Source organism: Roseomonas sp. GC11 (assembly GCF_024437745.1).
Lineage (GTDB): Bacteria > Pseudomonadota > Alphaproteobacteria > Acetobacterales > Acetobacteraceae > Pseudoroseomonas.
This window is the reverse complement of record NZ_JANFNY010000011.1, coordinates 1-55,326: the sequence shown is the minus strand read 5'-3', so window position 1 is coordinate 55,326 and position 55,326 is coordinate 1. Positions and strand designations below refer to the sequence as shown.

Sequence of the window (55,326 nt, the reverse complement as noted above, 5' to 3'; positions counted from 1 at the left end):
CCATCAGCCCGAGCCCCACCGGCTGCGCCGCCGCCCGCCAGGAATTGGCGATGCCGAGGGCGGGGGTGGTGATGAAGGCTTCCTCCTCCGCGTATTCGATGGCGGTGGGCAGCATGGTGAGCAGGAAGGCCAGCGGCAGGGTGATGGCCAGCACCTCCAGCAGCCCGCGCAGCCCCGGTGAGGCGCGCGAGAGCAGCGCCGTCATCCGCATATGCGCCCCGTGGCGGAAGGCCACCACCGCCCCCAGCATGGCCAGCCACATGAAGAGGATGGTGGCCAGTTCATCGGCCCAGATGATCGGGCTGTGCAGCCCGTAGCGCGCGATGATGCCGCAGAGCAGCAGGCCGATCTCCACCGCCACCAGCGCGGCGGCGGCACCGGCGATGGCGGCGCCGAGCCAGGCCTCCAGCCGCAGCAGCACGGCGCGCGGCAGGGAGGGCGCGCCCTCCCCCGCCGCCACAGCGCTGGATGGAACGGGGCCGGATGGAACGGGGCCGGAGAGAACCTCCGTCATGCCAGACCGCCCACCGCCGCCTCCAGCAGGCCCCAGGCCTGCGGGCCGAACTTGCCCTTCCACTCGCCATAGAAGCCGGCCTGGGCCAGCTTGGCGCGGAAGGGCGCGGGGTCGGGCGTGTTGAAGACGAGGCCGCGCTCGCTGAGTTGGCTGGCGAGGTTCTGGTTCAGCTTCGCCACATCCTCGCGCTGGCGCAGCGCCGCGGCGTTGAGGATGCGCTCCACCGTCTCGCGCAGCGGGCCGGGCAGGCTGGTGAAGGCGCGGCGGTTGGCCAGCAGCCAGAAGCCATCCCACATGTGGTTGGTCATGGCGCAGTATTTCTGCACCTCGTAGAGCTTCGCGGTCTCGATCACCGCCAGCGGGTTCTCCTGGCCATCGACGATGCGCGTCTGCAGCGCCGAATAGACCTCGGCGAAGTTGATCGAGGTGGGGGCGGAGCCGAAGGCCGTGAACATCGAGGTCCAGAGCGGGCTGACCGGCACGCGGATCTTGAAATTGGCGAGGTCCGCCGGCGTCGTCACCGGCCTGCTGGCCGAGGTGATCTGGCGGAAGCCATTGTCCCAGATTTTGTCGAAGGCGATCAGCCCGGCCTTGGCGATCTCGCCGCGCACATGGGCGCCAAGCTCGCCATCCATCGCCTTCCACACCGTCGGGTAGTCGGGGAAGGCGAAGCCCACGCCGTTGATCGCCGCCACCGGCACCAGGGTGGAGAGGATGAGGCCGGAGAGCGTCATCATCTGCACCGCGCCGGAGCGCACCTGGCTCAGCACATCCGTGTCCGCGCCCAGCTGGTTGGAGGGGAAGACGCGCAGCTCGACCTTGCCCTGGGTCTCGGCGGTGATGGCCTCCGCCGCCTCGCGCAGGCGGATGTTGAGCGGGTGCGTCGCCGGCACGTTGTTGGAGAAGCGCAGCACATGGTCCGCCGCCTCGGCCCGGCGGATGGCGAAGAGCGGCAGGCCGCCCAGCCCGGCGGCGAGGGTCGTACCCAGGGTCGTACCCAGCAGGGCGCGGCGGCGGAAGCCGGTGGTGGTGGTCATTGGATTCGTTCCCTCCCATTGCCCCGGCCCCGGCCGGCGCAACAAGTCCATATCGTGGACGCTTTATTGGACATAAACCTAAAGCCAATTGCGGCCCCGCGTAAACTATCTATCATCGCCCGCGAGGAAACGAAGCAAGAGGTCCATATCGTGGACAGTGCCGCGGCAAAGGCCGCCGGCGCGCAGAGCCTGGAGCGCGGCATCGCGCTGCTGAAGCTCGTCGCCGGCGGGGCGGAAGGCATGGGGCTGGCCGGGCTGGTGCAGGCCAGCGGCCTCAACCGCCCGACCGCGCGCCGCCTGCTGCTCGCCCTCATCCGCGGCGGGCTGGTGGAGCAGGACCCGCAGAGCCGCCGCTACCATCTGGGGCCGGAAAGCTACGTCCTCGGCACCCTGGCGGCGGACCGCTTCGGCATCCACCGCCTGGCGCGCGATGGCCTCGCCCGCCTCGCCCAGGCCAGCGGCGACACCGCCTTCCTCAGCGTCCGCCGCGATCTCTTCAGCGTCTGCCTGCACCGGGAGGAAGGGCCCTTCCCCGTCCGCACCCATGTGCTGGCGGCGGGCATGCGCCACCCGCTCGGCGTCGGCGGCGCCGGGCTCGCCCTGCTCGCCGCCCTGCCGGAGGCCGAGGCGGAGGAGGTGATGGCGCGCAACGCCCCCCTCCTCGCGGAAGCCTATCCCCAGCACAGGCCGGAGCGGCTGCGCGCCCTGCTGGCCGGGGCGCGGGCCGCCGGATACGCCATCAACCCCGGGCTGGTGGTCGCGCATTCCTGGGGCATCGGCGTCGCCGTGCGCGACGCGGCGGGGGAGCCGGTGGCCGCCCTCTCCCTCGCCGCCATCGAAAGCCGGCTGGGGCCGGAGCGGCAGCCGGAGCTCGCCGCCCTGCTGCGCGAGGAAGCCACGCGGCTGGAGGCGCGCCTGCGCGACTTCGGCAAACCCCGCGCCGACCGCCCCGCGGCGCGCAAGGATCAGGAGAGGAAACCCCCATGAGACAGAGCGCCGCGATCATCGGCTGGGCCCATACGCCCTTCGGCCGGCTGGAAGACCCCGATGTGGAAAGCCTGATGGCCCGCGTCACCGGCGCGGCGCTGCGCCATGCCGGGGTGGAGGCGCGCGATGTCGATGCCATCACCGTGGGCGTCTACAACAACGGCTTCTCCCGCCAGGGCTTCGAGGCCGCGCTGGTGGCGCTGGGCGAGCCCGCCCTGGCGCATACCCCCGCCACCCGCTTCGAGAATGCCTGCGCCACCGGCTCCGCCGCGCTCTATGGCGCGCTGGACTTCATCGAGAGCGGGCGCGGCCGCATCGCCCTGGTGGTGGGGGCGGAGAAAATGACCGCCACCCCCACACCGGAGGTCGGCGAGATTCTTCTGAGTGCCTGCTACCGCAGGGAGGAAGCGGAGGTCTCCGGCGGCTTCGCCGGCATCTTCGGCCGCATCGCCGAAGCCTATTTCCAGCGCCATGGCGACCGCAGCGCCGCCCTCGCCCGCATCGCCGCCAAGAACCACCGCAACGGCGTGGACAACCCCTTCGCCCAGATGCGCCGGGATCTCGGCTTCGATTTCTGCAACACGGTCTCCGAGAAAAATCCCTATGTGGCCGGGCCGCTGCGGCGGACGGACTGCTCCCTCGTCTCCGATGGCGCGGCGGCGCTGGTGCTGGCGGATGCGGAGACGGCGGCCAGCCTCTCCCGCGCCATCCGCTTCCGCGCCCGCGCCCAGGCCAATGACCTCCTCCCCCTCGCCCGCCGCGATCCGCTGGGCTTCGAGGGCGCCCGCCGCGCCTGGCTGCGCGCCTATGAGGAGGCAGGGGTGCGGGTGGGCGATCTCAGCTTCGTCGAGACGCATGACTGCTTCACCATCGCCGAGCTGATCGAATACGAGGCGATGGGCCTCGCCGCCCCCGGCCAGGGCCACCGCGTGCTGGAGGAGGGCATTCCCTTCGCCGGGGGCGCCCTGCCGGTGAACCGCTCCGGCGGGCTGAAGGCGAAGGGCCACCCGATCGGCGCCACCGGCGTCTCCATGCACGCCATCGCCGCCATGCAGCTCTGCGGCGAGGCGGGGGCGATGCAGCTGCCCGCGCCGAAGCTTGGCGCCGTCTTCAACATGGGCGGCGCGGCGGTGGCCAATTACGTCTCGATCCTGGAGCGGACCCGATGATGCAGCCGGCGACGCAGCGCGTGCCCAACCTCGCCTATTTCCTCACCCGCGCGGCCCGGCGCTTCCCGCGCGCCCCGGCGGTGATCCGCGGCCGCCGCGCCTGGAGCTGGGTGGAGATGGACGGGCGCGTCTCCGCCCTCGCCCGCGCCCTGGCCCGGCGCGGCATCGTGAAGGGGGACCGCATCCTCGTCCACGCGAAGAACGGGCCTGAGATCCTGGAGATCATGTTCGCCGCCTTCCGCCTCGGCGCCGTCTTCGTGCCCACCAATGTCCGCCTGATGCCGGGGGACATCACCTACATGGCGGAGCAGTCCGGCGCCCGCGCCTTCCTCTGCCAGGCGGATTGCCCGGAGCACGCGGCGGCGGTGCGCGCGGCGCGGCCCGATCTGGCCGCCTTCGCCTGGATCGCGGGGCCAGAGCCGGCAGAGAACGGGGACGGGCTGGAAGCCTGGATCGCCGCCGAGGCGCGCGCGCCCCTCGCCGATGCCGATGTGGAATACAATGACCCCTGCTGGTTCTTCTACACCTCCGGCACCACCGGGCGGCCCAAGGCGGCGGTGCTGACGCATGGGCAGATGGCCTTCGTCATCACCAACCATCTCTGCGACCTGCTGCCGGGCACGACGGAGGCCGATGTCTCCCTGGTGGTGGCGCCGCTCTCGCACGGCGCCGGGGTGCATGCGCTGACCCAGGTGGCGCGCGGCGCCGCCACCATCCTGCCGGAGGGCGAGCGGCTGGACCCGGCCGAGGCCTGGGCGCTGGTCGAGCGCCACCGCGTCACCAACATGTTCACCGTGCCGACCATCCTGAAGCTGCTGGTCGAGCACCCGGCCCGCGCGGCGCATGACCACCGCTCCCTGCGCCATGTCATCTATGCCGGCGCGCCGATGTACCGGGAGGACCAGAAGCGTGCCCTGGCCGCACTCGGCCCCGTGCTGGTGCAGTATTTCGGCCTGGGCGAGGTGACGGGCGCCATCACCGTCCTCCCCCCCGCCCTGCACCACGCGGAGGATGGGCCGGAGGCGCGCATCGGCACCTGCGGCTTCGAGCGCACGGGGATGATGGTGCAGATCCAGGACCCCGAGGGCCGCCCCGTGGCGGCGGGGGAGAGCGGCGAGATCTGCGTCTGCGGCCCCGCCGTCTTCGCCGGCTACTGGCAGAACCCCAAGGCCAATGCGGAAAGCTTCCGCGATGGCTGGTTCCGCACCGGCGATCTCGGCCACATGGATGCGGAGGGCTTCCTCTCCATCACCGGCCGCGCCTCGGACATGTATATCTCCGGCGGCTCCAACATCTATCCGCGTGAGATCGAGGAGAAGATCCTGGCCTTCCCCGGCCTCGTGGAATGCGCGGTGCTGGGCGTGCCGGACCCGCTCTGGGGCGAGGTCGGCGTGGCCGTCTGCGTCCCCGCGCCGGGGCAGGCGCTGGATGTGCCGGCGCTGCTCGCCTTCCTGGGCGAGCGGCTGGCCCGCTACAAGCTGCCGCGCCATGTCTTCGTGCAGGAGAGCCTGCCGAAATCCGGCTATGGCAAGATCACCAAGGCCCTGGTGCGGCAGGAGCTGGAACGCCAGGGCCTGCTGCCCCTGGCGCGGGAGCACGCGGCGTGAGGCGCCTGCGCCAGCCCGGCCCGGCGGCGGCGGAGCGCCTCACCCTGCTGCCGGGGCGGGGCCTGGGCCTCACCCTGGCGCTGCCGGCCGGGCTGACGCTCAACGCCGCCCTCACCGGCGCCCTGCGCGCCCGGGGGCATCGCGGCGGCGTGGCGGTGCTGCGCGGGGTGCGGCTCGGGCCGCTGCGCTACGTCATCCCCGCCCTCGCCACCGATGCGCGCCACGCCGCCTATTACTCCGCCACCCATGCGCCGGAGGGCGAGGTGGTGGCGGAGCAGATCAACGCCACCCTGGGCGAACGCGAGGGCGAGCCCTTCACCCATCTGCACGCCGTCTGGACCGATGCCGGCGGCCGCCGCCATGCTGGCCATCTCCTGCCGCACGACACCCTGCTGGCCGCCCCGGCCGAGGCCAGCGCCTGGGTGGTCGAGGGCGCGTCCTTCACCGTGCGCGCCGATGCGGAGACGAATTTTTCCCTGTTCCAGCCTGAAGGAAACCCGGACGCCAGCGGGAATGCCGCCCTTGTCAAAATCCAGCCCAACGAGGATTTCAGCACCGCCCTGCGCGCCGCCTGCGCGCGGCTGGGCTGGGCGGGGGCGCGGCTGCGCGGCGGCGTGGGCAGCCTGGTGGGGGCGCGCTTCCGGGGCGGCCCCGGCCTCGACGCCCCCGCCACCGAAGTGCTGGTGCGGGACAGCGAAGTGGCGGAACTCCGCCTCCTCGCCGTCGATCATCAAGGGCGCATCGCCGAAGGGCTGCCGGAGCCGGGCGAGAATGCGGTGTGCATGACGTTTGAAGGCTATCTGGAAAGAATCTAAGCGTTCTTTTTTGAAAAAAAGAACCAAAAAACTTTTTCCAGATGGCGTCCCGCTTCTGGCCTGAGGCGGGACGCCAAACTGAAAGAAAGTCTTTTTGCTTCTTTTTCTTCAGAAAAAGAAGTTTTTCTCAGCAAACAAAATCATTCTCGGCCACGCCCTCGCCCTTGGCGAAACGCTCGATATTCCCGAACAGCTGAAGGATGGTCTTGTCGAAATTATCCGCCGCCATCGCGGCGATATGCGGCGTGGCCACCACATTGTCGAAGCGCAGCAGGGGGTTCTCGGCCGGCGTCGGCTCCATCTCATAGACGTCCATGGCGGCGCCCATGATCTCCTTGGCTTCCAGCGCGGCGACCAGATCGGCCTCCACCACCACGCCGCCGCGCGCCACGTTGATGAGCACGGCGCTGCGCTTCATGGATTGCAGCGCGGCGCGGTTGATCAGCCCCGCCGTCTGCGGCGTCATCGGGCAATGCAGCGAGACGATATCGCTCTGCGCCAGAATCTCCGCCACGCTGGCGAAGCGGACACCCTGTTCCGCCTCCTGCTCCGCGCTCAGGGGGCGGGTCTTGTTGTAGAGAATCCTGCACTGGAAGGGCGCCAGCAGGCGCGCGACATTCTGCCCGATCGCGCCATAGCCGATGATGCCCACCGTCTTGCCCGTCAGCATGAAGCTCGGCTTCGGCAGGGTGGTGGTGCGCCATTCGCCGCCGCGCAGCGTGTGGTGGCCGAAGGCCAGGTTGCGCAGCAGGCCGATCATCAGCCCCAGCGTGAACTCGGCCACCGGCAGGGCATTGCTGCCCGTGGTGCGCGCCACCGTCACGCCCTGCGCGCGCGCGGCCTCCAGGTCGAAATTGTCGACGCCCACGCCCCATTTGTGCAGCAGCTTCGCCCGGCCCGCCGCCGCCAGCAGCGCCGCATCCACCGCGATCTGCCCGGAGACCAGGAAATCCGCATCTGCCACGATCTCCCGCAGATGCGCGGCGTCGCGGTTGAGCGCGTGATCCAGCACCATGCCCGGCGGCAGCAGCGCGCGCATGCGCCGCGCGGTCTCCGCGGTGATGGGGTCGAGCACGACGATCTTCTGGGTCATGGGCAGGTCCGGTTCCGGTTGCAGTTTCCGGCACGGCATGGGGCCGCGTCCACCGCAGCCTGTGCAGAAATCGCTGATCCCGCAAGGCACCTCGCGAAACACGCGGCGGGGCGGGTTGCCCGCCGCGCGCGGCCTGTCCATGCTGGCGCCCTTCTTTCCACCCCCGCCATGAGGCGCGTTTGATGCCGAAATACGTGATTGAGCCGATGCCCGCGCAGATCAGCGGCGAGGTGATCGAGCTGCTGGAAAAGACCGAGACCGCGACGGTCGGCCACTGGCGCCACTGGGGCTTTTGCGACAGCGGCATCCAGGGCCTGCTGCGCCGCCGCGTCGCCGGCACGGCGGTGACGGTGCAGATCCCGGGGCCGGATTCGACGCTGCTGCACCACGCGCTGGGCCTGCTGCGGCCGGGTGATATCCTGGTGGTGGACCGCCTGGGCGACACGCGCCACGCCTGCTGGGGCGGCGGCGTGACCGTGGCCGCCAAGGCCGCCGGCGCCAAGGCGGGCGTGGTGGACGGCGTCTGCACCGATATCGAGGAGGTCGAGGCCAGCGAATTCCCGCTCTGGTGCCGGGGGCTGGCGCCCATCACCACGCGGATTTACGACCTCGGCGGGCGGCTGAACGTGCCGGTCTCCATCGGCGGCACGGTGGTGATGCCGGGCGATGCCGTGCTCTGCGACGAAAGCGGCGTGCTCATCCTGCCGCCTGCCGAGGCGGAGGCCGAGGCCCGCACCGCCATCGCCCGGCAGGAGCGCGGTCTGGTCACCCAGGCGCGCGTCGCCGGGGGCGCGAGGCTCGGCGATCTCTCGGGGGCCACGGCGAAGGTGCTGGCCGGGCTGGAGTAAGAAGGAAAGAAAAGAAAGGGTTCTTTTTTGGAAAAAAGAACCAAAAAACTTTTTTCTGGGAAAACCCCGCCCGGGGAAGGGCGGGGCTGGCGGGTCAGGCGGCGCGCACCTGATTGACGAAATGGCCCACCGTGCCGGTCAGGTCGCCGGACTGGCGGGAGAGCTGCGTCGCTGAGGACAGCACCGCATTGGCCTCGCCATCCGTCCGGTTGGCATTCTCGCTGACGGACAAGATGGTGCGTGTCACCTGACCCGTGACCTCGGCGGTGCGCTGCACGGTGCGGGCGATCTCGCCCGTCGCCGCCGTCTGCTCCTCCACCGCCGCGGCGATCGTCACGGTGATGGCGCTCATGTCGTTGATGGCGCCGGCGATGCCCTGGATGGCCGCCACCGCCTCCTGCGTCGCCGCCTGGATCTGGGTGATCTGCTGGCCGATTTCCTCCGTCGCCCGGCTGGTCTGGCTGGCGAGGTTCTTCACCTCGCTGGCCACCACGGCGAAGCCCTTGCCGGCCTCGCCGGCGCGGGCGGCCTCGATCGTGGCGTTGAGGGCGAGCAGGTTGGTCTGGCCGGCGATGGAGGTGATGAGGCCCACCACATCGCCGATCCGGCTGGCGCCATCGGCCAGGGTGCGCACGGTGGCATCGGTCTGCCGGGCGCGCGCCACCGCCTGCTCGGCCACGGAAGACGCCTGCCCGACCTGACGGCTGATCTCGCTGATCGAGGCAGAAAGCTCCTCCGTCGCGGCGGCCACGGTCTGCACGCCCTGGCTGGCCTCGGTGGCGGCGCTGGCCACGTCGGTCGCCTGCCGCCCCGTCTGCTGCGCCATGCCCGACATGCTGCGGGCGGAGGTTTCCATCTGCCCGGAGGTGGAGACAAGGCTGCCCGCCAGGGCGCTCACCTTCTGCTCGAAATCGCGGACCAGGGTTTCCACCCGCGCGGTGCGCTGCTCACGCTGGGCGCGGATGGCCTCCTGCTCGGCGGAGAGGCGGTCGGCGGTTTCCATATTGTCCCTGAAGACCTGCACCGCATGGGCCATGCCGCCGATCTCGTCCCGCCGCTCCCGCCCGGGGATGGCCACGGCGAAGTCGCGGTCCGCCAGGCGGCGCATGGCGGCCGTCATGGCCAGCACGGGCCCCGCCACATTGCGCACCAGCGAGAAGCCGATGACCACGCCCGCCAGGGCCGTGACGAGCAGCCCCGCCGCCAGGCTCCACTGCGCGACGCGCGATGTCTTCTGGCTGTCCATCACGCTGGCGCGGCTGCCTTCCTCATGGAAGACGGCGGCCTTGCGGATGATCTCGCGCGCCTCCAGGAAGATCGGCAGGCTTTCCCGCACCATGATGGCCTGGGCGCGCTCGCGGTTGCCCTGGCGCAGCGCCTCCACGCTGGCGGCGACCTGACGCATATAGGCATTCACGCCATCGCGCACCGTGCCGACCAGCCGCCGCCCCGCATCGGTGGTGGCCATGCCGACATAGCGCGCCAGCGCCGCCTCGACATCGCGCTGGCTCGCCTGGACGGCGGCGGGGCCGCTCGGGTCATCGGGGGGCAGCAGCAGCAGCATGATCTGGCGCGAGCGGATGCGCTCGAACTCGATGCTGACCATGCTCAGGGCATTGTTCGCCGGCAGCCAGTCGGACGCCACTTCCTCGGCGGCCTCGCTCATCCTGTTGAACTGCGAGATGGCGAAAGCCCCAAGGCCAAAGAAGCACAGCAGGAGGACCAGAAAAGCTGTGAGGATCTTGCCGCGTATGCTCAGGCTATCCAGGAAAGGCATGACCCTCATCCATTTTTTGGAGGGTCCACCATAAGCGCGCCGGATGAAGAGACATTTATGCAAACGGCCGAGACAGAGCCGCATCTGTGGTGCGGCCGGGGCAAGGCTCCGGCAAAGAGCCGGCGGAAGCGCCGGGCCAGCGGCGGGCCACAAAAAAAGCCCGCGGTCTTCACGACCACAGGCCCATCGATCTCAACTGAAAAAGATGGTCGGAGCGGCGGGATTCGAACCCACGACCCCCAGTCCCCCAGACTGATGCGCTACCAGGCTGCGCTACGCTCCGATGGGGCGGGCAATAGCACCCGCGCCGCGCCCCCTCAACCCCCCTCGGTGAAGAAGTTGACGTTTATTCCTTTGGATGACCGCGCCGCCCGGCCAGGGCGCGCAATTCGGCGGCCAGCCCCTCCAGCTCGGCCAGGGCATGGCGCAGCGCCGCCCGCCCGACCTCGCGCGGCGCCAGCTCGGGCTCCTCCGGCTCCGGCGCGCTGTCCACCGGCTCGGCCGCCTCGGCGGCATTGTCGCGCAGCAGGCGCTGCACGCCCTTGATGGTGTAGCCCTGGGTATAGAGAAGGTCGCCGATACGGCGCAGCAGCGCGATATCCTCGGGCCGGTAATAGCGCCGGCCGCCGCCGCGCTTCAGCGGCTTCAACTGCGGGAACTTGGTTTCCCAGAAGCGCAGCACGTGCTGGGGAATCTGGAGGTCCTCGGCCACCTCGCTGATGGTGCGGAACGCCGTCGGCGCCTTGCGCAGGCGACCGGACACCTCCGGATCCTCGGACATCGGCGGCACCCCGTCATTCATCGCTCAAATCCCCCGCACCCCATCCTGGAGGCACCTTATTCGTCGCCGGGGCGCACCGGCTCGCCGTTCAGCCGGGCCTTTAAAACCTGACTCGGGCGGAAAGAGAGGACGCGGCGCGGCATGATCGGCACCTCCACCCCGGTCTTGGGGTTGCGGCCGACCCGCATCCCCTTCTGCCGGACCGAGAATGTGCCGAAGGCCGAGATCTTGACCGGACGCCCGGCCTCGAGGGCCGCCGAGACGCGCTCCAGCACGTCCTCCAGCAGCGCGGCGCTTTCGTTGCGCGACAGGCCGACCTGGGCATAGATGGCCTCGGCCAGTTGCGCGCGCGTGATGGTATTCATGACCGAGCGCGGCCCATGGCAGTGAGACTCCCTGCAACCCCTTCTATCTGCAACAAAACCGGGATGCCTCCCCGGCGTCAACCACGAGCCGGGGTGTGGCGCAAAAGCTTCAGACAGCTGCGTCTTTTGTGCAACAGGGAGCGGGATCAGGCGCCATCCGCCGCCGCCGTGGCGGAGAGCAGAAGGCCGATCGGGTCCCACACCATCGCCGTCCGCCGGAAGCCCTGGCCGGCCACAGAGGTGGTGTCCCAGGCAGCCGCGCGGCCGCCCAGATGCTGGTAGAACCAGCGGGAGGGGTTGTCGCTCAACACCCAGAGCATGGCCGAGCCACAGCCGACCGCCGCCAGATGCGTCCCCGCCGCGCGCAGCAGGCGGCGGCCCAGCCCGCGCTCCCGCCAGTCATCCAGGACATAGAGGGTATCGATCTCGCCCTCCGCGAGGCGGGGGTGGCGGGCATGGCCACAGCCGGAAAAGCCCACCACCGGGCCGGTGGCCGCGGCCGAGTCGCCCCGCGCCACGGCGACGAACATGGCCATGCCGCCGCCGCGCTCGGCCAGCAGGCGGCGGTAATAGGCGGCCAGACGGGCCTCGGAGAGATGCGCCAGATAGGCGGCGGGCAGGAGGCCCGGATAGGCGCTGCGCCAGGTGGCGGCGTGGACGGCGGCGATGGCGGCGGCATCGGCGGGGCGGGCGCGGCGGATGCTGGCACTGTCCGGCATCTCCCCCGCCCCTCCCCCGCCGCCCCGGCTCAGCCCTTGCGGCGCAGCACGGCGGCGAAGAAGCCATCCGTGCCATGGCTGTGCGGCGCCAGTTCCAGCCAGGGGCCGGGGCATGGCGCGGGGATGCCGGGCATCACCGCCGCCCAGGCCTCGGCCAGCGGCACCGCCTCATAGCCGGCATGGCGCGACAGGAAGGCCTCGACCTGCATCCCATTCTCCTCCGGCAGCACGGAGCAGGTAGCGTAGACCAGCCGCCCGCCCGGGCGCACCAGTTCCGCGACATGGTCGAGGATCTCTCGCTGCTTGGTGACCAGCTCATCCCGGTCGCGCGCGGTGGTGCGGGTGCGGGCATCGGGGTTGCGGCGCCAGGTGCCGGCGCCGGTGCAGGGCGCATCCACCAGCACGCAGTCGAACTGCCCGGCGCGGCGCTTCACCCAGCGGTCGCCGGCGGTGAGCAGGTGGCGCTCCGCATTGTCCACCCCGGCGCGGCGCAGGCGCTTCACCGCGCCCTCCAGCCGGGTGGCGGAGACGTCACAGGCGATGATGCGGCCCCGATTGGCCATCATGGCGGCGACGGCCAGCGTCTTGCCGGCGGCGCCGGCGCAGTAATCCACCACCCGCATGCCGGGCTTCGCCCCGGTCAGCAGGGCGATGAGCTGGCTGCCCTCGTCCTGGATCTCCACCAGGCCATCGGTGAAGGCCTTGCTGGCCAGGATGGGGCGGCGGTCGGGAATGCGCAGGCCCCAGGGGGAATAGCCCATCGGCTCGGTGGGGATGCCCTCGGCGGCCAGGGCCGCGGCGGCCTGCTCCCGCGTGCCGCGCAGCAGGTTGGCGCGCAGGTCGAGCGGCGCGGCCTGGTCCATGGCGGCGGCGGCGGCGGGCAGCTCGGCGCCGAAGCGGGCGCGGTAGCCCCCCAGCGCCCAGTCCGGCAGGTTCAGGGCGATGCCCTCCGGCATCTCCGGCGGTGCCAGCGGGGTGCCGGCCAGAGCGTTGATCACCGCCATCTCGCCCGGGTCGGGCGGGCCGGCGTTGAAGCGGCCACCGGGGAAGCCCTGCAACACGCCCTCCTTCGTCCAGCCTTCCGCCAGCAGGAGATGCGCCATCACCAGCAGGCGTGGCGTGGGCGGCAGGTTGAAGCGGGCGATGTGCCAGTCCAGCCGCAGCTTCTGGCGCAGGATGCCCCAGGCCCGCTCCGCCACCGCGCGGCGGTCGCCACTGCCGATATAGCGGCGCTCGCGGAAGAAGGCGTTGGCGGTGGCGTCGGCAGGGCGGCGCGGCGCGGCGGCCACGTCAGCCACCAGCGCCACCGTGGCGGCGATGCGGGCGGAAGGCGTCATGCGATGGGAACTTTCTGAAGGAGCAGCCAGGGGCTCCGCCCCTGGAACCCCGCCGGGGTGGCACGGCCACCCCGAACCCCGCGTTCAGTTGGCATAAAACTGATGGCGGGGTCCGGGGGGACCCTGTCCCCCCGGCGGAGGGGTTTGGGGAGGCAGCGCCTCCCCAACAGAAAAACTCAGCCGTCCTGCCGGTAGTTCGGCGCCTCGCGGGTGATGGCCACGTCATGGACGTGGCTCTCACGCAGGCCGGCGCCGGTGATGCGGCGGAAGGTGCAGTTCTTCTGCATGTCGGCGATGGTGGCGTTGCCGGTATAGCCCATGGCCGACTTCAGCCCGCCGACGAGCTGGTGGATGACATTGCCCACCGGCCCCTTGTAGCCAACGCGGCCCTCGATGCCCTCCGGCACCAGCTTGAGCTGATCCTGCACCTCGGCCTGGAAGTAGCGGTCCGCCGAGCCGCGCGCCATGGCGCCGAGGCTGCCCATGCCGCGATACGACTTGTAGGAACGGCCCTGGTAGAGGAACACCTCGCCCGGCGCCTCGTCCGTGCCGGCGAAGAGGCTGCCCATCATCACGCAGTCCGCGCCGCCGGCGATGGCCTTGGCGAGGTCGCCCGAGGAGCGCACGCCGCCATCGGCGATGGCCGGCACGCCCTTCTCATGCGCCGCCGCGGCGCTCTCCATGATGGCGGTGAGCTGCGGCACGCCGACGCCGGCCACGATGCGCGTGGTGCAGATGGAGCCGGGGCCGATGCCGATCTTCACCGCATCCGCGCCCGCCTCGATCAGCGCCAGCGCGGCCTCGGGCGTCGCCACATTGCCGGCGATGACCTGGACGCTGTTGGACAGGCGCTTGATCTTCTCCACCGCCTTCAGCACGCCGGCGGAGTGGCCATGCGCGGTGTCCACCACGATCACGTCCACCTCGGCGGCCACCAGCAGCTCGGCACGGCGATAGCCATCCTCGCCCGTGCCGGTGGCGGCGGCGGCGCGCAGGCGGCCCATCGCGTCCTTCGCCGCGTTGGGGTTGGCCTGGGCCTTGTCCATGTCCTTGACGGTGATCAGCCCGGTGCAGCGATAGGCATCGTCCACCACCAGCAGCTTCTCGATGCGGTGCTTGTGCAGCAGCGCGCGCGCCTTGTCCGGGGAGACATCGGCCGTCACCGTCACCAGGTTCTCGCGCGTCATCAGCTCATAGACGCGGATATTCGGGTCGGTGGCGAAGCGCACATCGCGATAGGTGAGGATGCCGACGAGGCGCTTGCTCTCCCGCTCCACCACCGGAATGCCGCTGATGTGGTGCGCGGCCATCAGGGCCTGCGCCTCGGCCAGCGTCTGGTCGGGGTGGATGGTGACGGGGTTCACCACCATGCCGCTCTCGAACTTCTTCACCTGGCGGACCTGCGCGGCCTGCTCTTCCGGCGTGAGGTTCTTGTGGATCACGCCGATGCCGCCGGCCTGCGCCATGGCGATGGCCATGGGGCCTTCCGTCACCGTGTCCATCGCCGCCGAGATCAGCGGCATGTTCAGGGTGATCTCGCGCGTCAGGCGGGTGCGGACATCCGTCTGGCTGGGCAGCACCGTCGAATAGGCCGGCACCAGCAGCACGTCATCGAAGGCATAGGCCTCCGCGATCAGGGTACGGCGCGGGGCGGCGCCGCGCTCTGCGGTGCCGTCGGTCGGGATGGTGTCGGGAGCCATGGGCGGGAGCCTTTCGGACAACTCGTGCGGCGCGTTCCGCAGCCTTGGCGCGTCCCCCTACCCCAGATTCACGCCAGACCGCAAGGCGCATGACCGTGACGTTTTGTCCGGGCTGCCGTCGCGGGAGCGCAGGGCAGCCCGCCGGAAAGGTATTTTTGAATTTCAGGAATCTTCTTTTTCTGAAGAAAAAGAAGCAAAAAGACTTTTCCAGACAGCGTCCCGCCTCTGCCCCCAGGCGGAACGCCAGACTGACAAAAGTTTTTTGGTTCTTTTTTGCAAAAAAAGAACCTCTTTTCTGAGACTTACCCTCTAAATCCCTGCGCCACCACATACATCTCCGCGCTGTCCTTGCGGCTGGCGGGCGGCTTGGCGTGGCGGACGGTGGCGAAGTCACGCTTCAGGCGGTTGAGCAGGTCGCGCTCCGTGCCGCCCTGGAAGACCTTGGCGACGAAGGCCCCGCCCGGCACGAGCACCTTGCCGGCGAAGTCGAGGGCCAGCTCGACGAGGCCGAGGATGCGCAGATGGTCCGTGGCGTTGTGGCCGGTGGTGTTGGGCGCCATGTCGGACATGACGAAATCCGCCGGGCCATCGAGCGCGGCCAGCACGGCCTGTTCCACCGCCTCGTCCTGGAAATCGCCCTGGAGAAGGGTGGCACCGGCGATCACGTCCATCGGCAGCAGGTCCAGCCCCACCACCTTGCCCTGCTCGCCCGCCTTCTGGACGGCCACCTGGGTCCACCCCCCCGGCGCGGCGCCGAGATCGACGATGCGCTGGCCGGGCTTCAGCAGCTTATATTTCTCGTCCAGCTCGATCAGCTTGAAGGCCGCGCGGGAGCGCCAGCCGGCGGCCTTGGCGGCGCGGACATAGGGGTCGTTCAATTGCCGCTCCAGCCAGCGCTGGCTGGCGGTGCTGCGGCCCTTGGCGGTGCGGAGGCGCGTGGACAGGCCACGCCCGGCCTCGGTCGGCGGTTTCACTCTGTTATCTCATCCTCAAGGCGCCGGATGGGCGGCCCCCCGCCAGGGATGGGCCGCGCGGCGCGGTGGCGCCCGGTCCTGGCGCATCATGCGCAATAGCATCCCCTCGCGCAGGCCGCGATCCGCCACCGTCACGCAGGAGGAAGGCCAGACCCGCCGGATGGCCGCATAGATGGCACAGCCGGGCAGGACGAAATCCGCCCGCTCCGGCCCGATGCAGGGATGGGCGCAAAGCCCCTCCCGCCCCAGCTCGAACAGGTCGCGCAGGGCCTGGTCCGCCTCGTCACAGGTGAGGACGCGGCCATCGATCAGCGGGCGGGAATAGCGCGGCAGGGAGAGCGCCACCCCGGCCAGGGTGGTGACGGTGCCGCTGGTGCCCATCAGCCGCACCCCGCCGGCGCGGATCTCGCGGCCGATGCTGTGGACGCGGTCGAACTCGGCCAGCTGGTCCTCCACCTCCTCGACGACGCGGCGGAAACCCTCCGGGGTATAGCAGCCCTGCCCCATGCGCTCGGCCAGGGTGACGACGCCGAAGGGCAGGGAGACGTAGCCGATCAGCTCCGCCCGCCCCTCGGCACAGCCCTGGGCGCCGCGTATCCAGGCGATTTCCGTGCTGCCGCCGCCGATATCGAAGAGCAGGCCGCGCCGGTCCTGCGGCCGCAGCAGGGGGGCGCAGGATTCCATGGCCAGTTCCGCCTCCTCCCGCGCCGAGATGATGCGGATGGGCAGGCCGGTGGCGTGCTGCGCCTGGGCGACGAAGGCCGGGCCATTGGCGGCGCGGCGGCAGGCCTCGGTGGTGACGGCCAGGATGCGCCGCAGCGGCCGGCGCAGCAATTTCTGGGCACAGGCCTGCAAGGCGGCCAGGGCGCGCTGCATGGCATCCTCGGAGAGGCGCCCCTCGCTCTCCAGCCCCTCGCCCAGGCGGACGACGCGGCTGTAGCTGTCGAGCACGCGGAAGGCGCCGCCCGGGGTGGGGGTGCCGACCAGCAGCCGGCAATTGTTGGTGCCAAGATCGATGGCCGCGAAGGCGCCGCCCAGGCCCCCCGAAGCGGAGGAGCGGCAAGAGGCGACGGCAGGGTGCGACACGATCTCTGACATGACAGTTTCATCCTCCCCCACGTCGCCAGGGCGGTGGCAGGCAGGGGGGCAAGGGCATGATCCGGCCTGCGGGGGGCCGGGGCAAGCGATTTTATCCCGCGATGCGAAACGATGCCGCGACCCCCTTGCAAGCCCTCCGCGACGGCGCTATATGACCGCCCACGCCGTTGGGGAATAGTTTAACGGTAGAACTCCCGACTCTGACTCGGGCAGTCTTGGTTCGAATCCAGGTTCCCCAGCCATCTTCCTGAAATTCAGATTTCAGAAATAGCGGTCCGCGCGCGAAGGAATACTTCGCCCAGCGGCCTTTTGGCGTTTCCTCATCTTTGGCCGGCCACCGCCAGCCCACCCCTTCCCTTCGCCGCCACCCGGCCGCCCTCCCGCCGGGGCCTGGCCGCGCTGGTATGCCACTGGCCTTTTTCACTGGCATACCACTTGCTGATCCGCCGGTATGCTCACGCCGCCCGCCGCGCCCGATGGGATCAACCTCGCCCTCACCGCCTATCGCCACCTGCGCGGCATGGTGATGCGGGGCGAGCTGGCGGCGGGCGAGGCCATCCAGGAACGCCGCCTCGCCGAGGCGCTCGGCCTCTCCCGCACCCCGGTGCGGGACGCGCTGGGCCGGCTGGAAGGCGAGCGCCTGCTGGCCCGCCAGGGCCGCCTGCTGGTCGTCGCCAGCCTCTCCCCGGCGGAGGTCATCGACATCCTCCAGCTCCGCCGCCTGCTGGAGGGCGAGGCCGCGCGCCTGGCCGCGACGCGCATGGCGGAGGCCGCCATCGCCGCCCTGCGCGCGGCCCTGCTGCGCATGAAGGATGAGCAATCGCTCACCGATGAGGCACATTGGGCGCAGGATGACGCCCTCCACCGCGGAATTGCCGATGCCTCGGGCAATGCGGAGATGGGGCGGGTGATCCATGACCTGCGCCAGCGCACCCGCATCTTCGGCCTGCACCGCATCCCCGAGCGCTTCGCGCGCGGGCGGGAGGAGCATCTGGCCATCCTCGATGCCATCGCCGCGCGCGCGCCGGAGGAGGCCGCGCAGCGCATGCGGCACCACCTCGACCAGGCGCGCGACGCCATCATCGCCACCCTGCGCCGGGAACTCGCCGCATGAGCCGCACCTTGCTCTATCTCGCCAATGGGCCGAAGCGGGTCTCCGTCGCCCGGCTGGACGAGCGCTTCGCCGCCGAGGGGCTGGCGGTCGACATCCGCTGGGCCTACCAGGGCGAGTTCCCGGATGATCTTTCCGCCTATGCCGGCATCTTCCTCTCCGGCAGCCCGCATGGCGCCTATGAGGATGTGCCCTTCATCCACCGCGAGCATGCGCTGATCCGCCAGGCGGCGGCGCAGGGCCTGCCGATGCTGGGCATCTGCTTCGGCCACCAGATCCTCGCCTCGGCCCTGTGCGGGCGGGAGCAGGTGTTCCGCCGCGCCAGCTGCGAGGTGGGCTATAAGTGGCTCGACGTCGCCGCCGCGGCCAAGGACGACCCGATCGCCCATGAGATCGGCGAGCGCGTGCACATGTTCGTCTGGCACAATGACGAGGTGCGCGCCGGCCACCCGGATCTGCGGATCCTGGCCAGCAGCGACCTCTGCCCCAACCAGATCTTCCGCTACCGCGACCGGCCCGTCTGGGGCATCCAGGGCCATCCGGAGGTGACGCGGGACCAGGCCTGGACCTGGTTCGAGGAAAGCCGCGCCCGGATGGAGCAGGATGGCGCGGATATCGCCCAGCTCAAGGACAGCGCCAGCGAGGCCGAGGCGGCCAAGACCATGCTGCGCAACTTCGCCCGGCTCTGCCTGCAATGACCGAAAAGGACGACCCGATGAGACGCTCTTTCCTGACGCGTTCGGCGCGGGCCCTGGCCCTGGCCGCGACGGTCCTCGCCACCCTCCCCGCCGCCGCCCCGGCGGCGCGGGCGGAGGAGCTGGTCTTCTCCTCCTGGGGCGGCGCCTACCAGGATGCCATCCGCAAGGCCTGGCTCGAGCCCTTCGCCCGCGAGGCGCGCATCAGCGTCACCGAGGATACGGGGCCGGAGCTGGCGAAGATCCGCGCCATGGTGCAGTCCAACAGCGTGTCGTGGGATGTGGTGACGGCGGGCGGCGCGGGGCTGATGCTCGGCGTGCAGCAGGGGCTGTTCGAGCCCATCACCGATGCGATGGTGGACCAGAGCCAGATCCTGCCCGGCGCGCGCAACCCCTATGGCGTGCCCTCGGAAATCTTCTCGACCCTGGTCGGCTATTCGCGCAGGGCCTTCCCCGGCGCGGCGCCGGCGAGCTTCGCCGATTTCTGGGATGTGCGGAAATTCCCCGGCAAGCGCACCCTGCCGAACAAGCCGGCCACCGTGCTGGAGGCGGCGCTGCTGGCCGAGGGCGTGGCGCCCTCCGAGATCTACCCCACCCTCTCCACCCCCGCCGGGATGGAGCGCGCGCTCAACAAGATCCGCGCGCTGCGCCCGCATGTCGCGGTGTGGTGGAGCTCGGGCGCGCAGCCGGTGCAGGCGCTGGCGAGCGGCGAGGCGGTGATGGCGCTCGGCTGGAATGGCCGGTTCCAGGCCGGCATGGATGAGGGCCTGCCGATCGCCATGGCCTGGGAGCAGAGCATTCCCCAGGTCGGCTACTTCATGATCGTCAAGGGCGCGCCGAACCGCGAGGCGGCGGTGAAGTTCCTGCGCTACATGAGCACGGCGGCGGCGCAGTCGCGCTTCAGCCAGTATGTCGCCTATGGCCCGGCGCGGCTCGACGCGCTGCCGCTGATCGAGCCGGCGCGCCTCGCCCGCCTGCCCTCCACGCCGGAGCGGCTGGCCCATGCGCTGTTCATGGACATCGAATGGTGGGCCAAGCACGGACAGGAAGCCCAGGAAAAATACACCGCCGTGATGCAGGGCAACTGATGAGCATCTACGCCCCCTGGTTCCCGCGCGGGGAGTATCTCGCGCGGGTGGCGCGCGTGCAGGCGGCGCTGCGCGCGGCGGGGCAGGATGCCCTGCTCGCCTTCCTGCCGGAATCCGTCACCTGGCTCACCGGGTATTTCACCCGCGCCTATGGCACCTTCCAGTTCGCCATCATCCCGGCCTCGGGCGAGCCCGTGCTGGTGGCGCGCGATGTCGAGGCCTATTACCTCGACAGCACCTGTGTCTTTCCCGCCCGCTTCCTGTGGACGGACAGCGATGCGCCGATGGCGGTGGGCCTGCACGCCATCACCGCGACGCTGGGGCGGACGCCGCGGCTGGCCGTCGAACTCTCGGCCTGGGTGCTGAATGCCGCGCGCTATCTCGCCCTGCGCGAGGCGCTGCCGGGGGCGGTGCTGGAGGATGCGGGGCCGCTGGTCGCGCGCATGCGGCTGATCAAGTCACCGGCCGAGATCGCCTACCAGCGCGCCGCGGCGCGGGCGGCGGAAGCGGGGATGCGGGCCGGCATCGGCAGCGCCCGCGCCGGCGCGACGGAGCGCGAGATGGCGGCCGAGATCTGCGCCGCCATGATCCGCGCCGGCAGCGACCTGCCGGGGCCGGGCGTGCTCTCTTCCGGCGAGCGCGCCTTCCACCTGCATGGCGGCTATTCGGACCGCGTGCTGGCGCGCGGCGATATCGTGCAGCTCGAATGCACGCCGAATGTGCGCCACTACCACGCGCGCTTCATGCGGCCGATGAAGGTGGGGGAGGCGACGGAGGAGGAGCACCGCACCGTCGAGCGCCTCGTGGCCATCCAGGACGCGGCGATCGCCGCCGTCGCCCCCGGCGTGCCGGCGGCGGTGCCGGATGCCATCTATCGCGAGGGCGTGCTCTCCGCCGGGCTGCGCGAGACCTACACCAACAAGACCTTCTATTCCGTCGGCCTGCTGCTGCAGCCCAATGGCGGGGAGCCGCTGGAGGCCGCGCCCGGCTGCGACTGGCGCTTCGCCCCTGGCATGACCTTCCACACCTATGTGCTGGCGAAAGGCTTCGGCATGTCGGAGACGATCACCATCACCGAAACCGGCATCGAGAAGCTGACGCAGTTTCCCCGCCAGCTTTTCGTGACCTGAGCGCGGGCGGGACGATGGCGGGGGGATCTGCCGGGCGGCATCTCGGCTGGGCGGTGCTGCCGCTGGGGGTGGTGCTGGCGGTGCTGTTCCTCTGGCCGGTGGCGCAGCTGCTCGGCCTCAGCTTCGACAGCCCGGCCGGGCCGCTCGGCCATTACGCGCGCATCCTCGCCGTGCCGGCCTATCGCACGGCGCTGGCCACCACCTTCCAGATCGCGGCGCTGGTCACGCTGCTCGCGGTGCTGCTGGCCTATCCGCTGGCCTATCTCATGGCCACCGTCCCGCCGCGCGTGGCGAAGCTGCTGACGCTCTGCGTGCTGCTGCCCTTCTGGACCAGCGCGCTGGTGCGCACCACGGCCTGGATCATCCTGCTCCAGCGCAATGGCGTGCTGAATGCCCTGCTGACCGGCAGCGGGCTCCTCGAGGCGCCGGTGGCCTTCGTCTACAACCTCTCCGGCGTGCTGATCGGCATGAGCCATGTGCTGATGCCCTTCGTCGTGCTGCCGCTTTATGGCGCCTTCCGCGGCATCGACCAGAACCTGGTGCATGCGGCGGAGACGCTGGGCGCCGGCCCCTGGGCGCTGTGCCGCCGCATCTTCCTGCCGCTGACGGCGCCGGGCGTGATGGCGGGGGCCACCATCGTCTTCATGAACGCGCTCGGCTACTACATCACCCCCTCGCTGATGGGCGGGCCGGCGCAGACCATGGTGGCGCAGCTCATCGCCTTCAACATCAACCAGCAGCTCGACTGGGGGCTGGCCGGCGCGCTCTCGCTGGCGATGCTGCTGGCCACGCTGGCCGTCTTCTTCCTGTTCCAGGCGGTGTTCGGGCTGGAGCGGCTGATGGGCGGCGCGCACGCCTCGGGCCGCATCGGCACGCCCTTCGCCCTCGGGCCGCGCGGGCGCTCCCCGGGCGGGCGGGTGATGGCGCTGCTCGGCGCCGGCGTGGCGCTGTTCCTGATCGCCCCCGTGCTGGTGGTCTTTCCGATGAGCCTCGGCTCCTCGCCCTTCCTCGCCTTCCCGCCGCAGAATTTCTCCCTGCGCTGGTATGAGGAATTCTTCAGCCGGCCACAGTGGATGGCCTCGGTGTGGAATTCCCTCACCGTCGCGGGCATCGCCGTGGCGGGGTCCACGCTGCTCGGCACGGCGGCGGCGCTCGGCCTCTCCCGGCTGCGCGGCCCGCTGGCGCGGCTGGTGGAAACCGCCTTCCTGCTGCCGATGATCGTGCCCCACATCATCCTCGCCATCGGGCTGTTCGGCATGATGGCGCCCTGGGGGCTGGTGCGCGGGCCCTGGGCGCTCGGCCTCGCGCATATCGTGGTGGCGGCGCCTTTCGTCGTCATCACCGTCCGGGCGGCGCTGCGCGGCGTCGATCCCAACCTGGAACTCGCTGCCCTCGGCCTCGGCGCCGGCTGGTTCACGATGTTCCGCCGCGTGCTGCTGCCCGGCATCCTGCCCGGCATCGCCTCCGGCGCGGTCTTCGCCTTCATCACCAGCTTCGACGATGTGGTGCTGGCGCTCTTCCTCACCAATGTGCGCAGCCGCACCCTGCCCAAGCTGATGTATGAGGGCGTGGCGCATGAGATCAACCCGACCATCACGGCGGTGGCCGCGCTGATCGTGCTGTTCACGGTGCTGGTGCTGCTGCTCAACCTGCTGCTGCAAAGGCGCGCGCGATGAGTGCTCCCCTCTCCCCCGGCAAGGCGGTCGTGCTGGAGCGGGTGCGGAAATCCTATGGCCCCGTCGAGGTCCTGCGCGATTTCTCGCTGGAGATCACGGCGGGCAGCTTCTGCACCCTGCTCGGCGCCTCCGGCTCCGGCAAGACGACGCTGCTGAAGCTGATCGCCGGCTTCGAGACGCTGGATGGCGGCGCCATCCAGATCGGCGGGCGCGATGTCAGCCATGTGCCGGTCAACCGCCGCAATATCGGCATGGTGTTCCAGAACTACGCGCTCTTCCCGCACATGTCGGTGCGCGACAACGTGGCCTTCGGCCTGGAGATGCGCCGCGTGCCGAAGGCCGAGGCCGCGCCGCGCATCACCGAGGCGCTGGCCATGGTCGGGCTGGAAGGGCTGGAGCGCCGCGCCCCGCGCGAGCTCTCCGGCGGCCAGCAGCAGCGCGTGGCGCTGGCGCGGGCGCTGGTGATCCGCCCCGATATCCTGCTGATGGACGAGCCGCTGGGCGCGCTGGACAAGACCCTGCGCGCCAGCCTGCAGCGCCAGATCAAGCAGCTTCAGGCACGGCTTGGCGTCACCATCATCTTCGTCACGCATGACCAGGAGGAGGCGCTGCACATGTCCGACCTGATCGTGGTGCTGGAGAAGGGCCGCATCGAACAGGCCGGCACCCCCCAGGAACTTTACCGCCGCCCGGCCAACCGCTTCGTCGCCAGCTTCCTCGGCGAGTGCAACATCCTGACGCTGGATGGCACGCCGCACGGCATCCGCCCGGAGAAGCTGCGCCTGGGCGCCATGGCCAGCACCCTGCCCCACCGGCGCGAGGGCGTGGTGTCGGAGCTGACTTTCCTCGGCCCGCATCTGCGTGTCACGGCGGACACCGCCGAGGGCCCGCTGACCGCCCTGACCGATGCGGACCACGCCACGGCCTGCCGCCTGGGCGAGCGCATCCTGCTGGGTTTCTCCGGCGAGGACGCGATGCCGCTGGCGGATTCACCCAACGCCACCCCCTGAAAAAAGTTTTTTGGTTCTTTTTTCCAAAAAAGAACCCTTCCCTGCGCTCAAACCTTGAGCAGCTCCGCCAGGCGCGGCACGAAATCCTGCCCATGCCCCTGGGCGACAATCTCGTCCAGCGTGCCGCCCACCGCATCGGCGATCGCCCGCCTGACACCCGCGGCTTCCGCGGCCTGCCGGTAATAGCTGAGATCCTTGGCCGCGTTGCTGATGAAGAAGGGCACCGCCGCCGCATCGCCGGAGAGCAGGAAGGGCGCGATGCGCTGCAAGGCCGCGCCGCCGCCGCCGCCCTGGGCCAGCACATCGACCAGCGTGGGCATCTCCACCCCGGCCTTCTGCGCATGCGCCGCCACCTCGGCGAGCAGGGCGATGAAGCCGAGCGAGACATAGTTGTGCAGCAGCTTCATCAGATGGCCGGAGCCGACGCCGCCGATATGCGTGATATTCTCGCTGAAGCTATCGAGCAGCGGGCGCAGCTTCTCCAGCAGCGCGGGCTCGCCGCCCACCAGCAGGTTCAGCGTGCCGGCGCGCGCATGCTGCGGCAGGCGCGTCATGGCGGCATCGAGGAATTGCCCGCCGGCGGCGGCGATGGCTTCGGCCATGCGCGCGCTGGAGCCCGGCAGGGCGGTGGAGCAATCCACCACGATGGTCCCCGGCCGCAGATGCGCGATGACGCCCCCCGGCCCGGCCAGGATGGCCTCGACCTGGGGCGAGCCGGTCACGCAGAGGATGATGACCTCCGCCGCCTGCGCCACCTCGGCGATGCTGGACGCGACCTGCGTGCCCATGGCGCGCAGATCCTCCACCGGCTGGTTGCCGGGGTGGTCGAGGATGGTCAGCGCATAGCCGGCCTTCGCGATGTTCCAGGCGATGCCATGGCCCATCAGGCCCACGCCGATCATGCCGATGGCTGGCTTCTTCTCGCTCATATGTCCTCCAGGGCCGTGGGCCGGGCGCGCCCTGCGTGGCGCGCGGTCCGTGCGGCGGGCACCATAGCGCAATCCGGCACGGCGGAAAGTGGCCGCCCGCGCCGGGCATAACAGTGCCTTATCAGCCGCGCGGGCCGCGGGGGATTTCATGGCGCGCGGCAGGTGCGGGGAGGGTTTGTTCTTTTTTGGAAAAAAGAACCAAAAAACTTTTTCAGGTCAGCAGGGCACTCAGTTTCTCGGGGTTGCGCACCACGTAAATCGCCACGATCTGGCCGGCGCGGATCTCCAGCGCGGTGGTCTGCGGCAGGCCGTCGGCCTCCAGAGTCACATAGCCGGGCGCGCTGTTGATGCGGCCAAGATGCAGCACGGGCGGCAGCACGCCGCCGCTCTTGCGCGACAGGGCGCAGAAAAAGCGGATCACCTTCGGCGCGCCCTGGATGGGGTTCAGGGCCGCCGGCCGCAGGCCGCCACCATCGGCGTGCAAGGCCACATCGCCCGCCAGCAGCGCGCGCAATCCCGCCTCATCGCCCTCACGCGAGGCCCGCAGGAAAGCCTGCGCGATGCGGAGGGCCTCCCCCTCCGGCACCGCATGGCGCGGCTGCGCCTCGCCCAGATGCAGCCGCGCCCGGCTCGCCAGCTTGCGGCACGCCGCCTCGTTGCGGCCGAGCAGCGCGGCGATCTCGGCGAAGGGCGTCTCGAACAGGTCGTGCAGGATGAACACCGCGCGCTCCGCCGGGGAAAGCCGTTGCAGCGTCAGCAGGAAAGCCACGGAAATATCCTGCGCCCGCTCATGCGCACACAGCTGCGGCGGCAGGGCGCTGTCCAGCACCGGCTCCGGCAGCCAGGGGCCGACATAGCGCTCCCGCCGGTGCCGGGCGGAACGCAGATGGTCCAGGCTCAGCCGCGCCGCCACGGCCAGCAGCCAGGCGCGCGGCGTGGCGATGGCGGCACGGTCCGCCGCGTTCCAGCGCAGGAAGGCCTCCTGGGCGATATCCTCCGCCGTCGCCCAGGAGCCGGTCATGCGGTAGCCCAGCCCGACCAGCTCCGCCCGCAGCGGCAGGAAAGCCCCAACGGGATCGCCCACGGGGTCCGGCACAGGGTCGGGCCGCGCCATCCTCAGGCCGCCGCGCTGGCCGGCGCCTCGCCGGGGATGCTGCGGAAGCCGATCGCCAGACGGTTCCAGGCGTTGATGGTGGCGATCAGCAGGCTCAGCGCCACGATCTCCGGCTCCGTGAAATGCGGGCGCAGGGCCTCGTAATCCTCATCCGGCGCGCGGGTCTGCGCGACCAGGGTCAGGGCCTCGGTCCAGGCCAGGGCGGCACGCTCCCGCCCGCTATAGCAGGGTGCCTCCCGCCAGGCATCCAGCAGGAAGAGGCGCGCCGGGCTCTCCCCGGCCTTCAGCGCGTCCCGCGTGTGCAGGTCGATGCAGAAGGCACAGCCATTGATCTGCGAGGCGCGGGTTTTCACCAGCTCGATCAGGCTGTGCTCCAGGCCGCTGCCGGCCACGGTGCGCTCCAGGCCCAGCATGGCCTGCATCAGCTGGGGGGCGGTGGCGAAGTAGTTCAGGCGGGGCGTCATGGCGCTCTCCTCAAGGTTGCGCCCTGAAGACGAGGCAGCCCGGCGGAATGTGACACGGTGCCGCCCGTTTTTGGGAGGGGGCGGAAATTGTGGCAGGAATGCCATGATTGCCCTATTGCGCCTCCGCCGGGCCTGGAGGCGGGGGAAAAGACCCGCGAGGCCAGGGGATACAGTTTGAAATTCTTTTTTTTCAAAGCCTAAGCGAGACGTTTTATAATCCGCCAAGAGGCTGAAAAGGCCCGGCTTTCTGGAAAAACCCCGGCCCGGGCGAGCTGAGGCGAAGCAGAATTATGGCATAAATGTGCCTCTCTGCCGATTTTGTGTCTGGATTATGGCAGGGAAAGGCCACAACTATGGCGACAGCCAAGGAGGTTGCCATGTTCGACAGGATGTCCGCCGTACTGAACCTGGTCACCGGGCGCACCGCCCCAGCCCGCGCCGCCGAGCCGCCACGCGAGGAAGCCCCCCGCAGCGACACGGCCGAGGCCCTCGCCAGCTGGAACAATTGGGGCGAGCGCAACAGCCTCGGCCTGGGCAGCTATCACCGCTGGTAACCCGTCCCGGAGAGGGCTCCGCCCTCTCCAGACCTCTCCCGCCGGGGGGACGAGGTCCCCCCGGACCCCGCTGTCAGAAAGCCGGGGTTAAAGGTCCAGCCAGGGGAGGTCCGCCTCGGGGCGGGCCAGATCGGGGTTCTGGGCGATCATGCGCTCCCAGACCCGGCGGGTGACGGCCTGCGCCTCGCGCAGCAGGGCCGGCTCATCCACCGTCAGCACGCGGCGGTCGCGCAGCACGAATTCTCCATCCACCATCACCGAATGCACGGCCCCCGGATGGCCGTAATGCACGATGCTGGAGACAAGGCGGATCACCGGGCGCAGCGCCGGCGTGTTCAGGTCGATGAAGGTGAGGTCCGCCTTGTAGCCGGGGAGGATGCGGCCGATCTCCGCCGCCGCGCCGACGCTGGCGGCGGCGTCACGCGTCACCGCGTCCAGGATGGCATCCGGGCCGGGGGTCACGCCGCCTTCCACCGCCCTGCCCCGCCCCGTGCGATGCAGGATGGAGCCGATGGTCATGGCCTGGAACATGTCCTCGGTCATGTTGTCGCTGCCGAAGACGACGCGCACCCCGGCATCGCGGATCAGCCCCAGCTTCGCCTGATGCATGCCGCGGCGGCGGGAGATGCTGGCCGGCGTATGCGCCATGGTGACGCCGCGCGCCGCCAGCAATTCGATGTCCGCGGGCGTGCAGAAGGTCCAGTGCGCGGCGGTGAGGTCCGGCCCCAGGAAGCCCTCGCGGTCCAGATAGGCGGCCGAGGTGGTGCCGCGCGCCGCCATCACCGCCTTGCCCTCCCCCGGGCTCTGCGAGAGATGCACGGTGCGCGTCAGCCCATGCCGCGCCGCGAGGTCGAGCAGGCGGCGCAGCATGGCGGGCGAGCAGTTGTCCGGCGCATGGGCCGCCACCTGGCAGCGCACGCGGTCGCCATGGCTGCCGTGCAGGGCCTCGATCATGGCTTCCGCGCGGTCGAGGAACTGCGCGCCGAAGGCAGGGTCCTCGCTGTAGTCGCCATGGCGGATTTTGCGCGTGTCGATATCGGCGCAGCTTTCGGAGAGCCAGAGGCGCAGCCCGGTGGAGGCCATCGCCCCGCCATAGGAAAGCACGTGCCGGAAGGGATCGACGAGGGTGGTCGTGCCGCTGCGGATGGCCTCGACGCAGCCCAGCATGGCCATGACCGCGCGTTCCTCGTCGGTCATGGTGTAGGAGACGGGCGACATATAGCCGTAGATCATATCCCCGTCCCAATCCTCGACCGAGCCGCGCAGGGCGGTGAGGACGGTGTGGGTATGGGCGTTGATGAAGCCCGGCAGCACGGCGAGGCCGCGCGCATCGAAGCGCTCCACGTCCGGATGCGCCGCTTCCAGCGCCGCGCTCTCCCCGGTGGCCACGATCCTGTTGCCGCGCACCAGGATGCCCTGCCGGGCGAGCACGCGCCGCTGATCATCGCAGGTGACGAGGGCGGCGTTGACGATCAACAGATCCATGCGGGGACATCCACGGAAGGCGGGGTCCGGGGAGGCCCTTGCCTCCCCGGCGGGGGTGCAGGGGGCGGCGCCCCCTGCAAGACTTCTCAGGGCTGACCAGCATCCACGCTGACGGTGCGGATGGCCTGCGCCTCGATGCCATGCCTGCGCAGGATGGCGCCATAAGTGCCATTATCAACGAGCCTTTGCAGCGAGGCGGCGATGGCATCGCGCAGCGCCACGGACTCCTTCGGGAAGGCCAGCCCCGAGAGGTTGTCGGTGATGGGCTTGCCCACCGCCACCCAGTTCTCCGGCTCGGTGCGGGCCAGGTGGGCGACGAATTCGGCGCCGAGGATGGCGCCCTGGGTGCGTTCCTGGCGCAGGTCGGTGCGCGAGGCGGTGGCGCCATTGCTGCCCACCACCTGCATCGGTGCCTTGCCGGCACAGGCCTTCTCGCTCCAGGCCTGGGCCGAGGGGAAGTAGTTGGTGAAGCGCGGCGTGGAGACGGATTTGCCACAGAAATCGGTGGCCTCGCGGATGGAGGCGGCCAGGGCGCGGGTGGTGAAGAGCTGCCCGCCGGTGGTGATGTAGTCCACGAAGCTCATCTTCTCACGCCGCGCCGGCAGGTCGGTCATCGAGGTGCCGCTGAAGTCGATGCGGCCGGTGGCGATGGAGTTGATGATCTGCTCGAAGGACATTTCCTCCCAGCGGATCTCGATGCCGAGATCGCGCCCGATGGCGGTGACGAGATCGACATTCACGCCGCGCCGCTCATTGGTCTCCGGGTCCTTGTAGGCCATGGGCGGATAGGTGGCCTCGATGCCGACGCGGAGGAAGCCGGCGGCGCGGATGGCCTCCGGCAGGCTGGCGGTCTGCTGGGCCGCGGCAGGCTGGGCGGCCGGCAGGGCGCCGGCCAGCGCCACGGCCAGGCCCGCCGCCAGGATACGCTTGAAGGACATCATGCGAAGTCTCCTGAAGGATGTGCCGTGGTCGTGACGCGGTCGCAGAGGCGGGGAGGCCGGTTCAGCCGGCCTTCTGCTCGCAGGCGATGAAGTGCGACGCGATCTCTTCCCCGGTGGTGATCCACACATCGCCATAGGCGCGGGCATGGGTGAGGAAGTCGCGCAGCAGGCGCAGGCGCATGGGGCGGCCGCTGCATTGCGGGTGCAGCACGGTGGTGGCCATGGCGCCCCAGTCGCGCAGTTCGGCGAGTTCGTCGGTCCAGAGCGAGAGGACCTGTTCGCGCGTCAGCAGGGTGTGGCGGCTGTAGCGCTGGGAGAGGCCGAGCAGCCAGTCGTCATAGCTCGCCGTCACCGGCAGTTCGACCAGCCCCGGCGTGCCATCGGCGAGGCGGTGGCGGTAGGGCCGCACATCGTCGCGGAAGGAGGAGGTGTAGACCAGCCCGCGTTCCTTCAGCAGGACGCGGAGTTCCTCGCAGAACTCGCCGGAGGGGGCGCGGTAGCCCTTGGGCACCACGCCGAGGCGGCGCTTCAGCGCCTCCAGCCCGCGATCCACCTCTTCCACCAGCATCGGGTCGCCGGGCTGGGGCATGACGTGGTGGAAGCCGTGGTGGCCGATCTCGTGCCCATCCTTCAGGATGGCCTCGCACATCGCCGGATGCGCCTCGACGGACCAGCCGGTGATGAAGAAGGTGGCCTTCAGCCCCTGCTGGCGCAGCAGCTCCAGCAGCTTCGCCGTGCCGACGCGGGCCTCGTAGCCGCCGAAGGACATGGTGACCAGCTCGCCGTAGCGGGCGGGGTCCTTGGCCGTCCAGGCGGTTTCGGCATCGACGTCGAAGGAGAGGAACATCGCCGCCTGGTGGCCCGCCGGCCAGGGGTATTCCGGCGCCAGCGGCGCGCGGTTGGCGGGCAGCAGCGGCAGGGCGTCGAGCCCTGCCTTCAGCGCGGGATCACTCACCGGCATTGACCTGGATCTCCGGGATCTTCGACGGCGCCAGCTGCCACTTCTCGGCGAGGCGGGCATAGGTGCCATCGGCCTGGAGGGCCTTCAGCGCCTCGACGAGGGCCTGCTGGAGCTTCGCCTCGTCCTTGCCGGTGGCGATGCCCATCAGGGTGTAGCGCACCGGCTCGCCGACGGGGGCGTAGGTGTTGGGCTCCAGGCCCATGATGTAGGGCAGCGTCTCGCCGCCCTGCATGGCGGCGTCGATGCGGCCCTGGCGCAGCTGGGTGCGGGCGTCGGCGGAGCCTTCCGTCGGCACGTATTCGATCGCCGGGCGGCCCTTGGCGACGCAGTTGGCGTCACTGAAGGCCTTGATGTCGTTCGGCAGGGCGGTGCGGCGGCTGGCGCCCACCTTCTTGCCGCACAGCGCCTCCGGGTTGGGGAATTCCGCCGCGCGGCTGGCCTGGGTGAAGAACTGGCTGCCCGAGCGCAGATAGTCGATGAAGGTCGCCGTCTCCTGGCGCGACTTCAGGTCGGACATGCCGGAGAGGATGATGTCCACGCGGCCGGTGCGCACCGAGGCCAGCATCTGGTCGAAGCTGGTTTCCTGCCACTGCATCTTCACGCCGAGCTTCGCCGCGATGGCCTCGCCCAGCTCGACATCGAAGCCGGTGAGCTGGTTGGTCTGCGGGTCGCGCATTTCGAGCGGCGGGTAGTTCGGCACGATGGCGGCGATGATGGCGCCGCGCGATTTGATGTGCGACGGCAGCTCCGCCGCCCCGGCGGCGAGGGAGGCCAGCAGCGGCAGGGCGAGCGCGGTCGCGGCCAGCAGCGTTTTCCTGAACATGATCCTGTTCCCTTCAGGCGATGACAGCGGAGAGGAAGGCTTTCAGCCGGGCTTCCCGCGGATTGCCGAGCACCTCGGCGGCCGGGCCGGATTCGACGATGGCGCCGCGGTCCATGAAGACCACGCGGTCCGCCACCTCGCGGGCGAAGCCGAGCTCGTGGGTCACCACGATCATCGTCATGCCGGAGGCGGCGAGTTCCTTCATGGCCGCCAGCACCTCGCCCACCAGCTCGGGGTCGAGGGCGCTGGTCGGCTCGTCGAAGAGCATCAGGCGCGGCTTCATGGCCAGGGCGCGGGCGATGGCCACGCGCTGCTGCTGGCCGCCGGAGAGCTGGGCCGGATAGGCGCCGGCCTTGTCGGCCAGGCCCACGCGGGCGAGCAGCGCCTGCGCCTCGCGCGCCACCTCGGCGCGGGGGCGGCCCTGCACCTGCACCGGGCCTTCCAGGATGTTCTCCAGCGCCGTCATGTGCGGGAAGAGGTTGAAGCGCTGGAACACCATGCCGGTGGCGAGGCGCTGGCGCGCGATCTCCTTCTCCGGCAGGCGGTGCAGGCGCGTGCCCTCGATCCGCCAGCCGGTCAGCTCGCCATCGACCCAGATGGCGCCGCTGTCGATGGTGACAAGCTGGTTGACGCAGCGCAGCAGCGTCGTCTTGCCCGAGCCGGAGGCGCCGATGATGCACAGCACCTCGCCCGCCCGCACATCGAGGGAGACGCCGTCGAGCGCCTGGAAATCACCGAATTTCTTGCGGACATCGACGATGGAGACGAGGGGGGAGACGAGAGGGGAGACGAGAGGGGGCTGGCTCATCGGGTGCCTCCCGTGCCGCGGGCGAAGCGGCGTTCCAGCAGCATCTGGAGCGGCGTCAGGATGGAGACGATGATCAGGTACCAGATGGCGGCGACGATCAGCAGCTCGATGACGCGGGAATTGGCGTAGTAGATGTTCTGCGCGGCGTGCAGGATCTCGGCGAACTGGATGACGCTGGCGAGCGAGGTCAGCTTCACCATGCCGATGAACTCGTTGCCGAGTGGCGGGATCACCACCTTCATCGCCTGCGGGAAGATGATGCGGCGCAGCGCCTTCAGCCGCGTCATGCCGATGGCCTTGGCGGCCTCATACTGCCCGGCATCGACGGAGAGCATGCCGGCGCGGATCACCTCGGAGGTATAGGCCCCCTGGTTGATGCCGAGGCCGAGCAGGGCGGCGAGCGCCGGCGTCATCACATCCACCGTGCGGACCGACCACTCCCCGAGGCCGAGGCGGGGGAAGATCAGCGCCAGGTTGAACCACAGCAGCAGCTGGAGGATGACCGGCGTGCCGCGGAAGAGCCAGGCGTAGCCCATGGCCACGCCCTGCAGCACCGGGTTGGGCGACATGCGCATCACCGCCGTGACGACGCCGAGCGCGATGCCGAGGGCCATGGCGCCGAAGGTCATCCACAGCGTGTTCACCAGCCCGGCCATGATGGCCGGGGCGGTGAAGAAGCGGCCGACGAAGGCCCATTCGATCTGCCCCACCGCGAAGGCGCGCGCGAGCGCGGCCAGCAGCAGCAGGATGGCCGCGACCGCCGCCCAGCGCCCCCAGTGGCGGTTGGGGACATGGGTGTAGTGGGCGATGTCCGGTGGAGAAGGAGAAGTCTGGCCCTGCGCCATCGGCCTCAGCCCACCTTGCGGGCCGGCTTCTCGGCGCCGGTGCGGCTGGTGATCAGGCCATACATCTCGGGCCGGCGGTGCTGGGCGAAGTTGAACATCTTCTCCTTGCCCTGGGCGCAGAGGTCGAGGTCGCAATCGGCCAGGATCACCTCATCGGCCAGGGTCTTCGCCTCGGCGACGATGCGGCCATTGGGATCGACGATGCAGGAGCCGCCGATCAGGCCCGAGCCATCCTCATCCCCCGCCTTGGCCACGGCCACCGCCCAGGCGGCGTTCATATAGGCGTTGGACTGGGCGGAAAGCTGGGAATGGAAGGTGCGCAGCCCGGCATCCTCCGTCTCGCCGCCATTGGGGTCGTAGGCGGCGGAGTTGTAGCCGACCAGCAGCATCTCCAGCCCCTGCAGGCCATAGACGCGCCAGGCTTCCGGCCAGCGGCGGTCATTGCAGACCAGCATGCCGAGCACCGGCGCGCCCCAGCCCTCCGGGCCGTAGAAGGCGGGGAAGCCGAGGTCGCCATATTCGAAATAGCGCTTCTCCAGCTGCTGGAAGCGCGCATTGGGGCGCGGCTCGACGGAGCCGGGCAGGTGCACCTTGCGGTATTTCTGCAGGATGGCGCCATCCGGCCCGACGGTGACGGCGCTGTTGAAGTGCTTCCCCTCGGGCGTCTTCTCGGCATAGCCGACATAGAAGCCGACGCCGAGTTCGCGGGCGCGGTCGAAGAGCGGCTGCGTCGCCGGGCCGGGCAGCTCCGTCTCGAAATAGGTGTCGAGTTCCGCCCCCTCCAGCAGCCAGCGCGGGAAGAAGGTGGTGAAGGCGAGCTCGGGGAAGACCACCAGCTTCGCGCCCTGCGCCGCCGCCTGCTCCAGCAGGGCGATCATGCGGGCCAGGGTCTGCGGGCGGCTGTCCTTCCGTTGTGTGGGGCCCATCTGGGCCGCGGCGACGCGCAGGATACGGGGCATGGGGGCGACCTTCGTCTGAGCCGCCCGCGCGGGGCGGCGATGCGGCGGAGGATCGCACAGAAAGCAGGCCTATCAATCATTTTCTTAATGATTTATCGCGGAACCTTATTCAGTTCATTTATACTCTGCCCAGATCGTGACCCTACTCCCTCCCCCTGCTCCCTCCCCTCCCCGACCTGATTCATGACCTGCCCGCATGACCTGCCCGCATGACCCTGCGCCAGCTTGAGATCCTCCGCGCCCTGCTGCGCCACCAGACCACCATGGCGGCCGGCCGGGTGCTCGGCATGTCGCAGCCCGCCGTCAGCCACGCGGTGAAGCAGATGGAGGCGCAGCTCGGCTTCCCCCTCTTCGAGCGGGTGAACAACCGCCTCTACCCCACCGAGGCGGCACGGCTGATCCACGCGGAATCCGAGAGCCTCTTCGCCCAGCACGCGGCGCTGGAGGCACGGCTGCAGGAATTGCGGCAGGACAAGACGGGGCGGCTGCGCCTGCTCGCCACGCCGCCGCTCGGCCATGGCGTCATCCCGGCGGCGCTGCGGCGGATGCTGGCGCGCCAGCCGCGGCTGCGCATCACCTTCGATGTCCGCCGGCTGGACGAGGTGGTGGAGGGGGTGGAAAGCGGCGTGGCCGAACTCGGCTTCGGCATCAGCCTGGAGGAGCGGCCGGGGCTGACGCTGCGCCCGCTGGCGGCGGCGCGCATGGTCTGCGTCGCCGTGCCCGACCACCCGCTGATGCGCGAGGCGGTGGTGACCCCGGCCCTGCTCCGCCCCTGGCCGCTGATCGCGCTGGAGGCCGGCACGCGCATGGGCGCCGCCCTGCGCGCCGCCTTCCTGGAAGCGCGCGAACCCTTCCAGCCCGCCGTCGAGGTCCGCTATGGCGACACCGCCCGCGTCCTGGCCGAGGCCGGGGTGGGGGTGGCGGTGATCGACCCCTTCTCCGCCGGCAACCGCCGCCAGCCCCTGGCGGCGCGGCCCTTCGAGCCGGCCATCCCCTCCCACGCCGTGGCGTTCTTCTCCAGCCGCCTGCCGCTCTCACGCGGGGCGGAGGCCTTTCTGCGCGAGATCCGCGCCCTGCTCGGCCAGGCCCCCGCCGACGCCCTGGAGCCGCCCCGGCCTGAGTGAGGCATCAGAATGGGGCTGCTCCCCCCTGATGCCCCAACCCTCGCGCGATCTTCATCACATCGAAATCTATCTCGCGGAATCTCCCCCGGTGGCCGCCGGCCGTCGCGGGCCCATCCGGGGGAAAGCCGCCGATGTTGCACAACCCTGTCTCGCCCCTGACCGGCCGGCCCGCCGGGCTGCGCCGCGGCCGCGCCGCGCGCGGCAGCCTGGAAAAACATGCCAATCCGCTGATCTCCCTCATTTCCGTGCTGGCGGCCGTGGCGGCGCTGACCCTCGCCCTGGTGCCGCCCGCCAGCCACTTCCTCGCCGGCCGCGCCCGGCAGGAAGGCGAGCTCACCGCCCGCGCCAGCCTGCTCGCCTTCCAGGTCTCCCGCCGGGCATGGCTGCTGGAGGAGCCGGGCGGCCAGCGCGGCCTCGCCCAGATCCTCAGCCCCGCCGCCAGCGACAGCACGGCCGAATACCGCCTCCTCCTCGCCCCCGACGGCACGCCCCTGATGGCCTTCCCGGAGGAGGAAAGCCTGCCCTGGCCCCGCATCGCCCACAGCGCCCCGGTGCTGGTGGAGGACAAGGTGGTGGCCCAGGTGCGCGTCATCCGCTCCCTGCGCGAGGAGCTGGAACACACCGCCCTCATCGCCCTGGGCTGCGGCGCGGTCGGGCTGCTGGCCTTCCTGCTGCTGCGCATGCTGCCGATGCGCCTGCTCGACCAGGCGATGAGCCGCGCCGCCTACCTCGCCGCCCATGACACGCTGACCGGCCTCGCCAACCGCGCCAGCTTCCAGGAGCGCCTCGCCCGCGACCTCCGCGAGGCCGAGGCCACGGACAGCAGCGTCGCCCTGCTCTATCTCGACCTCGACCGCTTCAAGGAGGTCAACGACACCCTCGGCCACAGCGCCGGCGATGCGCTGCTGCGCGAGATCGCCCACCGCATGAGCCAGGGGCTGCGCGCCAGCGACACCCTGGCCCGCCTCGGCGGCGACGAATTCGCCATCATCCAGACCGGCGCCACGCAGCCCGAGGCCGCCACCGCCCTGGCCGAGCGGCTCATCCAGCTCCTCGCCCCGCCGGTGGACCTCAGCGGCAACCAGGTCAGCGCCGCCGTCTCCATCGGCATCGCCCTCAGCCTGCCCGGCCAGCGCCCCAATGCCGCGCAGCTCGCCCATGACGCCGATATCGCCATGTATCAGGCCAAGCAGGCCGGGCGCGGCTGCCACCGCCTCTTCGCCCCTGAGATGAACCAGTGCCTGGAGGAGCGCCGCGCCATGGAGCGCGACCTCCGCCGCGCCCTCGCCCGCCAGGAATTCCACCTCGCCTACCAGCCGCTGGTCGACCTCCCCACCGGCCGCGTCATCGGCGCCGAGGCCCTGCTGCGCTGGAACCGCCCCGGCCACGGCCCCGTGCCGCCCGACCGCTTCATCCCCCTCGCCGAGGAAAGCGGGCTGATCAGCCAGATCGGCTTCTGGGTACTCGCCGAGGCCTGCCGCGAGGCCACCTCCTGGCCCGAGCATATGAGCGTCGCCGTCAACGTCTCCGCCGTGCAGTTCCGCGGCGGCGGGCTGGCCGAGGTGGTCGAGGCCGTGCTGCGCAGCTACGCCCTGCCGGCCAGCCGCCTGGAACTCGAAATCACCGAGACCGCCCTGCTCCAGGACACGGACGAGGTCATCGCCACCCTCAAGCGCCTGCGCGTCCTCGGCGTGCGCATCGCCATGGATGATTTCGGCACCGGCCATTCCAGCCTGGGCTACCTCAGCCGCTTCCACTTCGACAAAATCAAGATCGACCGCAGCTTCGTCCAGGCCATGGCCGAGGACGTCAACGCCCGCGCCATCATCCATTCCATGGTCGGCCTCAGCAACACCCTCGGCATCCGCGCCCATGCCGAAGGGGTGGAATACCCCGAACAGGCCGAATTCCTCCGCCAGGAGGGCTATGCCGAGGTCCAGGGCTGGCTCTATGGCCGCCCCGTCCCCGGCCCGGAATTCGCCGCCCGCTATATCTCCGCCCCCGCCCCGCAAGAGGGAGGTTGACGCGGCACCGCTTTCCGGCGCACCTGCCGGGCCATCCACACCAAAGCCCGGACCCATATAGCGTGATGACCGAACTGGCCTTCCACAACAGCGCCACGCGCCAGCGGGAGACCTTCTCCCCGCTCGACCCGCAGCATGTGCGCCTCTATGTGTGTGGCCCCACGGTCTACGACCTCGCCCATCTGGGCAATGCCCGCCCCGTCGTCGTCTTCGACGTGCTGGCCCGGCTGCTGCGCCGCCTCTATCCGCGCGTCACCTATGTCCGCAACATCACGGACGTGGATGACAAGATCAACGCCCGCAGCCTGGAAAGCGGCGAGCCCATCGCCGCCATCACCGCCCGCACCACGGCGGATTTCCACCGGGACATGCAGGCCATCGGCTGCCTGCCGCCCGATGAGGAACCGCGCGCCACCGACAACATCGCCCAGATGATCAGCCTCATCGAGCGGCTGATCGCCAATGGCCATGCCTATGCGGCGGAAGGGCATGTCCTCTTCTCCGTCTCCAGCTTCCCCGGCTATGGCGCCCTCTCCGGCCGCTCGCCGGAGGAAATGCTGGCCGGCGCCCGCATCGACGTCGCCCCCTACAAGCGCGAGGCGGGGGATTTCGTGCTGTGGAAGCCCTCCAGCGACGAACTGCCCGGCTGGGACAGCCCCTGGGGCCGTGGCCGCCCCGGCTGGCACATCGAATGCTCCGCCATGTCCTGGCGCTACCTCGGCACGGATTTCGACATCCATGGCGGCGGGCACGACCTGATCTTCCCCCACCATGAGAACGAGCTGGCGCAGTCCGTCTGCGCCTTCCCCGGCTCGCGCTTCGCCCATACCTGGCTGCACAACGGCATGCTGCTGGTCGATGGGGAGAAGATGTCGAAGTCGCTCGGCAATTTCCTCACCGTGCGCGACATCCTCCAGCGCGGCCCCTGGGCCGGCGAGGCTTTCCGCCTGCTGCTGCTCAAGACCCATTACCGCGCCGCCCTGGACTACACGGCAGAGCGGCTGGAGGAAGCCAAGGCGGAGCTGGACGATTTCTACGCCCTGCTCGCCCGCGACCTGCCCGCCCCGGCGGAGGAGGACGCGCTGGTGGCCGACATGGCCGCCTGGGCGCTGGAGCCGCTGGGGGATGACCTGAACACCCCGCTCGCCATCGCCCGCCTGCGCGACCTGCGCACGCTGGAGAATGTGGCGACCGTCGGCGGCTCGGCCACCACCGTGCTCGGGCGCATCGGGCGCGACTGGCAGCCGGCCTCCGGGCAGGCCGCGGCGGCGCTGCGGCAGGCGGCGGCGGTGCTCGGCCTGCTCGGCGGCGATGCCAAGGCGTGGCGCCAGGGCGAGGCGGGAGACAGCGCCGCCATCGAAGCCGCCATCCAGGCCCGCCTCGACGCCCGCAAGGCGAAGAACTGGGCCGAGGCCGACCGCATCCGCGCCGATCTGCTGGCCCAGGGTGTCATCCTGGAGGATGGGCCCGGGGGGACCACCTGGCGTAAGGCCTGAAGGCTGGGGAGGCGCCGCCTCCCCAAGCGAAAAGAAAATTCTCTGGGGAGGCTCCGCCTCCCCAGACCCCTCCGCCGGGGTGGCACGGCCACCCCGGACCCCGCGATCCGTCAGGCTGGGATCAGCCGGCGCGTCAGGCGGGCCAACAGGGCGCCGGTGGCCGCGAGGCCGACCCAGAGCGCGGGGCGCAAGCCGAATTCCACATCGAGATTCGCCTGGAGCACCGGCAGGGGCGGGACGCCCGTGGCCACGGCATACCAGCCGGCTTCCAGCAGGGCCGTGCCCAGGGCCGCCGCCACGGTCAGCACGGCAAGGCGCGGCAGGGAGGGGGCGGCACCCTTCGGGGCCAGGGCGCGGTAGCCCATCAGCCAGAGGAACAGGCCGGCCATCAGCACGGCCTCGGTCACGTCGATCTTGGATTGCAGGGCGAAATGCACCGCCCCCAGCAGCGCGATGGGATAGGCCAGCCGGTGCAGCCCCTGCCAGCGCCGCCCGCCCAGGCGCTTCACCCAGCCATCGGTCGAGGTCACCCCCAGCGCCACCAGGCCCAGCAGCGCCACGAAGCCGATGGTCAGGTAGATGCGCAGCACGATCTCACTGGCCGCCTTGGCGAGATCCCATTTCAGGTCCAGCGCGTAGAGAACGAGGTGGAGCAGCGCATAGGCCAGCGCCGCCACCCCCACCATGCGGCGCACCAGCATCAGCCGCGGCCAGCGCAGCATCTGCCGCAGCGGCGTGACCAGCAGCGACAGCCAGAGGATGCGAACCGCCCAGAGGCCGGACCAGTGGATGGCCTCCATCACCGGCCGCCCGCCCAGTTCGCCGCGCGCCGCCCACCAGCCCAGCAGCAGCGCCGGCAGGCAGAGCAGGGCCAGCACCCCCGCCTTCAGCGGGGAGAACCGCCCCTGGCGATCCCACCAGGGCATGGGCAGGGCAAGGCTCAGGGACATGACAGCTCCGGCATGGGCATGGCCGCTATGTGGCGCCGCCGCGGGGAAGCGCCAGCGCGGGTTACATTTTGCCGGGAAATCTCCCTTGCCTTGCCCCAGGGGGAAGCCGCCATGTGAGGATGGCCCCAACGGAACCACCCCAGTGGAACCACCCCAGCGGAACATCCCGAAGCGGGATATCCAAGGAGCCTCGCCATGACCCCTGCCCTTCGCGCCCTGGCGCTCTGTCCCCTGCTGCTGGCCGGCCCGGCCCTGGCCCAGCAGCAGCACCAGCACGCCACCCCGGCCCCCACCGCGCGCGGCCCCGCCACCGCCGAGTTCGAGGCGGCCAACCGCCGGATGCACCAGGACATGGCCATCCGCTATTCCGGCGACGCGGATCGTGACTTCGCCGCCGCCATGATCCCGCACCACCAGGGCGCCATCGACATGGCCCGCATCCAGCTCCGCCATGGCAGGGACCCTGCCCTGCGCCGCATGGCGGAGGAGATCATCGCCGCCCAGGAGAAGGAAATCGCCGAGCTGCGCGCCTTCCTGGCGAAGCCGCGCTGAGCCATCGGGGCTTTCGCGGCCGGCGCCGGGCGGCTATCGGGGGCGGCTGATGCTTGCAGCCCGAAGGATGACCCGCCCATGACCGGCCGCGAAGGTGGTGCCGACCTCAAGCCCATGCCCGGGGAAAGCCCGATCGTCGTGCTGGTGCGCCCGCAGCTGGCGGACAATATCGGCGCCACGGCGCGGGCCATGGCCAATGGCGGGCTGTTCCACCTGCGCCTCGTCGCCCCGCGCGATGGCTGGCCGCAGGAACGGGCCTGGTATGTCTCCTCCGGCGCGCAGCGCATCCTGGAGGCCGCCACGGTGCATGAGACGGTGGCTGATGCCGTGGCTGACTGCCACCGCGTCTTCGCCACCTGCCCGCGCCCGCGCCATGTGGTCATCCCCGTCTGCACCGCGCGCGGCGCCGCCACGGAACTGGTGGAGATCTGCCAGACCCGCGGCCTGCGCAGCGCCATCCTCTTCGGCCCCGAGCGCGCGGGGCTGGAGAATGACGACATGGCCTGTGCCGACACCCTGGTCCGCTATCCCCTGAACCCGGACCATATGTCGCTCAACCTCGCCCAGGCCGTGATGATCCTGTCCTATGAGTGGTGGAACGCCGCCGTGGACCGCACGCCGCCGCGCCAGCTGATGACCAACGAAACTCATGTGGCGACAAAGGGCGAGCTGGAGATCTTCCTCAACCGCCTGATGGGCGAGCTGGATGCCAGCGGCTTCCTGGACAACAGGCCGAAGCGCCCCGGCATGGTGCGCAACCTGCGCCACTGGTTCCAGCGCGGCGAGGTAACGGAGCAGGAGCTCCGCACCCTGCACGGCGTGGTGACCGAGCTTTCCCGTGGCCGCATGCAGCGCGGCCGCCCCCCCGAACAGGACCCCCCCCCGCCCTGGACGGAATAAAACCGAAGGCGGGGTTCGGGGGGACCCTGTCCCCCCGATGGAGGGGTTTGGGGAGGCAAAGCCTCCCCAAGGCCTACACCTCCCGCACAAACCCCATTTTCATCAGCCAGACCACGCCACGCAGCGCCCCCCGACGCCCTTCTTCCGGCAGAATTGCCTCCACCGCGACCGGCCCGGCCTCCTGAATCCTGCGCAGCAGCGCCGCCAGCCCTTCCGCCTCCAGCCCGCCCGCCCCCGGATGCAGCCCCCCCGGCAGGGCGGCCAGGGCGGCGATCTCCCCCACCGCCTCCGGATCGGCCCGCAGGAGCATCCCCGCGCGCAGCGGCGTGGTGGCGTAATGCGCGAAGGCCACGCTGGGGTCGGCATAGCGCGGCTCCGGCCGGGCGGCCTCCGGCGGCGCGGCGGCGCGGCGGGCCGCAAGCTCGGCCCAGAGCGCCTGATACTGGCCGATCACCACGCGCCAGTCGAACACCGCCCGCGCGCGCTGCCGGGCCGCCTCCCCCATGCGCCGGCGCAGCTCCGGGCTGGCGGCCAGGGCGGCGAAAGCCTCGGCGGCGGCGGGGATATCCACCGCCACGAGTTGCGTGGTGGCCGCCAGGTAATGATCGTAATTCACCGCCCCCGCCGCGTGATGCAGGGCGAGATCCGCCGCGCTGCCCACCGGCACCATGCGCGTCGGGATGCGGAAGCCATCCTCGCCCTGGCGCACCGTATCCCGGAAGCCATCCCAGTCGCTGACCACCACCGGCAGGCCGGCGGCCATGCCCTCCACCGGGGCGAGGCCGAAGGTCTCCTGGATATTATCCGCCAGCAGGGTGAAGACATCCGCAGCCGCCAGCAGCCCCAGCCGCGCCGCCGGCGGACGCGCATCGGCGATACTGAAAGAAACCTCCGGCGCCAGGGCGGCGGCCATGGCGCGGTGGGCCTGCTCCTGCCCCTCATGCGCGAACCAGCCACCCAGCACGGCATGCAGCGGCGGCATGCCCGGCCGCCGCGCCGCCCGCCCCAGCGCGGCGAAGAGCGCCGCCGGATGCGCCTTGGCGTGCCAGGAGAGCCGCCCCAGCATCAGCACCGCCACCGCACCGGGGGCGATGCCCAGCCGCTCCCGCCATTGGACGCGGGCGCCCTCGGGCGGGGCCAGGGCATCGCATTCCACGCCCAGCGGGATGACAGGCAGTTCCGGCAGGGGGCCGCGCGCGGCCATCGGGTCGGCGCGCTCCTGCTCCAGCAGCACGCGCACCGTGCCCGCCACCGCGCGGGAGGTGCAGATCAGCGCATCCCAGGGGCGCAGCGGGCCGGAGGGGAGATCGGCGATCGCCGCCATCGCGGCGTGGGAGGCGGTGGTGTGCGTCACCCCAACGATCGAATAGGCCGTGGCGCCGGCGAAGCGGCGCAGCCGGGCCGCCGCCGCGATGTCCGGGCCGGGCAGCATCAGCGTGCCGAGCCGCGCCAGGGCGCCCAGGCGGTGCGGCGGAATGGCCTCCAGCGGCATCGCCGCGCCATGGCGGCGGGCGAGTTCGGCGAAGACCGGGCCATCCTCGGGGGCGATCAGATAGGCCGCCAGGCGGTCCACCCCGGAATGGCGGATGAAACCGCGGAGAAAACCCTCGCCCGCCGCATGGCGGCCCATCAGGCGCGGGCGGTCCGTGCGGAAGCCATCCGCCGCGAAGCCAATCGCGGCATTGGGGGGAATCGGAAGGGGCATGAGGGAAAGTAGCAAAAAGCGAGAAAGAAACCGGGGGAGAATGAATTCTCCCCCGGGCCCCCTCTTCTTTTTTCTGCCGGTTTTTAGCCGACGCTGCGCGTCAGCGTCCGCAGGGTGACGAATTCCTCCGCCGCCGTCGGGTGGATGCCGATGGTGCGGTCGAAATCCTCCTTCGTCGCACCGGCAACGATGGCCACCGCGATGCCCTGCATGATCTCCGCCGCGTCCTCGCCCAGCATATGCGCGCCCAGCACACGCCGGGTGCGCTGGGAAACCACCAGCTTCATCAGCGTCTTGCGCGGCTGCTTGCTGATGGTGTGGCGCATCGGGGTGAAGCGCGCCATGTAGATGTCCACCGGGCCCTGCGCCGCCGCCGCCGCCTCGGTCAGCCCCACCATCGCCGCCGGGGGAGAGGTGAAGACGGCCGTCGGCACATTCTCGAAACTGGCCGCGCGCGGGCGGCCGCCGAACAGCGTATCCGCCAGGGCATGGCCCACCGCCGTCGCCACCGGGGTCAGGTTGAGCTGATCCGTCACATCGCCAATGGCGTAGATATGCGGCTGGGCCGTGGCCTGCGCCGCCGTCACCGGAATGGCGCCGGAGCGGCCGGGCGCGATGCCCGCCTTCTCCAGCCCGAGGCCCGCCGTATTGGGCACGCGGCCGGTGGCGAACATCACCTGATCCGTCTCCAGCACCGCGCCGGAGGTGGTGGTCAGGCGCAGGCCGCCCTCCCCCTGCTCCAGCCGCGCCGGGCTCTGGCCGGGATGCAGGCGGATGCCCTGGTGGGCCAGGGCCTCGGCCATCGCCTCGCGCAGATCCTCGTCAAAGCCGCGCAGCGGCAGGGGCTGGCGGTAGAGCAGGTCCACCTCCGAGCCCAGCCCCTTCAGCAGCGAGGCGAATTCGAGCGCGATATAGCCGCTGCCCACCACCACGATGCGGCGCGGGCGCTCCTTCAGGGTGAAGAGGTCGTCCGAGACCAGGCCCAGCTCGGCGCCCGGAATATCGGGCCGGACCGGCTTGCCGCCGGTGGCGATGACGATGCGCTCCGCCGTCACCCGCTGCCCGCCGACATCGAGCGTGTGCGGGTCGAGGAAGGTGGCGCGGGCGTTGAAGCTGGTGACACCGGCATTGCCCAGCAGCCGGCCATAAATGCCGTTCAGCCGCGCCACCTCGGCATCGCGGGCGGCGGCGAGCACCGCCCAGTCATGCCCGCGCGCCTCCATCTCCCAGCCAAAGGCCCCGGCCTCGCGCGACCACTGCCCGTATTCGGCGGCGTGGACCATGATCTTCTTCGGCACGCAGCCGACATTGACGCAGGTGCCGCCCCAGAAGCGTTCCTCGGCCACACCCACCCGCGCGCCATGCCCGGCCGAAATGCGCCCGCAGCGCACGCCGCCGGACCCGCCCCCGATGACGAAGAGGTCGAAATCATAGGCGCTCATGCGAGGAACCCTCTGCTGCTCTGGCTGCCGCCAAGAAGGGGGGCCGCGGCGCTGGCGTCAAGGCGGAGGAGAGAAACGGAGAAATTCAGGAAGGCCAGGCAGCATGTTCTTTTTTGAAAAAAAGAACCAAAAAACTTTTTCAGAAAGCGTCCCGCCTCGGGCCTGAGGCGGGACGCCAGACTGAAAAAAATCAGGTCCCGATGCCGCCCAGGGCGAGATACTTCGTCTCCAGATATTCCTCGATGCCGTGGCTGGAGCCTTCCCGCCCCAGGCCGGACTGCTTGAAGCCGCCAAAGGGCACTTCAGCGGTGGAGATGATGCCCTCGTTGATGCCAATGATGCCGTATTCCAGCGCCTCCGCCACGCGGAAGATCCGCCCGACATCGCGCGCATAGAAATAGGCGGCGAGGCCGAATTCAGTGTCGTTGGCGAGGCGGATGGCCTCCTCCTCCGTGCGGAAGCGGAAGAGCGGCGCGACAGGGCCGAAGGTTTCCTCGCGGAAAATCGCCGCATCCCGCGGCACATCGGCCAGGACGGTGGGCTGGAAGAAATTGCCCCCCTTCGCATGCGGCTGGCCGCCGGTGACGATGCTGGCCCCCCGGGCCAGGGCATCGGCGATATGGGCCTGGACCTTCTTCACCGCATCGCCATTGATGAGCGGGCCCTGGGTGACCCCCTCCTCCATGCCGTTGCCGACCTTCAGCGCCTCGACCGCCACCTTCAGTTTGGCGGCGAAGGCGTCATAGACCCCCTCCTGCACCAGGATGCGGTTGGCGCAGACGCAGGTCTGCCCGGTGTTGCGGTACTTGGAGGCCATGGCCCCCTGCACCGCCGCGTCCAGGTCGGCATCGTCGAAAACGATGAAGGGCGCGTTGCCGCCCAGTTCCATCGAGGTCTTCTTGATAGTCTCGGCGCATTGCGCCAGCAGCACGCGCCCCACCTCGGTGGAACCGGTGAAGGAGAGCTTGCGCACCAGCGGGTTGCCGGTGAGTTCCCGGCCGGTGGCGGAGGACGGACCGGTGATGACGTTGCACACGCCCTTCGGCATGCCCGCGCGCTCCGCCAGCACGGCGATGGCCAGCGCCGAGAAAGGCGTCTGGCTGGCCGGGCGGATGACGCCGGTGCAGCCCGCCGCCCAGCCCGGCCCGGCCTTGCGGGTGATCATGGCCGCCGGGAAGTTCCACGGCGTGATGGCGGCGAAGACGCCCACCGGCTCCTTCGTCACCAGGATGCGGCGGCCCTTGGCGTTCTGTGGGATGGTCTCGCCGCAGACGCGGCGGGCCTCCTCGGCGAACCACTCGAAGAAGCTGGCGGCATAGGCCACCTCGCCCTTGGCCTCGGCAAGCGGCTTGCCCTGCTCGGCGGTCATGATGGCGGCGAGGTCGTCGGTGTTGTCCAGCATCAGCTGGGCAAGGCGGCGCAGGATGGCGGCGCGGTCCTTGGCCAGCATGGCGCGCCAGGCGGGCCATGCGGCATTCGCGGCCTCGATGGCGCGGCGCGTCTCGGCGGCGCTCATGGAAGGCACGGTGCCCACCAGCTCGCCGGTGGCGGGGTTGCGCACCTCCAGCACCTGGCCACTCGCGGCCTGGACCCACTGGCCATCGATATAATTCGCCTGCCGCAGCAGGTCCGGGTCCTTCAGCGGCAATTTGGTGATGGCGTCGAGCATGGCGGTCCTCTCCCCTTCTTGCGGCCGGCGCGGCGCGGGCCGGATATGAAGGAAAGGTAGGCAGGGTGGGGGCTGCTGTCAGCCCGCCCCGGCCCGGATCGTGGCGCACTTCACCGCGCGTGGCCACAGCCGCTCAGGGCGGCCTGAGATTCCTGGCTCCGTGGGCCTGGGGCGCCAAGGGACGGGTTTCCAACCGCCGCGCAGCTGCGGAGAGGGGCGAAGCCCCTCTCAGGAGCGCGTGCCACGTTGGCCCACGCTCCGCCGCACCTCAGGCGCTCAGGCTTGTGGAGGTGCCGGCCTGCTGGCGGGCGGGATCGTAGGCGGCCAGGGCGGCCATCAAGGCATCGCGCATGGCGGTGCCAAGGGCGGCGCTGTCCTCCTCCGTGGTGTCGCTGCTGGCGGACTGGGTGGTGGTGGTGCCGCTCCCCGTGTCGCCACTGCTGTCGCCACTGCTGTCGCCGGTGTCGCTGCTGGTGGCCGCGCTCATCTCACCCGGCGGCGGGCCGGGCGGCGGCGGTGGCGGCATCATGGCCTGCCGGGTGGTGGCGGTGTCCTCGCTGCCATCCGCCACCGCCGCGGTGGTGGCGGTGTCGGTGGTGCTGGCCTCGCTGCTGGCTTCCGTCGTCTCGGGTGGCGGGGGCGGCGGCGGCATCATGGCCTGGGCCGTGCCCTCCTCCGTTTCCTCCGTCGCCTCGGTCCCACTCCCCTGGAGGTCCATCAGGGCGGAGAGGGTTTCATCGGCGGGGGGCGGCAGGGCCTGGCCGGTGGCCTGGGTCTGCGTCGCGGGGGCGGCGGAGGCGGTGCCGCTCTCCTCGCTTTTCCTGCTGCTGGCCTGGGCCACCAGGTTGAGTTGCGCGGCGGAGGCCGCGCTGGAAAGCCCCGTCAGGGCGCTCAAGGACATCGCACATCATTCCTTCTGGAGGGTGCGGGCCAGGGCGGAGCAAGAGCGGGGCCGGGCGGCGGCGGCGGCCGGCGGGGCAGAACCGGCAGGATGTGCTGCGCGCCCGGCACATTCTGCCGGGTGGCAGGGCCTCAGGAACCGGCCTGGGCCGGCAGGCCATGCACGGCGAGGTCCAGCGCTTCCAGCAGCGCGCCGGCCTGCAGGGCGCGGGCGATGCGGCGCGCCACGCGCAGGCGGGGGGTGGATTTCTCCAGCACGATCGCCGCCCAGATCACCACGACGAGGCCGAGCAGCGGCATCACGTGCAGATAGGCCAGCACCAGCAGGATGCCACCATGCAGCGGCGCCATCCAGGCGGTGCCGATCACCGTCAGCGCCGCCGCCACCAGAACCACGGCGATGATCAGGTCGATGCGCGCCAGCCGCTGGCAGAGGGCGACCTCCCGCTCCAGCCGGGGCAGGGCATGGCCGAGCGGGTCTTCCACCATCGGCGCGCTGCCACGGCTCGCCAGGTAGCGGCGGGCGAGGAACTCAAGGCGGGCGCGGCTGGTCCAGGACGGCATGGTGGGGCAAACTCCGCTGGCAGGGGGCGCTTCTTGCGGCGGGCTGCATGTTGCAGTGCAATATATATGCGCCCTTCCCCACGCCCCTGCCAAGCGATCCTGCGCCATTTTGGTTGCGTATGGCACAGATCAGGCTCGCGCCCGGAGAGGATTTCCAGGGGAGATGTCCCCCGGCCTCGCCCCACGGCCGCCCTGGCCAGAGTGCGGGGCTGGTCCACATCCGTGCCCCTGAGCATCGCGGCATGATAGGCCAGGATCCGTCCAGGAAGCGCGCATAGAATGGGGGTGCCGCGATCAGGGCGGCAGGCCGCGGATGAAATCGATGAAGGCGCGCAGCGGCGCCGGCACCAGCCGCCGCCCCGAATAGTACAGGAAGGGGCCGGAAAAGGCCTGCCACCAGGGCTCCAGGATCGGCTCCAGCGCGCCGCGCTCGAAATAGGGCTGCAGCCAGGCCTCGAAGAGGTAGAGGATGCCGGTGCCGGCCACCGCCGCCTCCACAGCCAGATCGGTCGCGGCACCGATCCCGACCAGCAGCGGCCCCTTCGGCTCCACCCGCACCAGTTCGCCGCCGCGCTCGAACTCCCAGGCCATCACCGTGCCGCTGCTGAAGCGCCCGCGCAGGCAGGCATGGCCGAGCAGGTCGCGCGGGTGGGCGGGCCGGCCATGCCGGCGCAGATAGTCCGGCGCGGCGGCCAGGGCATAGCGCTGCACGCGCGGCCCGATCGGCACCGCGATCATGTCCTGCTCCAGCCGCTCATCGTAGCGGATGCCGGCATCGCAGCCCGCGCTCAGCAGATCGACGAAGCTGTCCTCGGCCGTCACCTCCAGCTGGATCTCCGGATAGGTGGCGAGGAAGGGCGGCACGATGCGCGGCAGCACCAGCCGCGCCGCGCTGACCGGGACATTCAGCCGCAGCGTGCCCGCCGGCCGGTCGCGGAAGCCGTTCACCACGTCGAGCGCCGCCTCCACCTCGCCCAGCGCGGGGCCGAGCCGCTCCAGCAGCCGCGCCCCCGCCTCGGTGGGCACCACGCTGCGCGTCGTCCGGTGCAGCAGGCGGACGCCCAGCCCGGCCTCCAGCCGGCGCACCGCCTCGCTGACCCCGGAGGGGCTGGCCCCGAGAAGGCGCGCCCCGTCCCGGAAGCCGCCTGCCCGCGCCACGGCGAGGAATGCGTTCAGGTCGCTGAGATTCGTCGCCATTGTTCGCCATTCCGCACAGCCCGTGCGGATTGTGCCCGGTTATCCGCCCACGCCAAGCCGCCTAGATCGGACCCGCATCCCAGGAGACCGATCATGACCCCTATCGACCAGGCCGGCACCTTCCCCCTCGGCGACCGCCGCGTGCACCGCCTCGGCTATGGCGCCATGCAGCTTGCCGGCCCCGGCGTCTTCGGCCCGCCCCGCGACCCGGACGCCGCGCGGGCCGTGCTGCGTGAGGCCATCGCCGCCGGGGTGGATCATATCGACACCAGCGACTTCTACGGCCCGCATGTGACCAACCGCCTGATCCGCGAGGCGCTGTCGCCCTACCCCGCCAGCCTCACCCTGGTGACCAAGATCGGCGCCCGGCGCGACGAGAAGGGCGGCTGGCTGCCCGCCGCCTCGCCCGAGGAGCTGACCCGGGCGGTGCATGACAATCTCACCCATCTGGGCCTGGAGGCGCTGGAGGTGGTCAATCTCCGCGTCATGCTCGACACGCATGGCCCGGCGGAGGGCAGCATCGAGGCGCCGCTGGCCACCCTGGCCGGGCTGCAGCGGCAGGGGCTGGTCCGCCATATCGGCCTCAGCAACGTCACCCCGGCGCAGGTCGCGCAGGGGCGCGGCATCTGCGACATCGTCTGTGTGCAGAACCAGTATAATCTGGCCCATCGCGGCGATGACGCCCTGATCGACAGCCTGGCGCGGGATGGGATCGCCTATGTCCCCTTCTTCCCGCTTGGTGGCTTCAGCCCGCTGCAATCGGCGGCGCTCTCCGAGGTGGCGCGGCGCCTGGGCAGCACGCCCCTGCAGGTGGCGCTCGCCTGGCTGCTGCGGCGCTCGCCCAATATCCTGCTGATCCCGGGCACGTCCTCCGTCGCCCATCTGCGGGAGAATCTGGCGGCGGCGGCGTTGCACCTGCCGGATAAGGTGTTGCCGGTGCTGGAGCGGATCGGGGCGAGGGTGGCCTGACAACGGCGGCGCGTGGTCTTGAGAGGGGCTTCGCCCCTCTCTGCACCTGCGCGGCAGTGCCGCGCGGCCACCAAAGGCCAGAGGCCTTTGGAAACCCATCAGCCCCCCCTGCTGGCGGGGTCTGGGGGGACCCTGTCCCCCCAGCGGAGGGGTTTGGGGAGGCAGCGCCTCCCCAAGGCTCCCCCTATTCGACGGTGACCGCCTTGGCGAGGTTGCGCGGCTGGTCCACATCGGTGCCGCGCAGCACCGCCACATGATAGGCCAGGATCTGCACCGGAATCGCGTGCAGGATGGGGGCCACGAAGGGGTCCACCGCCGGCAGCACCACCACCCGCTCGGCGAAGCGGGAAAGGGCAGCCGCCCCTTCGGCATCGGTGAAGGCCATGATCCGCCCGCCGCGCGCCGCCGCCTCCTGCAGGTTGGAGGCCGTCTTCTCGAAGAGCGGGCCGGAGGGGCAGAGGGCGATGACCGGCACCGCCGGGTCGATCAGCGCGATGGGGCCGTGCTTCATCTCGCCGGCGGCATAGCCCTCGGCATGGATGTAGCTGAGTTCCTTCAGCTTCAGCGCGCCTTCCAGGGCGATGGGGTAGAGGCTGCCGCGGCCGAGGAAGAGCACGTCCCGCGCCTGGGCCACCTCCTTCGCCATGGCCTCGATGGCGGCGCCATCCTCCAGCAGCGCGGCGGCGTGGGAGGGCAGTTCCAGCAGGGCGGCGGTGAGCCGCGCCTCCTCGGCGGCGGAGAGGGTGCCGCGCGCCCGGCCGAAGCCCAGCGCCAGGCTGGCCAGGACGGCAAGCTGCGCGGTGAAGGCCTTGGTCGAGGCCACGCCGATCTCGGGCCCCGCCACCGTCAGCAGCGTGCCGTGGCTCTCGCGGTCCATCGTGCTCTCCGGCACATTGACCACGGAGAGCACATGCTGCCCGCGCTGCTTCAGCAGGCGCAGCGCCGCCAGCGTGTCCGCCGTCTCGCCGGACTGGCTGACCAGGATGGCCGCCCCCCCTTCCGGCAGCGGCGGGTCGCGGTAGCGCAGTTCGCTGGCGATATCGGCATCGGTGGGGATGCGCGCCACCTGCTCGATCCAGTAGCGCCCGACCTGCGCCGCCAGATAGGCGGAGCCACAGGCGCTGAAGGTGATGCGCGGCACGGCGGCGGGGTCGAAGGGCAGCGCCGGCAGGGCCACGGCGCGGCTCGCCGGGTCCACATACTGCCGCAGCGTGTCGCCCAGCACGACCGGGTGCTCGTGCAGCTCCTTCTCCATGAAGTGGCGGTAATTGCCCTTGCCCACCGCCGCGCCGGAGAAGGCCGTCAGCTTGATCGGGCGCTCCACCGGGCGGTCCTGGGCGTCGAAGAACTGGGCCGAATGCGCGTCCAGCACCGCCCAGTCGCCTTCCTCCATATAGGCGATGCGCCGCGTCATGGGGGAAAGCGCCAGGGCGTCGGAGCCCACGAACATCTCGCCCTCGCCGAAGCCCACGGCCAGCGGGCTGCCCTGGCGCGCCGCGATCAGCTTGCGCGGGTGCCCGGCGAAGACCATGGCCAGCCCGAAGGCGCCATGGATTTTTTTCAGCGTCGCGGAGACGGCCTGCTCCGGCGTGGCGCCACCGGCCAGCAGGTGGTCGATCAGCTTGGCGACGATCTCGGTATCCGTCTCCGTCTCGAAGCGGACGCCCTGGGCCTCCAGCTCGGCTCTCAACTGAGAAAAATTCTCGATGATGCCGTTATGCACCACGGCCACGCGCGCGGTGGCGTGGGGGTGGGCGTTGCGCTCGGTGGGGGCGCCATGGGTGGCCCAGCGGGTATGGCCGATGCCGGTGGTGCCCGGCAAAGGCTGCGCCGCCATCACCGTGGCCAGGTTGCCGAGCTTGCCCTCGGCGCGGCGGCGCTCGATATGGCCATTCACCAGCGTGGCGATGCCGGCGCTGTCATAGCCGCGATATTCCAGGCGCCGCAGCGCCTCCAGCAGGCGGGGGGCGGCGTCCTCGCGCCCCACCACGCCGACGATGCCGCACATTACTTCTTCTCCTTGCGGCGGGAGGCGCGGAAGACGGCAGCCCCCTGGGGCTTCTCCTGGGCGCGGGCACGGGCGAAGGCCAGGGCATCGGGCGCCACGCTCTTCGTCAGCACCGAGCCGGCGGCGGTCATCGACCCGTCGCCCAAACGGATCGGCGCGACCAGCGTGGTGTGGGAGCCGACAAAGACCCCCGCCCCGATCTCCGTGCGGAACTTGCCGAAGCCATCGTAATTGCAGGTGATGGTGCCGGCGCCAATGTTGCTGCCGGCGCCGATGCTGGCATCGCCCAGATAGGTCAGGTGGTTGGCCTTGGCCCCCTCCCCCATCACGGCGTTCTTCAGCTCGACGAAATTGCCGACATGGGCGCCGCGGCCGACCTCCGTGCCGGGCCGCAGCCGGGCGAAGGGGCCGATGATGGCGCCCTGCCGCACCACGCAGCCCTCCAGATGGGAGAAGGCGCGGATCTCCACCCCATCCTCCACCACCACGCCGGGGCCGAAGACGACATTCGGCCCCACCACCACATCCTGGCCCAGCCGCGTGTCATGGCTGAAGGTGACGCTGGCGGGCTGGATCAGCGTCGCGCCATTGTCGAGGGCGGCGCGGCGCAGCCGGGCCTGGATCTCGGCCTCGGCCTCGGCCAGCTCGGCGCGGCTGTTGATGCCGCGCAGCTCCGCCTCGGCGGCTTCCACGGCGCGCACGCGGTGGCCCTCGGCCACGGCCAGCGGCACCACATCCGGCAGGTAGTATTCGCCGGCGCGGTTGTCGTTGCGCACGCCGCGCAGCCAGCGGAACAGATCCGCCGCCGGGGCGCAGAGCACGCCGGCATTGCACAGCCCCACGGCGCGCTCCGCCTCGCTGGCATCCGCCCATTCGACGATGCGCGTCACATCCCCGGCGGCGTCCTGCATCACCCGGCCATACTTCGCCGGGTCGGCGGGGCGCATGGCCAGCAGAGCCAGCCCGGCCCCGGCCCCAACCCCGGCGCGGGCGGCACGCAGGCGCTTCAGCGTCTCCGGCGTGATCAGCGGGTTATCGGCATAGAGCACGGCGACATCGCCGGGGAAATCGGCCAGCAGCGGCGCGGCCTGGAGCGCGGCGTGGCCGGTGCCCAGGCGCTCCGCCTGGACCACCGTGGCGTGCGGCGCGGCGGCCTGCTCCAGCGCCGGCATGTCGGGGCCCACCACCACCACGAGGCGGTCGAACACCCCCTCGCAGGCGGCGATCAGGTGGTTGAGCATGGGCCGCCCGGCGAGCGGGTGGAGCGCCTTGGGCAGGCGGCTCTTCATGCGGGTGCCGAGACCGGCGGCGAGGAGGATGGCAGCAGCGGACATGGGCGAGCATGTGCCCGGCCTCGGGCCATCCCGGCAAGGCCCCGAAGCGTCACTTCGCATTGCCGCACGAAACATGGCAAAGCAGCGGGGTCATGCAACGCACCGTGATCTTCGACCTGGACGGCACGCTGGTGGACAGCCTGCCCGACATCCAGGCCGCCCTGAACCGCCTGATGGCCTCCCGCCAGCTGGCACCCTTCCCGCGTGAGACCGTGGCCCGCTTCATCGGCGATGGCGTCGCCGTGCTGGTGCGCCGCGCCTTCGCCGCCCATGGGCGTGCGCCGGATGAAACGGCCCTGGCCGATTTCATGGCCGATTACGAGGCCCATGCCAGCGCCGAGACGCGCCTCTTCCCCGGCATGGCGGCGGCGCTGGACGCGCTGGACGCCGCCGGGTGGCGCCTCGCCGTCTGCACCAACAAGCCCGAGAAGGCGGCCCGCCTGCTGCTGGAGGATCTCGGCCTCGCCGGCCGATTCGCGGCGCTGGGCGGCGGCGACAGCTTCCCGGTGCGCAAGCCGGACCCGGCGCATGTGCTCGCCACGCTGCGCGCCGCCGGCGGTGAAGGCGGCCAGGCGGTGATGGTGGGCGACCACCACAACGACATCGCCGCCGGGCGCGGCGCCGGCCTGCCCGTGGTGTTCTGCGCCTGGGGCTATGGCCTGCCCGAGATGGCCGATGGCGCGCCAGTCGCGGCGGAGACCGGCGCTTTGGTCGGGATTCTGGAAAATATCATTCAGTGAAGATTCTTCTTTTTCAGCGAAGGATCTTCTTTTTCTGAAGAAAAAGAAGCAAAAAGACTTTTTTCAGGCTGCCGCCGTCTCCCGGCACAGCGGGACGCGACACTGAGAAAAGTTTTTTGGTTCTTTTTTTCAAAAAAGAACGCTTTCTTCTAATTCTTGGGCAAGCTGGCTTCCGACCAGGCCGGCTTGATCTCCACCAGATAGCCGGTGAGGCGGCCGAGCCAGCGGCCCGGCATTTCCACCCGCACCGGCAGGATGGGGCCACCGGGCACGGGGGCCGCCATCCAGGCGATGCCCTGTTGGGGCTCCCGCGCTTCCGGCCCGTCATCCAGCCGGAAACCGGCGAGTTGCCGGGCCTGGAAGCCGCAGCGCACCGCCTCGCCATGCCAGGCCTGGCCCCAGGGGGCGAGACGGTCCCGCCCCTCGGTCCGCGCGCTGAAATCGGCCCGGCGGCGGCCATCGAACACCGCCGCCTGCCCCTCGCACCGCCCGGTGGTGGCGAGGTTGCGCGTGAGCTGCGCCAGGGCGGAGAGGGAATCGATGGTGTTCTGTTGCAGCCCCGCGGGCACCGGCTCGCGGTCCGGGTCCGGGGAGGGCACGAGGAGGCGGGCCACCGGCTGGCCGGCCGGATATTCCAGCACCACCTGACGGGGCGTGCCGCGCCACAGGCCATCCCCGGAGTAGCGCAGGGGCCGGGCGGCATCGCCGGACCAGACACCTTCCACCGCGCTGGCCTGCTGGCCGCTGGCGAACCACCCGGCGAGGCCGGTGAAGCGGAAGCGGCTCTCGATCCGGTAGCGGCCGGGGGTGCCGAGGTCGAACAGGGCCTCGACACGCATCACCTGCATGCCGGCGGCCTGGACAGCATAGACGGCACGCAGCGGCTCGGCCCTGGCCGCGCGGGGCGGGGCCAGAGCCAGCAGGAGGCCACCCAGGGCGGCCACCAGAGGGGAAGCAGGGCGCCACATCATCGCTTTGACATGGGCCCGCCATGGCCCGGTGGGAAGGGTCCGCCACGGCCTTGTTCCTGGAAGATAATAACTCAACAACCCCGCTTGACGCTCCCCCGCCCCTGCCCTAAAAGCCGCCTCACCCCGATGGGTGCGTAGCTCAGCGGTAGAGCATCGCCTTCACACGGCGGGGGTCACAGGTTCAATCCCTGTCGCACCCACCATCGGGGTTTTTCTTTCAGTCTTGGGTTTCGCAACCGTTCTGGCGCCAGCCAGGGCGGGTTTCTGCGTTTTCTCCTTCACGCTCCACCGCCGGCACAAAAAAGCCCGGCATGCGGGGGAGCATGCCGGGCAGGCCCATCATGGCCAGGGCGTGAGAATGAGGGGGGGGGGACCCCCTGGCCATGAGAGCGAAACCTCAGAGCGGCGCGGGCACCTCCCCACGCGGCGGGCGGCCGCCGGCCGGGCCATGGCCATGCGGGCCACGCAGCTCGGAAGCCTCCAGCACGCCGTCATTGTTGCGGTCGGTCGCCCGGAACAGGGCCAGGGCCACCGCCCGCGCCTCGTCCAGGGTCACCTTGCCGTCACGATTGGCATCGGCGGCGCGGAACAGGCCATCCACCCGCTCGGCCATGCGGTGGCGCATCGCCTCGGGCGGGGCGCGGCGCTCGCCGGCGGGGCGGCGGGCTTCCCATTGCTGGCGCAGGAAGGCGTGCAGCTCGTCCAGGGTCAGGTTGCCGTCATGGTCGGCATCGGCCTCGGCGAAGCGGGCGGACAGGGCGTTCAGCGCCTCGGTCTCGGTGATGCGGCCATCATGGTCGGCATCGGCCATTTGCAGCAGGCGGGGCGGGCCGGCGGGGCGGTGCCGCCCCTGCGGAGCCGGCGCGGGAGCCGCCTGGGGCGCGGGCTGGGCCTGGGCGGGCTGGGCCGGGGCGGGCTGAGCCAGGGCAGACTGAGACAGGGCGGGCAGCCCTGAGGCCAGGAGGGCGACGCCCAACAGGCCAGCGCCAAGAGAACGGTTCATGCGGGGTCTTCCTCCAGCGGGATGCGGCTGTCCTGCCGCCTGGAGGGAAGATGGGCCGCCCTTGTAACGCCGGCGTTGCGGCCCGCCCGGAAAGGGGTGAGGAAATGTGACGCCCCGCGACAGAGGCGCGGGGCGCGTCAAACTGGCCCCGCGGGAGGGGCGGCGGGCCTCAGCGGCGCGCCGGCTCGCCGGGACGGTGCGGCTTGACGGGGGCCGGGCCGCGATGGGCGGCGGGGGCGGTGCGCACGCGGTTGCCGCCATCGCCCTGGGCGATGACGGTATTGGCCGCCACGCGGCGCGGCGCCGGGCGGGCGGGGGCGGCGCGCTGGGCGCGGGGGATGGCGGCCTCGGCGCGGGCGACCAG

General features: G+C 70.7%; 52 protein-coding genes and 3 tRNA genes (1 of these 55 only partly in view). 21 read left to right on the top strand and 34 right to left on the bottom strand.

The genetic code is table 11. From position 1 onward, the window contains the following. Both NON00_RS05380 and NON00_RS05375 read right to left on the bottom strand, forming a co-directional pair. Nucleotides 1-514, bottom strand: partial view of a TRAP transporter large permease subunit gene (locus NON00_RS05380; RefSeq protein ID WP_256018192.1) — the 5' portion only. 1,397 nt of this gene lie to the left of the window's left edge; 514 of the gene's 1,911 nt are visible here — the first part of the coding sequence; the start codon lies at nt 512-514; its stop codon lies off the left edge, out of view. Beyond that, nucleotides 511-1,551, bottom strand: coding sequence for a TRAP transporter substrate-binding protein (locus NON00_RS05375; RefSeq protein WP_256018189.1), 1,041 nt, complete (start codon nt 1,549-1,551; stop codon nt 511-513). Before NON00_RS05375 ends, NON00_RS05380 begins: the two co-directional genes overlap by 4 nt. A gap of 150 nt (nt 1,552-1,701) precedes the next feature. On the opposite strand from NON00_RS05375, the gene NON00_RS05370 reads away from it, so the two are divergent. The 4 genes from NON00_RS05370 to NON00_RS05355 are packed head-to-tail and all read left to right on the top strand — an operon-like array spanning nt 1,702 to nt 6,129. Then, nucleotides 1,702-2,538: an IclR family transcriptional regulator gene (locus NON00_RS05370; RefSeq protein WP_256018186.1), complete on the top strand. Its 837-nt coding sequence runs from the start codon at nt 1,702-1,704 to the stop codon at nt 2,536-2,538. Beyond that, a complete protein-coding gene (locus NON00_RS05365) occupies nt 2,535-3,707 on the top strand; it encodes an acetyl-CoA acetyltransferase (RefSeq protein ID WP_256018183.1) in 1,173 nt (390 codons plus the stop codon). Before NON00_RS05370 ends, NON00_RS05365 begins: the two co-directional genes overlap by 4 nt. Then, on the top strand, nt 3,704-5,314 hold the full coding sequence (locus NON00_RS05360; RefSeq protein ID WP_256018180.1) for an acyl-CoA synthetase: 1,611 nt from the start codon (nt 3,704-3,706) through the stop codon (nt 5,312-5,314). The genes NON00_RS05365 and NON00_RS05360 overlap by 4 nt, the downstream gene beginning before the upstream one ends. Continuing rightward, nucleotides 5,311-6,129, top strand: coding sequence for a hypothetical protein (locus NON00_RS05355; RefSeq protein ID WP_256018178.1), 819 nt, complete (start codon nt 5,311-5,313; stop codon nt 6,127-6,129). The genes NON00_RS05360 and NON00_RS05355 overlap by 4 nt, the downstream gene beginning before the upstream one ends. 127 nt (nt 6,130-6,256) lie before the next feature. Here the strand turns inward: NON00_RS05355 and NON00_RS05350 are convergent, their stop codons facing one another. Then, nucleotides 6,257-7,222, bottom strand: a complete 966-nt coding sequence (locus NON00_RS05350) for a 2-hydroxyacid dehydrogenase (RefSeq protein ID WP_256018175.1) — start codon at nt 7,220-7,222, stop codon at nt 6,257-6,259. A 182-nt stretch (nt 7,223-7,404) separates the two neighbouring features. Between NON00_RS05350 and NON00_RS05345 the strand changes: the two genes are divergently transcribed. Next, a complete protein-coding gene (locus tag NON00_RS05345; RefSeq protein ID WP_256018172.1) occupies nt 7,405-8,070 on the top strand; it encodes an RraA family protein in 666 nt (221 codons plus the stop codon). Nucleotides 8,071-8,164: 94 nt separating this feature from the next. On the opposite strand, the gene NON00_RS05340 is transcribed toward NON00_RS05345, so the two are convergent. The 9 genes from NON00_RS05340 to NON00_RS05300 form a co-directional block, all read right to left on the bottom strand. Next, nucleotides 8,165-9,847, bottom strand: a complete 1,683-nt coding sequence (locus tag NON00_RS05340) for a methyl-accepting chemotaxis protein (protein ID WP_256018169.1) — start codon at nt 9,845-9,847, stop codon at nt 8,165-8,167. Between the two features lie 206 nt (nt 9,848-10,053). Then, nucleotides 10,054-10,130, bottom strand: a tRNA-Pro gene (locus NON00_RS05335). 63 nt (nt 10,131-10,193) lie between these two features. After that, on the bottom strand, nt 10,194-10,610 hold the full coding sequence (locus tag NON00_RS05330) for a MerR family transcriptional regulator (RefSeq protein WP_370688671.1): 417 nt from the start codon (nt 10,608-10,610) through the stop codon (nt 10,194-10,196). A 74-nt stretch (nt 10,611-10,684) separates the two neighbouring features. Continuing rightward, nucleotides 10,685-10,993, bottom strand: a complete 309-nt coding sequence (locus NON00_RS05325; protein ID WP_256018166.1) for an integration host factor subunit alpha — start codon at nt 10,991-10,993, stop codon at nt 10,685-10,687. Between the two features lie 146 nt (nt 10,994-11,139). Beyond that, the gene (locus NON00_RS05320; protein WP_256018164.1) at nt 11,140-11,712 is read right to left on the bottom strand and encodes a GNAT family N-acetyltransferase; all 573 of its coding nucleotides are present in this window, start codon (nt 11,710-11,712) and stop codon (nt 11,140-11,142) included. A gap of 29 nt (nt 11,713-11,741) precedes the next feature. Next, the gene (locus NON00_RS05315; RefSeq protein WP_256018161.1) at nt 11,742-13,049 is read right to left on the bottom strand and encodes an RsmB/NOP family class I SAM-dependent RNA methyltransferase; all 1,308 of its coding nucleotides are present in this window, start codon (nt 13,047-13,049) and stop codon (nt 11,742-11,744) included. Between the two features lie 176 nt (nt 13,050-13,225). Next, on the bottom strand, nt 13,226-14,749 hold the full coding sequence (gene guaB / locus NON00_RS05310; RefSeq protein ID WP_256018158.1) for an IMP dehydrogenase: 1,524 nt from the start codon (nt 14,747-14,749) through the stop codon (nt 13,226-13,228). Between the two features lie 302 nt (nt 14,750-15,051). Then, nucleotides 15,052-15,723: an RlmE family RNA methyltransferase gene (locus NON00_RS05305; RefSeq protein ID WP_256018156.1), complete on the bottom strand. Its 672-nt coding sequence runs from the start codon at nt 15,721-15,723 to the stop codon at nt 15,052-15,054. Nucleotides 15,724-15,738: 15 nt separating this feature from the next. Further along, the gene (locus NON00_RS05300) at nt 15,739-16,821 is read right to left on the bottom strand and encodes a Ppx/GppA phosphatase family protein (RefSeq protein WP_256018153.1); all 1,083 of its coding nucleotides are present in this window, start codon (nt 16,819-16,821) and stop codon (nt 15,739-15,741) included. 168 nt (nt 16,822-16,989) lie between these two features. Here NON00_RS05300 and NON00_RS05295 point away from each other — a divergent pair. The 7 genes from NON00_RS05295 (at nt 16,990) to NON00_RS05265 (ending at nt 23,531) form a co-directional block, all read left to right on the top strand. Next, a tRNA-Gln gene (locus NON00_RS05295) sits at nt 16,990-17,063 on the top strand. A 209-nt stretch (nt 17,064-17,272) separates the two neighbouring features. After that, nucleotides 17,273-17,935, top strand: a complete 663-nt coding sequence (locus tag NON00_RS05290) for a GntR family transcriptional regulator (RefSeq protein ID WP_256018151.1) — start codon at nt 17,273-17,275, stop codon at nt 17,933-17,935. Next, complete coding sequence (locus NON00_RS05285) at nt 17,932-18,630, top strand: type 1 glutamine amidotransferase (RefSeq protein WP_256018149.1); 699 nt, start codon at nt 17,932-17,934, stop codon at nt 18,628-18,630. The genes NON00_RS05290 and NON00_RS05285 overlap by 4 nt, the downstream gene beginning before the upstream one ends. A 17-nt stretch (nt 18,631-18,647) precedes the next feature. Next, nucleotides 18,648-19,715: an ABC transporter substrate-binding protein gene (locus tag NON00_RS05280; protein ID WP_256018146.1), complete on the top strand. Its 1,068-nt coding sequence runs from the start codon at nt 18,648-18,650 to the stop codon at nt 19,713-19,715. After that, nucleotides 19,715-20,845, top strand: coding sequence for a Xaa-Pro peptidase family protein (locus NON00_RS05275; protein ID WP_256018143.1), 1,131 nt, complete (start codon nt 19,715-19,717; stop codon nt 20,843-20,845). The genes NON00_RS05280 and NON00_RS05275 overlap by 1 nt, the downstream gene beginning before the upstream one ends. A gap of 14 nt (nt 20,846-20,859) precedes the next feature. Next, nucleotides 20,860-22,521, top strand: a complete 1,662-nt coding sequence (locus NON00_RS05270; protein ID WP_256018142.1) for an iron ABC transporter permease — start codon at nt 20,860-20,862, stop codon at nt 22,519-22,521. Next, a complete protein-coding gene (locus tag NON00_RS05265; RefSeq protein WP_256018140.1) occupies nt 22,518-23,531 on the top strand; it encodes an ABC transporter ATP-binding protein in 1,014 nt (337 codons plus the stop codon). Before NON00_RS05270 ends, NON00_RS05265 begins: the two co-directional genes overlap by 4 nt. A 47-nt stretch (nt 23,532-23,578) precedes the next feature. Here NON00_RS05265 and NON00_RS05260 read toward each other — a convergent pair whose 3' ends face one another. From NON00_RS05260 to NON00_RS05250, 3 genes are all read right to left on the bottom strand, one after another. After that, nucleotides 23,579-24,460, bottom strand: coding sequence for an NAD(P)-dependent oxidoreductase (locus NON00_RS05260; protein WP_256018138.1), 882 nt, complete (start codon nt 24,458-24,460; stop codon nt 23,579-23,581). A gap of 211 nt (nt 24,461-24,671) precedes the next feature. Further along, the gene (locus NON00_RS05255; RefSeq protein ID WP_256018136.1) at nt 24,672-25,574 is read right to left on the bottom strand and encodes a sigma-70 family RNA polymerase sigma factor; all 903 of its coding nucleotides are present in this window, start codon (nt 25,572-25,574) and stop codon (nt 24,672-24,674) included. A 2-nt stretch (nt 25,575-25,576) separates the two neighbouring features. Further along, entirely contained in the window at nt 25,577-26,038 is a 462-nt protein-coding gene (locus NON00_RS05250; protein WP_256018133.1) for a carboxymuconolactone decarboxylase family protein, read from the bottom strand. A gap of 377 nt (nt 26,039-26,415) precedes the next feature. Here NON00_RS05250 and NON00_RS05245 point away from each other — a divergent pair, with 377 nt between their 5' ends. Next, nucleotides 26,416-26,592: a hypothetical protein gene (locus NON00_RS05245; RefSeq protein ID WP_256018131.1), complete on the top strand. Its 177-nt coding sequence runs from the start codon at nt 26,416-26,418 to the stop codon at nt 26,590-26,592. 87 nt (nt 26,593-26,679) lie between these two features. Here the strand turns inward: NON00_RS05245 and NON00_RS05240 are convergent, their stop codons facing one another. From NON00_RS05240 to NON00_RS05210, 7 genes are all read right to left on the bottom strand, one after another. Next, nucleotides 26,680-28,077, bottom strand: a complete 1,398-nt coding sequence (locus tag NON00_RS05240; RefSeq protein WP_256018129.1) for an amidohydrolase family protein — start codon at nt 28,075-28,077, stop codon at nt 26,680-26,682. A gap of 86 nt (nt 28,078-28,163) precedes the next feature. Continuing rightward, entirely contained in the window at nt 28,164-29,018 is an 855-nt protein-coding gene (locus NON00_RS05235) for a transporter substrate-binding domain-containing protein (RefSeq protein ID WP_256018127.1), read from the bottom strand. Nucleotides 29,019-29,079: 61 nt separating this feature from the next. After that, nucleotides 29,080-29,979, bottom strand: coding sequence for a polysaccharide deacetylase (locus NON00_RS05230; protein WP_256018125.1), 900 nt, complete (start codon nt 29,977-29,979; stop codon nt 29,080-29,082). Beyond that, the gene (locus tag NON00_RS05225; protein WP_256018123.1) at nt 29,966-30,802 is read right to left on the bottom strand and encodes an ABC transporter substrate-binding protein; all 837 of its coding nucleotides are present in this window, start codon (nt 30,800-30,802) and stop codon (nt 29,966-29,968) included. Before NON00_RS05225 ends, NON00_RS05230 begins: the two co-directional genes overlap by 14 nt. A 13-nt stretch (nt 30,803-30,815) precedes the next feature. Further along, a complete protein-coding gene (locus NON00_RS05220; protein WP_256018120.1) occupies nt 30,816-31,610 on the bottom strand; it encodes an amino acid ABC transporter ATP-binding protein in 795 nt (264 codons plus the stop codon). Further along, entirely contained in the window at nt 31,607-32,455 is an 849-nt protein-coding gene (locus NON00_RS05215; protein ID WP_256018118.1) for an amino acid ABC transporter permease, read from the bottom strand. The genes NON00_RS05220 and NON00_RS05215 overlap by 4 nt, the downstream gene beginning before the upstream one ends. Before the next feature lie 5 nt (nt 32,456-32,460). Then, nucleotides 32,461-33,414, bottom strand: coding sequence for an N-carbamoyl-D-amino-acid hydrolase (locus NON00_RS05210; protein ID WP_256018116.1), 954 nt, complete (start codon nt 33,412-33,414; stop codon nt 32,461-32,463). Nucleotides 33,415-33,623: 209 nt separating this feature from the next. Between NON00_RS05210 and NON00_RS05205 the strand changes: the two genes are divergently transcribed. From NON00_RS05205 to cysS, 3 genes are all read left to right on the top strand, one after another. Then, entirely contained in the window at nt 33,624-34,538 is a 915-nt protein-coding gene (locus NON00_RS05205) for a LysR family transcriptional regulator (RefSeq protein WP_256018113.1), read from the top strand. A gap of 131 nt (nt 34,539-34,669) precedes the next feature. Continuing rightward, the gene (locus tag NON00_RS05200) at nt 34,670-36,562 is read left to right on the top strand and encodes a bifunctional diguanylate cyclase/phosphodiesterase (RefSeq protein WP_256018111.1); all 1,893 of its coding nucleotides are present in this window, start codon (nt 34,670-34,672) and stop codon (nt 36,560-36,562) included. A 65-nt stretch (nt 36,563-36,627) separates the two neighbouring features. Next, nucleotides 36,628-38,058, top strand: coding sequence for a cysteine--tRNA ligase (gene cysS, locus NON00_RS05195; protein ID WP_256018109.1), 1,431 nt, complete (start codon nt 36,628-36,630; stop codon nt 38,056-38,058). A gap of 110 nt (nt 38,059-38,168) precedes the next feature. Here the strand turns inward: cysS and NON00_RS05190 are convergent, their stop codons facing one another. After that, the gene (locus NON00_RS05190) at nt 38,169-39,008 is read right to left on the bottom strand and encodes a sulfite oxidase heme-binding subunit YedZ (protein WP_256018106.1); all 840 of its coding nucleotides are present in this window, start codon (nt 39,006-39,008) and stop codon (nt 38,169-38,171) included. Nucleotides 39,009-39,203: 195 nt separating this feature from the next. Here NON00_RS05190 and NON00_RS05185 point away from each other — a divergent pair, with 195 nt between their 5' ends. Both NON00_RS05185 and NON00_RS05180 read left to right on the top strand, forming a co-directional pair. Beyond that, nucleotides 39,204-39,560, top strand: a complete 357-nt coding sequence (locus NON00_RS05185) for a DUF305 domain-containing protein (protein ID WP_256018104.1) — start codon at nt 39,204-39,206, stop codon at nt 39,558-39,560. A 78-nt stretch (nt 39,561-39,638) separates the two neighbouring features. Next, nucleotides 39,639-40,460, top strand: coding sequence for an RNA methyltransferase (locus NON00_RS05180; protein ID WP_256018101.1), 822 nt, complete (start codon nt 39,639-39,641; stop codon nt 40,458-40,460). Between the two features lie 73 nt (nt 40,461-40,533). On the opposite strand, the gene NON00_RS05175 is transcribed toward NON00_RS05180, so the two are convergent. The 6 genes from NON00_RS05175 to NON00_RS05150 all read right to left on the bottom strand — a co-directional run bounded on the left by NON00_RS05175 (nt 40,534) and on the right by NON00_RS05150 (nt 47,937). After that, nucleotides 40,534-42,165, bottom strand: coding sequence for a glycosyltransferase family 4 protein (locus NON00_RS05175; protein ID WP_256018099.1), 1,632 nt, complete (start codon nt 42,163-42,165; stop codon nt 40,534-40,536). Between the two features lie 83 nt (nt 42,166-42,248). Continuing rightward, nucleotides 42,249-43,607, bottom strand: a complete 1,359-nt coding sequence (gene gorA, locus NON00_RS05170) for a glutathione-disulfide reductase (RefSeq protein ID WP_256018096.1) — start codon at nt 43,605-43,607, stop codon at nt 42,249-42,251. A 190-nt stretch (nt 43,608-43,797) separates the two neighbouring features. Continuing rightward, on the bottom strand, nt 43,798-45,276 hold the full coding sequence (locus tag NON00_RS05165; protein WP_256018094.1) for an NAD-dependent succinate-semialdehyde dehydrogenase: 1,479 nt from the start codon (nt 45,274-45,276) through the stop codon (nt 43,798-43,800). 268 nt (nt 45,277-45,544) lie between these two features. Further along, entirely contained in the window at nt 45,545-46,177 is a 633-nt protein-coding gene (locus tag NON00_RS05160) for a hypothetical protein (RefSeq protein ID WP_256018092.1), read from the bottom strand. Between the two features lie 131 nt (nt 46,178-46,308). Next, the gene (locus tag NON00_RS05155; protein ID WP_256018090.1) at nt 46,309-46,740 is read right to left on the bottom strand and encodes a hypothetical protein; all 432 of its coding nucleotides are present in this window, start codon (nt 46,738-46,740) and stop codon (nt 46,309-46,311) included. Nucleotides 46,741-47,034: 294 nt separating this feature from the next. Next, nucleotides 47,035-47,937: a LysR family transcriptional regulator gene (locus tag NON00_RS05150; protein ID WP_256018087.1), complete on the bottom strand. Its 903-nt coding sequence runs from the start codon at nt 47,935-47,937 to the stop codon at nt 47,035-47,037. A 93-nt stretch (nt 47,938-48,030) separates the two neighbouring features. On the opposite strand from NON00_RS05150, the gene NON00_RS05145 reads away from it, so the two are divergent. Then, nucleotides 48,031-48,906, top strand: coding sequence for an aldo/keto reductase family oxidoreductase (locus tag NON00_RS05145; protein WP_256018085.1), 876 nt, complete (start codon nt 48,031-48,033; stop codon nt 48,904-48,906). Between the two features lie 184 nt (nt 48,907-49,090). Here NON00_RS05145 and glmS read toward each other — a convergent pair whose 3' ends face one another. Further along, nucleotides 49,091-50,914, bottom strand: coding sequence for a glutamine--fructose-6-phosphate transaminase (isomerizing) (gene glmS, locus NON00_RS05140; protein WP_256018083.1), 1,824 nt, complete (start codon nt 50,912-50,914; stop codon nt 49,091-49,093). Continuing rightward, the gene (gene glmU / locus NON00_RS05135; protein ID WP_256018071.1) at nt 50,914-52,248 is read right to left on the bottom strand and encodes a bifunctional UDP-N-acetylglucosamine diphosphorylase/glucosamine-1-phosphate N-acetyltransferase GlmU; all 1,335 of its coding nucleotides are present in this window, start codon (nt 52,246-52,248) and stop codon (nt 50,914-50,916) included. Before glmU ends, glmS begins: the two co-directional genes overlap by 1 nt. Before the next feature lie 92 nt (nt 52,249-52,340). Here glmU and gph point away from each other — a divergent pair, with 92 nt between their 5' ends. Beyond that, nucleotides 52,341-52,988, top strand: a complete 648-nt coding sequence (gene gph, locus NON00_RS05130) for a phosphoglycolate phosphatase (protein ID WP_256018068.1) — start codon at nt 52,341-52,343, stop codon at nt 52,986-52,988. A 149-nt stretch (nt 52,989-53,137) separates the two neighbouring features. On the opposite strand, the gene NON00_RS05125 is transcribed toward gph, so the two are convergent. Beyond that, nucleotides 53,138-53,959, bottom strand: coding sequence for a DUF3108 domain-containing protein (locus tag NON00_RS05125; RefSeq protein ID WP_256018066.1), 822 nt, complete (start codon nt 53,957-53,959; stop codon nt 53,138-53,140). Nucleotides 53,960-54,087: 128 nt separating this feature from the next. Between NON00_RS05125 and NON00_RS05120 the strand changes: the two genes are divergently transcribed. After that, nucleotides 54,088-54,162: transfer RNA gene (locus NON00_RS05120), tRNA-Val, on the top strand. 194 nt (nt 54,163-54,356) lie between these two features. On the opposite strand, the gene NON00_RS05115 is transcribed toward NON00_RS05120, so the two are convergent. Together NON00_RS05115 and NON00_RS05110 are read right to left on the bottom strand one after the other, a co-directional pair. Next, a complete protein-coding gene (locus NON00_RS05115) occupies nt 54,357-54,962 on the bottom strand; it encodes an EF-hand domain-containing protein (protein ID WP_256018064.1) in 606 nt (201 codons plus the stop codon). A 169-nt stretch (nt 54,963-55,131) separates the two neighbouring features. Further along, nucleotides 55,132-55,326, bottom strand: a 195-nt coding sequence (locus NON00_RS05110; protein ID WP_256018061.1) for a hypothetical protein, incomplete at its 5' end; no start/stop codon positions are given.

Excerpts from the sequence above, each read along its gene's own strand:
- NON00_RS05375 (WP_256018189.1), bottom strand. The coding sequence starts at position 1,551 with ATGACCACCACCACCGGCTTCCGCCGCCGCGCCCTGCTGGGTACGACC.
- NON00_RS05365 (WP_256018183.1), top strand. The coding sequence starts at position 2,535 with ATGAGACAGAGCGCCGCGATCATCGGCTGGGCCCATACGCCCTTCGGC.
- NON00_RS05360 (WP_256018180.1), top strand. The coding sequence starts at position 3,704 with ATGATGCAGCCGGCGACGCAGCGCGTGCCCAACCTCGCCTATTTCCTC.
- NON00_RS05350 (WP_256018175.1), bottom strand. The coding sequence starts at position 7,222 with ATGACCCAGAAGATCGTCGTGCTCGACCCCATCACCGCGGAGACCGCG.
- NON00_RS05345 (WP_256018172.1), top strand. The coding sequence starts at position 7,405 with ATGCCGAAATACGTGATTGAGCCGATGCCCGCGCAGATCAGCGGCGAG.
- NON00_RS05340 (WP_256018169.1), bottom strand. The coding sequence starts at position 9,847 with ATGCCTTTCCTGGATAGCCTGAGCATACGCGGCAAGATCCTCACAGCT.
- NON00_RS05325 (WP_256018166.1), bottom strand. The coding sequence starts at position 10,993 with ATGAATACCATCACGCGCGCGCAACTGGCCGAGGCCATCTATGCCCAG.
- NON00_RS05320 (WP_256018164.1), bottom strand. The coding sequence starts at position 11,712 with ATGCCGGACAGTGCCAGCATCCGCCGCGCCCGCCCCGCCGATGCCGCC.
- NON00_RS05315 (WP_256018161.1), bottom strand. The coding sequence starts at position 13,049 with ATGACGCCTTCCGCCCGCATCGCCGCCACGGTGGCGCTGGTGGCTGAC.
- guaB (WP_256018158.1), bottom strand. The coding sequence starts at position 14,749 with ATGGCTCCCGACACCATCCCGACCGACGGCACCGCAGAGCGCGGCGCC.
- NON00_RS05300 (WP_256018153.1), bottom strand. The coding sequence starts at position 16,821 with ATGTCAGAGATCGTGTCGCACCCTGCCGTCGCCTCTTGCCGCTCCTCC.
- NON00_RS05290 (WP_256018151.1), top strand. The coding sequence starts at position 17,273 with ATGCTCACGCCGCCCGCCGCGCCCGATGGGATCAACCTCGCCCTCACC.
- NON00_RS05285 (WP_256018149.1), top strand. The coding sequence starts at position 17,932 with ATGAGCCGCACCTTGCTCTATCTCGCCAATGGGCCGAAGCGGGTCTCC.
- NON00_RS05280 (WP_256018146.1), top strand. The coding sequence starts at position 18,648 with ATGAGACGCTCTTTCCTGACGCGTTCGGCGCGGGCCCTGGCCCTGGCC.
- NON00_RS05275 (WP_256018143.1), top strand. The coding sequence starts at position 19,715 with ATGAGCATCTACGCCCCCTGGTTCCCGCGCGGGGAGTATCTCGCGCGG.
- NON00_RS05270 (WP_256018142.1), top strand. The coding sequence starts at position 20,860 with ATGGCGGGGGGATCTGCCGGGCGGCATCTCGGCTGGGCGGTGCTGCCG.
- NON00_RS05265 (WP_256018140.1), top strand. The coding sequence starts at position 22,518 with ATGAGTGCTCCCCTCTCCCCCGGCAAGGCGGTCGTGCTGGAGCGGGTG.
- NON00_RS05260 (WP_256018138.1), bottom strand. The coding sequence starts at position 24,460 with ATGAGCGAGAAGAAGCCAGCCATCGGCATGATCGGCGTGGGCCTGATG.
- NON00_RS05255 (WP_256018136.1), bottom strand. The coding sequence starts at position 25,574 with ATGGCGCGGCCCGACCCTGTGCCGGACCCCGTGGGCGATCCCGTTGGG.
- NON00_RS05250 (WP_256018133.1), bottom strand. The coding sequence starts at position 26,038 with ATGACGCCCCGCCTGAACTACTTCGCCACCGCCCCCCAGCTGATGCAG.
- NON00_RS05245 (WP_256018131.1), top strand. The coding sequence starts at position 26,416 with ATGTTCGACAGGATGTCCGCCGTACTGAACCTGGTCACCGGGCGCACC.
- NON00_RS05240 (WP_256018129.1), bottom strand. The coding sequence starts at position 28,077 with ATGGATCTGTTGATCGTCAACGCCGCCCTCGTCACCTGCGATGATCAG.
- NON00_RS05235 (WP_256018127.1), bottom strand. The coding sequence starts at position 29,018 with ATGATGTCCTTCAAGCGTATCCTGGCGGCGGGCCTGGCCGTGGCGCTG.
- NON00_RS05230 (WP_256018125.1), bottom strand. The coding sequence starts at position 29,979 with ATGCCGGTGAGTGATCCCGCGCTGAAGGCAGGGCTCGACGCCCTGCCG.
- NON00_RS05225 (WP_256018123.1), bottom strand. The coding sequence starts at position 30,802 with ATGTTCAGGAAAACGCTGCTGGCCGCGACCGCGCTCGCCCTGCCGCTG.
- NON00_RS05220 (WP_256018120.1), bottom strand. The coding sequence starts at position 31,610 with ATGAGCCAGCCCCCTCTCGTCTCCCCTCTCGTCTCCCCCCTCGTCTCC.
- NON00_RS05215 (WP_256018118.1), bottom strand. The coding sequence starts at position 32,455 with ATGGCGCAGGGCCAGACTTCTCCTTCTCCACCGGACATCGCCCACTAC.
- NON00_RS05210 (WP_256018116.1), bottom strand. The coding sequence starts at position 33,414 with ATGCCCCGTATCCTGCGCGTCGCCGCGGCCCAGATGGGCCCCACACAA.
- NON00_RS05205 (WP_256018113.1), top strand. The coding sequence starts at position 33,624 with ATGACCCTGCGCCAGCTTGAGATCCTCCGCGCCCTGCTGCGCCACCAG.
- NON00_RS05200 (WP_256018111.1), top strand. The coding sequence starts at position 34,670 with ATGTTGCACAACCCTGTCTCGCCCCTGACCGGCCGGCCCGCCGGGCTG.
- cysS (WP_256018109.1), top strand. The coding sequence starts at position 36,628 with ATGACCGAACTGGCCTTCCACAACAGCGCCACGCGCCAGCGGGAGACC.
- NON00_RS05190 (WP_256018106.1), bottom strand. The coding sequence starts at position 39,008 with ATGTCCCTGAGCCTTGCCCTGCCCATGCCCTGGTGGGATCGCCAGGGG.
- NON00_RS05185 (WP_256018104.1), top strand. The coding sequence starts at position 39,204 with ATGACCCCTGCCCTTCGCGCCCTGGCGCTCTGTCCCCTGCTGCTGGCC.
- NON00_RS05180 (WP_256018101.1), top strand. The coding sequence starts at position 39,639 with ATGACCGGCCGCGAAGGTGGTGCCGACCTCAAGCCCATGCCCGGGGAA.
- NON00_RS05175 (WP_256018099.1), bottom strand. The coding sequence starts at position 42,165 with ATGCCCCTTCCGATTCCCCCCAATGCCGCGATTGGCTTCGCGGCGGAT.
- gorA (WP_256018096.1), bottom strand. The coding sequence starts at position 43,607 with ATGAGCGCCTATGATTTCGACCTCTTCGTCATCGGGGGCGGGTCCGGC.
- NON00_RS05165 (WP_256018094.1), bottom strand. The coding sequence starts at position 45,276 with ATGCTCGACGCCATCACCAAATTGCCGCTGAAGGACCCGGACCTGCTG.
- NON00_RS05160 (WP_256018092.1), bottom strand. The coding sequence starts at position 46,177 with ATGTCCTTGAGCGCCCTGACGGGGCTTTCCAGCGCGGCCTCCGCCGCG.
- NON00_RS05155 (WP_256018090.1), bottom strand. The coding sequence starts at position 46,740 with ATGCCGTCCTGGACCAGCCGCGCCCGCCTTGAGTTCCTCGCCCGCCGC.
- NON00_RS05150 (WP_256018087.1), bottom strand. The coding sequence starts at position 47,937 with ATGGCGACGAATCTCAGCGACCTGAACGCATTCCTCGCCGTGGCGCGG.
- NON00_RS05145 (WP_256018085.1), top strand. The coding sequence starts at position 48,031 with ATGACCCCTATCGACCAGGCCGGCACCTTCCCCCTCGGCGACCGCCGC.
- glmS (WP_256018083.1), bottom strand. The coding sequence starts at position 50,914 with ATGTGCGGCATCGTCGGCGTGGTGGGGCGCGAGGACGCCGCCCCCCGC.
- glmU (WP_256018071.1), bottom strand. The coding sequence starts at position 52,248 with ATGTCCGCTGCTGCCATCCTCCTCGCCGCCGGTCTCGGCACCCGCATG.
- gph (WP_256018068.1), top strand. The coding sequence starts at position 52,341 with ATGCAACGCACCGTGATCTTCGACCTGGACGGCACGCTGGTGGACAGC.
- NON00_RS05125 (WP_256018066.1), bottom strand. The coding sequence starts at position 53,959 with ATGATGTGGCGCCCTGCTTCCCCTCTGGTGGCCGCCCTGGGTGGCCTC.
- NON00_RS05115 (WP_256018064.1), bottom strand. The coding sequence starts at position 54,962 with ATGAACCGTTCTCTTGGCGCTGGCCTGTTGGGCGTCGCCCTCCTGGCC.